General features: G+C 70.1%; 51 protein-coding genes and 3 pseudogenes (2 of these 54 cut by a window edge). 24 read left to right on the forward strand and 30 right to left on the reverse strand.

Annotated elements, in window-relative coordinates; genetic code table 11:
- Both OHB41_RS40360 and OHB41_RS40365 read right to left on the reverse strand, forming a co-directional pair.
- Positions 1–1,172, reverse strand: the 5' portion of a protein-coding gene (locus OHB41_RS40360; RefSeq protein WP_266704635.1) for an ABC-F family ATP-binding cassette domain-containing protein. Its footprint begins 415 nt before the window's first position; the window shows 1,172 of its 1,587 coding nt (coding positions 1–1,172); it begins with the start codon at positions 1,170–1,172; its stop codon lies off the left edge, out of view.
- A gap of 328 nt (positions 1,173–1,500) precedes the next feature.
- Entirely contained in the window at positions 1,501–2,154 is a 654-nt protein-coding gene (locus OHB41_RS40365) for a peptide deformylase (protein ID WP_266704637.1), read from the reverse strand.
- A gap of 202 nt (positions 2,155–2,356) precedes the next feature.
- Here OHB41_RS40365 and OHB41_RS40370 point away from each other — a divergent pair, with 202 nt between their 5' ends.
- From OHB41_RS40370 to OHB41_RS40380, 3 genes are read left to right on the forward strand one after another with little or no spacing between them, the layout of a single operon-like run.
- Entirely contained in the window at positions 2,357–3,748 is a 1,392-nt protein-coding gene (locus OHB41_RS40370) for a PepSY-associated TM helix domain-containing protein (protein WP_266704639.1), read from the forward strand.
- Between the two features lie 36 nt (positions 3,749–3,784).
- Complete coding sequence (locus tag OHB41_RS40375) at positions 3,785–4,213, forward strand: BlaI/MecI/CopY family transcriptional regulator (protein WP_168531381.1); 429 nt, start codon at positions 3,785–3,787, stop codon at positions 4,211–4,213.
- 6 nt (positions 4,214–4,219) lie between these two features.
- On the forward strand, positions 4,220–5,236 hold the full coding sequence (locus OHB41_RS40380; protein ID WP_266704643.1) for a M56 family metallopeptidase: 1,017 nt from the start codon (positions 4,220–4,222) through the stop codon (positions 5,234–5,236).
- Positions 5,237–5,614: 378 nt separating this feature from the next.
- Here the strand turns inward: OHB41_RS40380 and OHB41_RS40385 are convergent, their stop codons facing one another.
- The 3 genes and pseudogenes from OHB41_RS40385 to OHB41_RS40395 form a co-directional block, all read right to left on the reverse strand.
- Entirely contained in the window at positions 5,615–5,962 is a 348-nt protein-coding gene (locus tag OHB41_RS40385; protein WP_168531383.1) for a tetratricopeptide repeat protein, read from the reverse strand.
- Positions 5,963–6,106: 144 nt separating this feature from the next.
- The gene (locus OHB41_RS40390) at positions 6,107–6,547 is read right to left on the reverse strand and encodes a MarR family winged helix-turn-helix transcriptional regulator (RefSeq protein WP_266704647.1); all 441 of its coding nucleotides are present in this window, start codon (positions 6,545–6,547) and stop codon (positions 6,107–6,109) included.
- Positions 6,548–6,693: 146 nt separating this feature from the next.
- Positions 6,694–7,155, reverse strand: a pseudogene (locus OHB41_RS40395) (MarR family winged helix-turn-helix transcriptional regulator); the annotation flags it as partial.
- Positions 7,156–7,342: 187 nt separating this feature from the next.
- Here OHB41_RS40395 and OHB41_RS40400 point away from each other — a divergent pair.
- A complete protein-coding gene (locus tag OHB41_RS40400; RefSeq protein WP_266704649.1) occupies positions 7,343–8,308 on the forward strand; it encodes a pirin family protein in 966 nt (321 codons plus the stop codon).
- Positions 8,309–8,773: 465 nt separating this feature from the next.
- Here the strand turns inward: OHB41_RS40400 and OHB41_RS40405 are convergent, their stop codons facing one another.
- The 4 genes from OHB41_RS40405 to OHB41_RS40420 all read right to left on the reverse strand — a co-directional run bounded on the left by OHB41_RS40405 (position 8,774) and on the right by OHB41_RS40420 (position 12,523).
- Positions 8,774–9,586 (reverse strand): class I SAM-dependent methyltransferase, encoded by an 813-nt coding sequence (locus tag OHB41_RS40405; RefSeq protein ID WP_266704651.1) that lies wholly within the window; start codon positions 9,584–9,586, stop codon positions 8,774–8,776.
- A 384-nt stretch (positions 9,587–9,970) separates the two neighbouring features.
- A complete protein-coding gene (locus OHB41_RS40410) occupies positions 9,971–10,237 on the reverse strand; it encodes a transposase family protein (protein ID WP_266704653.1) in 267 nt (88 codons plus the stop codon).
- 448 nt (positions 10,238–10,685) lie between these two features.
- On the reverse strand, positions 10,686–11,492 hold the full coding sequence (locus OHB41_RS40415) for a WecB/TagA/CpsF family glycosyltransferase (RefSeq protein ID WP_266704655.1): 807 nt from the start codon (positions 11,490–11,492) through the stop codon (positions 10,686–10,688).
- A gap of 17 nt (positions 11,493–11,509) precedes the next feature.
- Positions 11,510–12,523, reverse strand: coding sequence for a glycosyltransferase family 4 protein (locus tag OHB41_RS40420; protein WP_266704657.1), 1,014 nt, complete (start codon positions 12,521–12,523; stop codon positions 11,510–11,512).
- A 302-nt stretch (positions 12,524–12,825) separates the two neighbouring features.
- Between OHB41_RS40420 and OHB41_RS40425 the strand changes: the two genes are divergently transcribed.
- The 5 genes from OHB41_RS40425 to OHB41_RS40445 all read left to right on the forward strand — a co-directional run bounded on the left by OHB41_RS40425 (position 12,826) and on the right by OHB41_RS40445 (position 19,063).
- Positions 12,826–14,211, forward strand: coding sequence for an O-antigen ligase family protein (locus OHB41_RS40425; protein WP_266704659.1), 1,386 nt, complete (start codon positions 12,826–12,828; stop codon positions 14,209–14,211).
- A 228-nt stretch (positions 14,212–14,439) separates the two neighbouring features.
- The gene (gmd, locus tag OHB41_RS40430) at positions 14,440–15,486 is read left to right on the forward strand and encodes a GDP-mannose 4,6-dehydratase (protein WP_266704661.1); all 1,047 of its coding nucleotides are present in this window, start codon (positions 14,440–14,442) and stop codon (positions 15,484–15,486) included.
- Between the two features lie 189 nt (positions 15,487–15,675).
- A complete protein-coding gene (locus tag OHB41_RS40435; protein WP_266704663.1) occupies positions 15,676–16,890 on the forward strand; it encodes a polysaccharide biosynthesis protein in 1,215 nt (404 codons plus the stop codon).
- Positions 16,891–16,943: 53 nt separating this feature from the next.
- On the forward strand, positions 16,944–18,107 hold the full coding sequence (locus OHB41_RS40440) for a DegT/DnrJ/EryC1/StrS family aminotransferase (protein WP_266704665.1): 1,164 nt from the start codon (positions 16,944–16,946) through the stop codon (positions 18,105–18,107).
- 8 nt (positions 18,108–18,115) lie between these two features.
- A complete protein-coding gene (locus OHB41_RS40445; protein WP_266704667.1) occupies positions 18,116–19,063 on the forward strand; it encodes a GDP-L-fucose synthase family protein in 948 nt (315 codons plus the stop codon).
- A gap of 34 nt (positions 19,064–19,097) precedes the next feature.
- Here OHB41_RS40445 and OHB41_RS40450 read toward each other — a convergent pair whose 3' ends face one another.
- On the reverse strand, positions 19,098–19,931 hold the full coding sequence (locus OHB41_RS40450; RefSeq protein ID WP_266704669.1) for a glycosyltransferase: 834 nt from the start codon (positions 19,929–19,931) through the stop codon (positions 19,098–19,100).
- A 249-nt stretch (positions 19,932–20,180) separates the two neighbouring features.
- Here OHB41_RS40450 and wecC point away from each other — a divergent pair.
- Positions 20,181–21,359, forward strand: a pseudogene (gene wecC, locus OHB41_RS40455) (UDP-N-acetyl-D-mannosamine dehydrogenase); the annotation flags it as partial.
- Here the strand turns inward: wecC and wecB are convergent.
- A complete protein-coding gene (gene wecB, locus OHB41_RS40460; RefSeq protein WP_451289605.1) occupies positions 21,261–22,589 on the reverse strand; it encodes a non-hydrolyzing UDP-N-acetylglucosamine 2-epimerase in 1,329 nt (442 codons plus the stop codon). The pseudogene wecC and the gene wecB overlap by 99 nt on opposite strands.
- 261 nt (positions 22,590–22,850) lie before the next feature.
- On the opposite strand from wecB, the gene OHB41_RS40465 reads away from it, so the two are divergent.
- Together OHB41_RS40465 and asnB are read left to right on the forward strand one after the other, a co-directional pair.
- The gene (locus tag OHB41_RS40465) at positions 22,851–25,148 is read left to right on the forward strand and encodes a bi-domain-containing oxidoreductase (protein WP_266704673.1); all 2,298 of its coding nucleotides are present in this window, start codon (positions 22,851–22,853) and stop codon (positions 25,146–25,148) included.
- 11 nt (positions 25,149–25,159) lie between these two features.
- Entirely contained in the window at positions 25,160–27,055 is a 1,896-nt protein-coding gene (gene asnB, locus OHB41_RS40470) for an asparagine synthase (glutamine-hydrolyzing) (RefSeq protein ID WP_266704675.1), read from the forward strand.
- On the opposite strand, the gene OHB41_RS40475 is transcribed toward asnB, so the two are convergent.
- From OHB41_RS40475 to OHB41_RS40495, 5 genes and pseudogenes are all read right to left on the reverse strand, one after another.
- On the reverse strand, positions 27,031–28,263 hold the full coding sequence (locus OHB41_RS40475; RefSeq protein ID WP_266704678.1) for a hypothetical protein: 1,233 nt from the start codon (positions 28,261–28,263) through the stop codon (positions 27,031–27,033). The two genes, asnB and OHB41_RS40475, sit on opposite strands and share 25 nt — an antisense overlap.
- 92 nt (positions 28,264–28,355) lie before the next feature.
- Positions 28,356–29,813 (reverse strand): sugar transferase, encoded by a 1,458-nt coding sequence (locus OHB41_RS40480; protein ID WP_266704680.1) that lies wholly within the window; start codon positions 29,811–29,813, stop codon positions 28,356–28,358.
- A 280-nt stretch (positions 29,814–30,093) separates the two neighbouring features.
- A pseudogene (locus tag OHB41_RS52425) lies at positions 30,094–30,554 on the reverse strand (glutaminyl-peptide cyclotransferase).
- Between the two features lie 100 nt (positions 30,555–30,654).
- The gene (locus OHB41_RS40490; protein ID WP_266704684.1) at positions 30,655–32,535 is read right to left on the reverse strand and encodes a DUF4012 domain-containing protein; all 1,881 of its coding nucleotides are present in this window, start codon (positions 32,533–32,535) and stop codon (positions 30,655–30,657) included.
- Entirely contained in the window at positions 32,532–32,849 is a 318-nt protein-coding gene (locus OHB41_RS40495) for a hypothetical protein (protein WP_266704686.1), read from the reverse strand. Before OHB41_RS40495 ends, OHB41_RS40490 begins: the two co-directional genes overlap by 4 nt.
- 293 nt (positions 32,850–33,142) lie before the next feature.
- Between OHB41_RS40495 and OHB41_RS40500 the strand changes: the two genes are divergently transcribed.
- From OHB41_RS40500 to OHB41_RS40510, 3 genes are all read left to right on the forward strand, one after another.
- Complete coding sequence (locus tag OHB41_RS40500) at positions 33,143–34,939, forward strand: tyrosine-protein kinase domain-containing protein (protein ID WP_266706503.1); 1,797 nt, start codon at positions 33,143–33,145, stop codon at positions 34,937–34,939.
- On the forward strand, positions 34,936–35,550 hold the full coding sequence (locus OHB41_RS40505; RefSeq protein WP_266704688.1) for an arsenate reductase/protein-tyrosine-phosphatase family protein: 615 nt from the start codon (positions 34,936–34,938) through the stop codon (positions 35,548–35,550). The genes OHB41_RS40500 and OHB41_RS40505 overlap by 4 nt, the downstream gene beginning before the upstream one ends.
- Before the next feature lie 223 nt (positions 35,551–35,773).
- A complete protein-coding gene (locus OHB41_RS40510) occupies positions 35,774–35,962 on the forward strand; it encodes a helix-turn-helix transcriptional regulator (RefSeq protein WP_266704690.1) in 189 nt (62 codons plus the stop codon).
- Positions 35,963–36,065: 103 nt separating this feature from the next.
- On the opposite strand, the gene OHB41_RS40515 is transcribed toward OHB41_RS40510, so the two are convergent.
- The 7 genes from OHB41_RS40515 to OHB41_RS40545 all read right to left on the reverse strand — a co-directional run bounded on the left by OHB41_RS40515 (position 36,066) and on the right by OHB41_RS40545 (position 40,721).
- Positions 36,066–36,869: a Cof-type HAD-IIB family hydrolase gene (locus OHB41_RS40515; RefSeq protein WP_266704692.1), complete on the reverse strand. Its 804-nt coding sequence runs from the start codon at positions 36,867–36,869 to the stop codon at positions 36,066–36,068.
- 136 nt (positions 36,870–37,005) lie between these two features.
- Positions 37,006–37,473 (reverse strand): MSMEG_6728 family protein, encoded by a 468-nt coding sequence (locus tag OHB41_RS40520; RefSeq protein ID WP_266704694.1) that lies wholly within the window; start codon positions 37,471–37,473, stop codon positions 37,006–37,008.
- A 242-nt stretch (positions 37,474–37,715) separates the two neighbouring features.
- Entirely contained in the window at positions 37,716–38,063 is a 348-nt protein-coding gene (locus OHB41_RS40525; protein ID WP_266704696.1) for a hypothetical protein, read from the reverse strand.
- A gap of 157 nt (positions 38,064–38,220) precedes the next feature.
- Positions 38,221–38,709: a hemerythrin domain-containing protein gene (locus OHB41_RS40530; RefSeq protein ID WP_526025014.1), complete on the reverse strand. Its 489-nt coding sequence runs from the start codon at positions 38,707–38,709 to the stop codon at positions 38,221–38,223.
- 177 nt (positions 38,710–38,886) lie between these two features.
- Positions 38,887–39,336 carry an ATP-binding protein gene (locus tag OHB41_RS40535; protein ID WP_266704698.1) on the reverse strand — a complete coding sequence of 150 codons (450 nt, stop codon included), beginning with the start codon at positions 39,334–39,336 and terminating at the stop codon, positions 38,887–38,889.
- A 160-nt stretch (positions 39,337–39,496) separates the two neighbouring features.
- A complete protein-coding gene (locus tag OHB41_RS40540; protein WP_266706507.1) occupies positions 39,497–39,910 on the reverse strand; it encodes a nuclear transport factor 2 family protein in 414 nt (137 codons plus the stop codon).
- A gap of 241 nt (positions 39,911–40,151) precedes the next feature.
- Complete coding sequence (locus OHB41_RS40545) at positions 40,152–40,721, reverse strand: TetR/AcrR family transcriptional regulator (protein WP_266704700.1); 570 nt, start codon at positions 40,719–40,721, stop codon at positions 40,152–40,154.
- A gap of 258 nt (positions 40,722–40,979) precedes the next feature.
- On the opposite strand from OHB41_RS40545, the gene OHB41_RS40550 reads away from it, so the two are divergent.
- The 4 genes from OHB41_RS40550 to OHB41_RS40565 all read left to right on the forward strand — a co-directional run bounded on the left by OHB41_RS40550 (position 40,980) and on the right by OHB41_RS40565 (position 45,428).
- Positions 40,980–42,389 (forward strand): carboxypeptidase regulatory-like domain-containing protein, encoded by a 1,410-nt coding sequence (locus OHB41_RS40550; protein WP_266704702.1) that lies wholly within the window; start codon positions 40,980–40,982, stop codon positions 42,387–42,389.
- Positions 42,390–42,808: 419 nt separating this feature from the next.
- Positions 42,809–43,276, forward strand: a complete 468-nt coding sequence (locus OHB41_RS40555) for a lamin tail domain-containing protein (protein ID WP_266704704.1) — start codon at positions 42,809–42,811, stop codon at positions 43,274–43,276.
- Positions 43,277–43,543: 267 nt separating this feature from the next.
- Positions 43,544–44,332: an acetoacetate decarboxylase family protein gene (locus tag OHB41_RS40560; protein WP_266704706.1), complete on the forward strand. Its 789-nt coding sequence runs from the start codon at positions 43,544–43,546 to the stop codon at positions 44,330–44,332.
- A 610-nt stretch (positions 44,333–44,942) separates the two neighbouring features.
- Positions 44,943–45,428 carry a hypothetical protein gene (locus tag OHB41_RS40565; protein WP_266704708.1) on the forward strand — a complete coding sequence of 162 codons (486 nt, stop codon included), beginning with the start codon at positions 44,943–44,945 and terminating at the stop codon, positions 45,426–45,428.
- 125 nt (positions 45,429–45,553) lie between these two features.
- On the opposite strand, the gene OHB41_RS40570 is transcribed toward OHB41_RS40565, so the two are convergent.
- The 4 genes from OHB41_RS40570 to OHB41_RS40585 form a co-directional block, all read right to left on the reverse strand.
- Complete coding sequence (locus OHB41_RS40570) at positions 45,554–46,150, reverse strand: cysteine hydrolase family protein (RefSeq protein ID WP_266704710.1); 597 nt, start codon at positions 46,148–46,150, stop codon at positions 45,554–45,556.
- Positions 46,147–47,625, reverse strand: a complete 1,479-nt coding sequence (locus OHB41_RS40575) for an MFS transporter (protein ID WP_266704712.1) — start codon at positions 47,623–47,625, stop codon at positions 46,147–46,149. The genes OHB41_RS40570 and OHB41_RS40575 overlap by 4 nt, the downstream gene beginning before the upstream one ends.
- Entirely contained in the window at positions 47,622–48,092 is a 471-nt protein-coding gene (locus OHB41_RS40580; protein WP_266704714.1) for a MarR family winged helix-turn-helix transcriptional regulator, read from the reverse strand. Before OHB41_RS40580 ends, OHB41_RS40575 begins: the two co-directional genes overlap by 4 nt.
- Before the next feature lie 182 nt (positions 48,093–48,274).
- On the reverse strand, positions 48,275–48,889 hold the full coding sequence (locus OHB41_RS40585; RefSeq protein WP_266704716.1) for a TetR/AcrR family transcriptional regulator: 615 nt from the start codon (positions 48,887–48,889) through the stop codon (positions 48,275–48,277).
- A 264-nt stretch (positions 48,890–49,153) separates the two neighbouring features.
- On the opposite strand from OHB41_RS40585, the gene OHB41_RS40590 reads away from it, so the two are divergent.
- The 4 genes from OHB41_RS40590 to OHB41_RS40605 all read left to right on the forward strand — a co-directional run bounded on the left by OHB41_RS40590 (position 49,154) and on the right by OHB41_RS40605 (position 53,001).
- A complete protein-coding gene (locus OHB41_RS40590) occupies positions 49,154–49,711 on the forward strand; it encodes a TetR/AcrR family transcriptional regulator (RefSeq protein WP_266704718.1) in 558 nt (185 codons plus the stop codon).
- A gap of 234 nt (positions 49,712–49,945) precedes the next feature.
- Positions 49,946–50,929, forward strand: coding sequence for an aldo/keto reductase (locus OHB41_RS40595; RefSeq protein ID WP_266704720.1), 984 nt, complete (start codon positions 49,946–49,948; stop codon positions 50,927–50,929).
- 108 nt (positions 50,930–51,037) lie between these two features.
- A complete protein-coding gene (locus OHB41_RS40600) occupies positions 51,038–51,922 on the forward strand; it encodes an MBL fold metallo-hydrolase (RefSeq protein WP_266704722.1) in 885 nt (294 codons plus the stop codon).
- A 122-nt stretch (positions 51,923–52,044) separates the two neighbouring features.
- On the forward strand, positions 52,045–53,001 hold the full coding sequence (locus tag OHB41_RS40605; protein WP_266704724.1) for an SDR family NAD(P)-dependent oxidoreductase: 957 nt from the start codon (positions 52,045–52,047) through the stop codon (positions 52,999–53,001).
- 102 nt (positions 53,002–53,103) lie between these two features.
- On the opposite strand, the gene OHB41_RS40610 is transcribed toward OHB41_RS40605, so the two are convergent.
- The 3 genes from OHB41_RS40610 to OHB41_RS40620 all read right to left on the reverse strand — a co-directional run bounded on the left by OHB41_RS40610 (position 53,104) and on the right by OHB41_RS40620 (position 56,167).
- Positions 53,104–54,459 (reverse strand): class II fumarate hydratase, encoded by a 1,356-nt coding sequence (locus OHB41_RS40610; RefSeq protein WP_266704726.1) that lies wholly within the window; start codon positions 54,457–54,459, stop codon positions 53,104–53,106.
- 80 nt (positions 54,460–54,539) lie between these two features.
- Positions 54,540–55,379 (reverse strand): RNA polymerase sigma factor SigF, encoded by an 840-nt coding sequence (locus tag OHB41_RS40615; protein WP_266704728.1) that lies wholly within the window; start codon positions 55,377–55,379, stop codon positions 54,540–54,542.
- Positions 55,380–55,585: 206 nt separating this feature from the next.
- Entirely contained in the window at positions 55,586–56,167 is a 582-nt protein-coding gene (locus OHB41_RS40620; protein WP_266704730.1) for a DUF2231 domain-containing protein, read from the reverse strand.
- Positions 56,168–56,585: 418 nt separating this feature from the next.
- Here OHB41_RS40620 and OHB41_RS40625 point away from each other — a divergent pair, with 418 nt between their 5' ends.
- Positions 56,586–56,691 carry the 5' portion of a DUF6131 family protein gene (locus OHB41_RS40625; RefSeq protein WP_248002543.1) on the forward strand. Its footprint extends 50 nt past the window's final position, so only the first 106 of its 156 coding nucleotides appear in the window; it begins with the start codon at positions 56,586–56,588; its stop codon lies off the right edge, out of view.

A 56,691-nucleotide genomic window follows, 5' to 3' on the forward strand; every position in this document is an offset into this window, starting at 1 on the left:
TGCGCGAAGTAGCCGATCCGCAGCCCGTGACCGTGGACCACGCGGCCGTCGTCCGGGGTCTCCCGGCCGGCGAGCAGCCGCAGCAGCGTCGTCTTGCCCGCGCCGTTCGGCCCGAGGACCACCAGGCGGCTGCCGCGGTCCACGGCCAGGTCGACGCCGCGCAGGACGCGGTGCTCGCCGTACGACTTCGAGAGGGCGGCCGTGCCGAGCGGCATCCGCCCGCAGGGGGCGGGCTCCGGCAGCCGAATCCGGGCGACCTTGTCCCGCCGCCTGACCGGTTCGAGCCCGGCCAGCAGGCGGTCGGCGCGCCGGGCCATGTTCTTCGCCGCCACGGCGGTCGCGACGTTCGCGCGCATCCGGTCCGCCTGGGCGTGCAGGGCGGAGGCCTTGCGCTCGGCGCCGGCCCGCTCCCGCGCCCGGCGCCGCTCCGCGGCGTCCCGCTGGGCGAGGTAGGTGTGCCAGTCCGTGTTGTGGACGTCGAGCGTGGCGCGGCGCGGGTCCAGGTGGAAGACGCGGTTGACCACGGCGGCCAGCAGCGAGGTGTCGTGGCTGATCAGGACGAGACCTCCCTGATGGTTCGTCAGGAAGCCGCGCAGCCAGCCGATCGAGTCGGCGTCCAGGTGGTTCGTCGGCTCGTCCAGGAGCAGTGTGCCGTGGTCCGCGAAGAGGATGCGGGCCAGTTCGACCCGGCGGCGCTGCCCACCCGACAGGGCACCGAGCGGCTGGTCCATCACCCGCGTCGGCAGCCCGAGGCCCGCGGCGACCCGGGCCGCCTCCGCCTCGGCCGCGTAGCCTCCGCGTGCCTGGAACTCCGCCTCGGCGCGCACATAGGCGTTCATCGCGCGCTCGGTCCCGTCGGCCATCGCGGTCTCCGCCGTGCGCAGTGCGCGGACGGCACGGTCGAGGCCGCGCGCCGACAGGATCCGGTCGGTGACCGTGACCTGCGGGTCGGCGGCGCGGGAGTCCTGGGCGAGGTGGCCGAGCTGCCCGGTGACGGCGACGGACCCGGCCGCGGGGCGTACCCGTCCCGCGAGGGCGTTCAGCAGGGTGGTCTTGCCCGCGCCGTTGCGGCCGACCAGGCCGATGCGGTCGCCGGGGGAGATGTGGAAGGAGATGTCGGACAGCAGCAGTCGTGCGCCGACGCGCACGTCGACACCGCGCACGGTGATCATGGGAGACGCTCCGGGAATCAATCGGCAGAAGGACACACGTGTGGCGTGGAAGCGGGTCCTGGAGCTAAGAGATTCGGGGCGTGGACATGCGGTCAGGGTAGCGGGGCGTTCGGGGTCGGCGCCTTTGCAATTCGGGGCGGAGGACGGGCTTTCGGACGGCGTCGGGGGTGGGCCCGCCGGGAGGTCGGGCCCGCCGGGAGGTCGGGCTCGACGGGAGGTGAATTCCGGGCGGTATGGACGCCGGCGCGCCCGGGCCCCGTAGGACCCGCCTCGGAGCTTCGGAGTCCCGGAGTCCCGGAGTCCCGGAGTCCCCGGAGTCCCCGGAGTCTCAGTCCGGCAGTGTGAAACCCAAGGCCGCCGCCGCCTCCGCCGGGGTCGGCTGTGTCCAGCGTTCCGCCATCGCCTGGTTCGAGGACAGTGAGCGCACCTCCGCGCGGTCCAGGTACAGCACACCGTCCAGATGGTCCGTCTCGTGCTGCACGATCCGTGCCGGCCAGCCCGTGAACACCTCGTCGACCGTACGGCCCAGCTCGTCGAGCGCCGTCAGCCGCACCTCGGCGTGCCGGGCCACCACGGCCTGCCACCCCGGCACGCTCAGGCACCCCTCGAAGAACACCGCCCGAGCCGCGCCGACCCCCTCGTACACCGGATTCACCAGCACCCGGAACGGCTGCGGGACCCGTCCGCGTACCACCCGCACCTCCTCGGACACCGGCGCCGGATCCTCGATGACCGCGAGCCGCAGCGGGACGCCGACCTGGGGCGCCGCGAGGCCCACCCCCGGCGCCGCGTGCATGGTCGCGCGCAACGCGGCGACGAACCGGCTCAGCAGCCCCGGGTCCAGCTGACCGTCGAACGGCTCGGCGGGGCGGCGCAGCACCGGGTTCCCGGCGGCCACGATCGGCAACGGGCCTTCCCGGTCCAGCAGTTGCTCGACCAGGTCGTTCAGCGGGCGGGGGGCGAGGTCACGTTCGGATGCCATCGCGCCAGCATGCCAAGAGGGAGCGCGCCGTGCGAGGCGGCGCAAGCCGTACCCCGCGGATCCTCGCCTGTGACCCACACCACATCATCGCCCGGGAACTCGGCGTGCCCCTGTCCCGACTTCTGGACCACCACCGGCCGGGAGCCCAACTCCCCGGTCCACGGCCCGAGTCCGCCCCAACCCCCACCGGAGAAGCCCGCCGATGCCCACCGCTCCCACGATCACGACGGACGACACTCCGCGCCCTGTCGCCCCGGTCCCCGCCCGAAAAGCCGCCCTGCGCCCCCTGATACTGCGCCTGCACTTCTACGCGGGAGTGCTCGTCGCCCCGTTCCTCCTGGTCGCCGCCGTGACCGGACTGCTCTACGCCGCCTCGTTCCAGGCCGAGAAGATCGTGTACGCGCACGAGCTGACCGCCCCGGTGGGCGACCGTGAACTGCCGCTCTCCGAGCAGGTGGCCGCCGCCCGCAAGGCCCACCCGCAGGGCACGGTCTCCGCCGTACGCCCCTCGCCCGCCGTGGACGCGACGACGAGGGTGCTGCTCTCCGGCGTACCGGGCGTCGACCCGGACCACACCCTCGCGGTGTTCGTCGACCCGTACACCGCCCAGGTGCGTGGAGCCCTCGAACAGTACGGCTCCACCGGCGCGCTCCCGCTGCGCACCTGGATCGACGGGCTCCACGCCAACCTCCTGCTCGGCGAGACCGGACGTCTGTACAGCGAACTCGCGGCCAGCTGGCTGTGGGTGATCTCGGGCGGCGGCCTCGTGCTGTGGTTCGGGCGCAGGCGCGCCCGGCGCAAGGTGCGGGGCACATCGGGGCGCCGTCGCACGCTGGGCCTGCACGGCACGGTCGGCGTCTGGGCGGCCGCCGGGTTCTTCTTCCTCTCCGCGACCGGGCTCACCTGGTCGACGTACGCCGGCGCCAACATCGACGAGCTGAGGACCTCCCTCGGGCAGGCGACGCCCTCCGTGTCGGCGACGGGCGCCGGTGAGCACGCGGGCCACGGTGGCACGGAGGCCGACGGGAGCGTCACGCCCCGGCCCGCCGACATCGACAGAATCCTCGGGGCCGCCCGTTCCCAGGGCCTCGGCGACCCCGTCGAGATCGTCCCGCCCGCCGACGCCTCCTCCGCGTACGTGGTGCGGCAGATCCAGCGCAGCTGGCCCGAGAAGCAGGACGCGGTCGCGGTGGACCCGGCCACCGGCGAGGTCACCGACGTGCTGCGGTTCGCCGACCACCCGGTGCTCGCCAAGCTGACCCGCTGGGGCATCGACGCCCACACCGGTGTCCTCTTCGGCCTCGCCAACCAGATCGCCCTGATGGCGCTCGCGCTCTGCCTGATCCTGCTCATCGTGTGGGGCTACCGCATGTGGTGGCAGCGCGGTCGCGCCGCCGCGTTCGGCCGGCCCGTCCCGCGCGGTGCCTGGCAGCAGGTGCCGCCCACGGTCCTGGTCCCGCTGATGGCGGCCGTCGCCGTTCTCGGCTACTTCGTTCCGCTGCTCGGCATCCCGCTCGTGGCGTTCGTCGCCGTCGACGTCCTGCTCGGCGAGATCGCCCACCGGCGGGGCCGGGGCGCGCCCGTCGCCAGGTAGCGTGATCGTGGACGCGAACGCCGGAGGGAGACGGACATGGCGCAGCGCAACCGCGAGGTCCCGGACCGGCCTTCCAGACGCCGCGGGCAGGGCGAGCTGGAGGGCCAGGTCCTCGGCGCGCTGCGCGAGGCGGACGCCCCGGTGACCGCCGCCTGGGTGCAGGAGAGCCTCGGCGGCGACCTCGCCTACACGACCGTCGTCACCATCCTGACCCGGTTGCTCGCCAAGGACGCGGTGGCCCGTGAACGCCGAGGACGCTCCTTCGTATGGCGTCCCACCGCCGACGTCGCGAGTCTGGCCGCGCTCAAGATGCGCCGGCTCCTCGACGGCGAGAGCGACCGCGAGGCCGTCCTCGCCAGCTTCGTCACCGCGCTGCCGCCGGACGACGAACAGGTGCTGCGCGCGCTCCTGGAGTCGGCGCACGCGACCGACGCGACAGGAGCGGCCGGCGGTACGGAAGACTGACGTCTCATGGGGGTCTTCGTCTTTCTGCCGCTGGTCCTGCCGCTCACCGCCTGGCCGGTCGCACGCCTCGCCGAACTGCATCTGCACCCGCGCACGGCCACCCGCCTGCTGACGGCCTTCGCCACCGTCATGGCCGTGTGCAGCACATTCTGCCTGGCGTTGCTGATGGTCGTCGGCACCGCGCAACTGCCCGGCAACCCGCTGCCGGACCGCTGGTCGGATCCCGAGGTCCGCGCGGCCGTGCCGTACGACGAGATCGCGGGCAAGGCGGCGGTCCCGGCCCTGGTGCTCGTCCTGGCGGTCTGTGCGCGGACCCTGTGGCGTCACCACCGGATCGCCCGCCGGGCCCGCCGGGCACTCGCCGGACTGCCCGCCTCGTCCGTGGTCGTGCTCCCGGAGGAGAAGTCCTACGCCTACGCCCTGCCCGGCAGGCCCCGCGGGCGGGTCGTGGTCACCACGGCCCTGCTGCGGGGCCTGATCCCGCCCGAGCGCCGCGCCCTCTTCGCGCACGAGCGGGCCCACCTGACCGCCCGTCACCACCGGTATCTGCTCGCCGTACGACTCGCGGCACGCGCCAACCCCTTCCTGCGCCCGCTGCGTACGGCCGTCGCCTTCACCACGGAGCGATGGGCGGACGAGGACGCGGCACGGTCGGTGGGAAGCCGCAGGGTGGTGGCGCGGGCGATCGGCAAGGCCGCCCTGCTGTCGGGTGCGGCGCCGGCGTTCGCCGGGATCTCGGGGTTCTCCGCATTCACGGATTTCTCGGGTTTCCCGGGTTTCCCGGGTTTCCCGGGTTTCCCGGGTTTCCCGGGTTTCCCGGGGTTCGCGTCCGCGGGTCCCGTGCCGCGGAGGGTCGCCGCGCTGCTGGAGCCCGCGCCCGTGGCCCGCAGCTGGCCGTCGGTGTTCACCTCGGTGGGGCTGGCCGCCTGGGGTGCCGCGGTCGGCACGCTGGTCTCCGCGATGTCCTCCGCGAACTCGGCCGTGACGATGTTCCTGATCCTGCACGCGGCCACGCCGCTCTAGGCGTCCTGCCCGGGGCGTGGGGCCGCGGACCTGGCTCATGGCCGCGGCCGCAGGGCCGTATGGCCACCGGGCGGCGAGGCCACCGGGCGGCGAGGCCGCCGGGCGGGGGGCCGCCGGGTGGGGGGCCGCCGGGCCGTCCTGGATCCTGCATCCGTGCGGAGACAAGGAGCCGGCCAGGGAACTCGTCCACGAGTGCGACAACGGGACGTACACCGCGGGACAGGGGCCGGACACCGCGACGCGGGCCGGACACCACGGTGTCCGGCCCGCGCGCTTCGGGCATCGGTCCCTTCCGTCCGCGCCGGGCGGAGGGCGATGCCCGCGAGGAACTCCCGAGGTGTCCCGGACCCCGAGGTGTTCCGGTCCTTCAGACGGCGATCACACCTGCTCGAAGTCACCCGCGAGCGCCGAGGCGATCCGCAGGTGCGACTCGGCCTCGTCCTGGCGCCCCTGGCGCTGGAGCGTGCGTCCCAGCATCAGCCGGGCGTAGTGCTCCACCGGGTCGAGCTCCACGAGCGTGCGCAACTCCGTCTCGGCGCGGCGCAGTTGGGCGGAGTGGTAGTACGAACGTGCCAGCAGCAGCCGGGGTCCCACCTGCTCCGGCACCTCCTCCACCAGCCCGGCCAGGACCCGCGCGGCCCCGGCGTAGTCCTTGGCGTCGAAGAACAACCGCGCCCGCTCCCAGCGCTCCGCGGCTGTCCCGTGGTCGTAGTACTCCATGTCCACTGCTGACCTCCTTCGAGCGCCTCAACCGAGGGGATTGGTTGAATATTCCACGAACGTGGGAGCGGTCGGGCCTCGGGGTGCCCGAGTCCCGTGTCCGTGTCCGTGTCCGTGTCCGTGTCCGGGCCCGGGCCCGGACACGCGGCCCTACGCGCCCGCGAGCTCCGCGTCGGCCCGTTCCGTGACCAGGGCCAGCACCCGGCCCGCGGTCGCCAGATCCTCGGCCGGGATGCCGGCGTAGATCCGGGCCGCGATCTCGTTCCCGCCGGTGCGGATCCGCTCGAACAGCTCGCCGCCGTGCTCGGTCAGTGACACCTGACCTGTGGTCGGCTCCGCCAGCAGGCCGAGAGCCGTCATCTCGTCGACGGTCCGGCGGGCCGTCGCCTCCTCGATCTTCAGCGCCCCGGTCAGGCGGGCCACCAGCAAGGTCCGCTCGACGGCTCCGTCCTGCTCGGAGACGACCCGCAGGGCCACTGACTGGTTGAAGGTGGTCCCGGTGCGGGCGAGCAGGGTCTCCAGGACCGCGCGGCTCGCGTAGTGGGCCAGGCCTATGACCTGGCCGTTGACCGGGGGAGTGGTGGTGGTCATGAGTACTCCTCATCAGAACGTCGCTGATCGGAATGCTGCTGAGTGGCATCCGCCGGAGCGGAAGGCGCGTGGTCGGAAGGCGCCTGACCGGGCGCTGCCGGTGCGTGGCCGGAACGCGTCCGGTCGGCGTCGGGGTCGGTGGACTGATCGACGCGGGGATCGAGCGATACGCCGAGCAGGGTCGCCAGCTCGCCGCTGAACGCTCGCGTGCGCTCGCCGTCGAACCCGCCGAGGGGCTCGAGGAGCTGGTCGAGCAGTCCGTGGACCACCCTGATCGCGCGGCGGGCGACCGCCTGCCCGTCCTGCGTGAGCGACAGCCGGACGGCCCGGGGATCGGCCGGATCCCGCGTGCGGTCGACGATGCCCGCCGCCTCCAGGGAGCGGGCCAGCTTCGAGACGTAGAGCGGTTCGAGTCCGGTGTGGTCGGCGAGCTGCCGCTGGCTGGGCCGCTGCCCGGTGTGGTGCATCCCGTACAGCGACGCGACCAGCGAGTACTGGGCGTGGGTCAGACCCAGTGGCGCGACCGCCCGGTCGACGGCCACCCGCCACTTCATCGACAGGCGCCAGACGAGGAAACCGGGGGTCGCGTGCTCGAATACGGAACTCATGCAAAAAACAGTACATGGCTACTATAGCCATGGCTACTATTTTCCGGACGGTCGGACCAATGGCGTAGTTCCCTCCGACCGCGGCCCTAGGACCGCCCGGCGCCGCATAGGTTCTGAGCCATGCGCCGGTCCCGCCGGAGGGACGGTGACCTGACGGACGGTCCTCGACGGGGCTAGGTTGTGCGCCATGAGCAATCTCGATCGCGACGCAGTTCCCGCCCTGTGCGGTGGCCGCGGGTTCGTGGTGGCCGAGCCGGTGCGTGAACTCCTCAGTCCCCGCCGGGTCAAGCTCGGCGAGTCCACCGAAGTCCGGCGCCTGCTGCCCAACCTGGGCCGACGCATGATCGGCGCGTGGTGCTTCGTCGATCATTACGGTCCCGACGACATCGCCGACGAGCCGGGCATGCAGGTCCCGCCGCACCCGCACATGGGACTGCAGACCGTCAGCTGGCTGCACGAGGGCGAGGTGCTGCACCGCGACTCCACGGGCAGCCTGCAGACGATCCGCCCGCGCGAACTGGGCCTCATGACCTCCGGCCGCGCCATCAGCCACTCCGAGGAGAGCCCCAAGTCACACGCCCGCCTCCTGCACGGAGCGCAGCTGTGGGTGGCCCTTCCCGACGGCCACCGGCACACGGACCCGCACTTCGAGCACCACGCCGAGCTGCCCCTCGTCACGGCGCCCGGTGTCAAGGCCACGCTCATCCTGGGCACCGTCGACGGCACGACCTCGCCCGGCACGACGTACAGCCCGATCGTCGGTGCCGACCTGGCCCTGGCGAACGGCGCCGACGTACGTCTGCCGCTGGAGCCCGACTTCGAGTACGCCGTGCTGTCCATGTCGGGCGAGACCCACGTCGACGGCGTACCGGTCCTCCCGGGCTCGATGCTCTACCTCGGTTGCGGTCGCACCGAACTGCCCCTGCGCGCCGCGTCGGACGCGTCCCTCATGCTCCTCGGCGGCGAGCCGTTCGAGGAGGAGCTGGTCATGTGGTGGAACTTCATCGGGCGGTCCAACGAGGACATCGCACAGGCCCGTTCGGACTGGATGAAGGGCTCCCGGTTCGGTGAGGTGGTGGGGTACGACGGGGCACCACTGACCGCTCCCGAACTCCCGCCCGTCCCGCTGAAACCGCGCGGGAGGGTGCGCTGACCTGGGGTTCCAGCTCTAGTGCACGCCTCTCGCGGGACGCGGTCGTCTGCGCTCGACACCCGGTTTCCCCGAGGGGCGATCGCTCCTCGGGAAAACCTCGACGTGCAAAGCCGCGTTGTCATGTCCGGCCATCTGCAGACGGGTTTAGTCAGCCTAATACTGACCCAGTGCTGACTGTCCTGACGGATCCCTGACGGCACTGATCCCCGTTTCGTCAACCAGAGGCTGCGGCACGAGCCCTGCGACACTCGTACAGCGCTGAGCAGCACCAGCGAGCGATGTCAGAGTTCCACGTCGGCAGGCCACCAAAGTCGGAGTTTCACCACGCCGATGCCGTCACTGCGGCCGACGCGTCCCGCCATTGGTGCGGCCGGCCTCCCGTTGCAGGCCTTCGTCGCGCGCCGGGGCTCCGGTCCCCCTGCCTCGGAGCCATTCCATGCGGGTCCGTCCCGGACGGAATGCCGATCAGCGGCGGTTCGCTGCGAAGAGCCCGAATGTGGTGGCAGGAGCAAATCGTTCCCCCAGCGCCTGCAGCACTCCTGACTGCGTCGACCAGTAACGTTGCAGCTCCACATCGTGAAACACCGGCGCCAGGAGTCCCTCGAGGGACAGTTCGTCCACTCCCTGCCGGACCACGTGGTACTCCGCCATATCCGCCTCGTTCGTCTCGTCGTAGTGGCCGCGCAGCCGACGCACCCTGGTAGCCAGGCCACGGCCCAGTTCGCCCTGACCGAGCCTCCAAAGAAGATAAGCGCCGTGATCCAGATTCATGGAAAGCCCCGACCTGCGCGGGTACCACAAGGGGTCCTGAATGCTGTAAAAAACGCCGCCGGGAGCAATACGCTGAATGAGATGTTCGACGGCACCCAGGTAGTCCGGGATGTGGTGAAGTACAGAGATGCACACCACGGCGTCGAGCGGCTCTGCGCGAAAGATTGCCTTTCCTTCAGGGTCATGGGTGACGGTGACGTACGGATTATTACGGAAACGGTGCCGAAGGACCGCCGCGCTGGGAGCGCTCATCTCCGTCACCTCGACCGTTGCCCCGGCCGCCACCAGATGGTCGGTGAAGGTTCCATGTCCGGCGCCGACCTCGAGGACCCGACATTGGCCGTTCCGCTCGATAACCTTACCCACAAGGGCGTGTACGCCCGAGATCACCCGCTCACGGATGCGGTGATGCCGAATATGTGGAGAGCCTTTCGCATAATCATGACCATCGCCGTGGGCGCGTGCTTGAAGGTGCCCAATTGTGGGCCTGCTCAAGGTTTCCGTCATGCGAGGACACTATTCCGGGGGCTGTCTCCACGGCAGGATCCGCGGAGATCAGGAAAGATAGTTCACGCATCTGGCCGCAGGAATTACGCACCGTCCTGGGCTCAGGGGGATGCGTTCTCAGCCTGTGAGTAGGAGCATGGCGGTGCTGAGATCGTGACCCGTAGTGATTGGCTGCCTCGGCGATGTTGGTCCAGCCCGCCTGGCGCATGAGCCCGATGGCGTTTGATCTCCACCGGTTGGACGGCGATGGGGGAAGAGCAGGCCGGACCGGACGATGCAGACCTCAGGGCGGCGCACCTCACGTAGGCCGTGCCCTGGCCCGGCGGTTCGAGCCTGCAGCAGGATCTACTTCCGGGGCAGCGGCCGCAGCCGCTTGCACAGTTTCTAGGCCAGTCCGAGTTGTTGGCGCAGGCCGGAGTCGGTATCGGCAGCGAAGCCCGCGATGGCCGCCAGGGACGTGGCTCCGCCGAGGACGGCGACGCTGCACAGCGCGAGCAGGGAGCCCGGGCAGCAGCGGCGGCCTCGGACCCGGCGGGGATCGGGTATCCGGCCCAGCACATCCGCAAAGCCGGTGAGGTGGAACGACTCCGGACAGGTGGAATCGGCGTCCGCGTAGTCCCGCTGCAGGACACCGATCAGGGAGGATGGCACCCGAATGTGACGCCTGTTCGTGATCAAAGGCTTCGGCAACCTTGATCACCCGGAGTCGCGTTGATGGTTTCCAGTTGGGCCGTCAACCGCAGCCGGCACCGTCGGGGCGAACCGCTCGTCTCGTCACTTGAGAACGCATTCGCCCTGACTGCTCGGACGGTGTGGTCGACTCAGCGACCCGCCCCTCTCGCGTCGTGCCGCCCTGTTTCGGAGAAATCTCCCGCAGCGGGAGAAATCTCCCACAGCCTTTCCGGGATCTACGCGCTCGCCGCCTCGCCACCGGGTTCGTCACACACGTGTCCGAGACGCTGCGACCGCCCACGCCAGGCCACGCATGTTGCCGTGCGCACGCGTCCGGCTGTGGCGGCGGTGCGGCAACCAAGTCGCGCACCGTGGTCCAACTGGCCTGCACGACACGGCCGGCCGATGCCAGTGCTTGCGGTCGGCCCTACGCGTCGCTCCCGCGGCCGATCAACAGCCGCGCGCGGAACGCGGCGGTGAGGGCTACGAATCGGGTGTTGCCCACCGCGTAGCGCAGGAACATTCGCCGCGGCTCCTGGACCAACCGGTGGAACCATTCAAGGCCGGCGCGCTGCATCCACCGCGGTGCCCTGCTGCGGAGTCCCGCCACCACGTCGAAGGATCCGCCGACACCGACCATCAGGGCACAACCCAGGTCCTTCTGCCGGCGAGCGAGGAAGTACTCCTTGCGTGGACTCGGCACGGCGAGGAACAGGATGTCCGGCCGGGTCTCACGGACGGCTGCCACGACCAGCGCCTCCTCGCTCTCCTCCCAGTAGCCGCTCCGGTATCCGACGACCTCGACGCCCTGCCCGGCGGCGATGCGCGCGGTCTCCTCGACCACCTTCGCCTCGGCGCCCAAGAGGTACACGCGGTAGCCGTTGCGCGCGGCACTGCGCCACAGCGCCAGCATGAAGTCGATGCCCGCCACGCGCTCGGGCAGGGGGCTTCCGAGGAGGCGGCCGGCCCACACGACCGACTGCCCGTCCGCGCTGACGAGCGAGCACGAGCGGATGATGCGCGCCAGTTCCGGGTCGTCGTGCGCCTGGACGATCTTGGCGGCGTTCAGCACGACGTGCTGGTGGGGGCCACCGTCCTCGATCAGCGCCTCGGCGGCAGCCACCGACTCCTCCAGCGTGAGCGGGTGGACGGGGAGTCCGCACACCGTGACCGGCCGACCCGGCCCTACCCGTCCGGTCCGCGCGTTCCCGTTCCGCGACGAGGTCGTCCGCACGTCGCACCTCCGTTCCGTCATTGCTTCTGTTCCAGACCCAAGTTCCGCCAGAACCGCACGAACTCCTCCTCGATGCGGTCGAATTCGTACTGCGGGCGCAGTGCGTTCCAGGCCTCCTGCTGGCGCCGCCGGATCCCCTCCAGGTCGTCTCCGCACGCCTCGAGGAACCCGGCCACCGAGGCGACCGAGGCCTCGACAGGCTCCACGCACCCCTTGAAGAGCTCGGCGCTCCCCGGTGAGGGCGTCGCCGCCACAGCGCAGCCCTCCTGGAGCCCTTCCAGGAGCACAAAAGGGAGCCCCTCGACCCAGCGGGCCGGAAGGACGAACACGTCGACCCCTGACCAGAACGCCCGGACGTCCGACAGATCGAGGACCCCGAGGTCCTCGTCCACGCACGTCATCCGGGTGAGCGGTACGTCGTGGCGCATCCCGGCGACCCGAAACTCGACACCGACGCCCTGTCGCTTCAGCCTCTCGACCGCATCGCAGACGAGGTCGAATCCCTTGACCCGGCTCATGGTGCCGATCCAGCCGACCCGCAGCACGCGGGAGGAGACGGGCTCCTTCGAAGACGGAACTGCTCGGGGCGCCGGATTCCTGAGCACGGTGACCGACGCCGCACGGCAGCCACTGACGCGCAGATCGCGCGCGACCGCCTCGCTCAGCACGATCCAGTGGGCTCCGCCCAGCAAGGTTCGCAGCGCGCGGTTCCTGGCGAGTCGGGCGGGCAACTGCGCCCCATGCAGATGCAGTACCACGGTGGAGTTGACGATTTTGGCGAGGACGATCAGGAAGACATCACGGAGCAGGGGCAGTCCCCACTGCGAAACCGGCAGGTAGACGGCCCTCGGAGCCGTCCCGATCAGCAGATACGCGCCTTTGCTCAGGGCCGCGAGGGTGGCCCAGGCCTTGGCGGGCCAGGACGCCGCGAACCGGTCGGATCCGACCCGGCTCGCGGAGAGGGAGATGACCGCTGGCACGTGGCAGCGACGCGTCAGCAGAGGAGTGAAGAACTCGGCTGCGCGGCCCATTCCGCCCAGACGCGGACTGTGCCTGAAAACAAGGACGGCCGACGGGGCCGCCTGCCATGGAAAACGTGGGCGATTGGGAGGCATTCCCCATTCCTCCAACTGTGGGACGCGGAACTTGAGATCCGGGAGGAAATTATGTGGAGTCATCACAGCACTTGGTTGGCAGGGAGAACCAATACAACACTTCTGGCTGCTCTCTTCACACGATATGCATAGCCAACCATTGCGCGCGTGCGGCGCCGAGAGATCGGTCGATCGAGTACGCGTGATATGAATCGAGTAAAGACGGCGAAAGGAAAAGTGTGAGCGTTTTCCGCGATGCTCCGCAGATTTATTCCGTCTTCGCCGCGGTATGTGCCGCAGCGGTTCTCCTGCTGGCTTTCTGCCTGCGAGGGGCGGGCTGGCTGCTCTGGGGAACCTGCCTCGTGCCGCTGTTCCTGCTGAGCAGGGGCTTCGCGACGGTGGGCGTCTCTCCCTTCTACGTCATGGACGTCGTCGCGGTCGTCGCGCTGCTCGCGACCCTGCGTATGTGGGGGCCCCGGGTGCTCTCGGAGAGGCGGTTGCGCTGGTTCCGCGCCATCGCGGTGGGCCTGGCGGTCATGACGGCGCAGGCGGTGTACCGGGGGGTGGCCGCGGGCTACTCAGAGGCATTGAAGGGCGTGATCCTCGGGTTCTACCCGCTCCTCGCATGGTTCGCCGCGACCTGGATCCTCACGAGGCCCGTCGAGGAAGCCGTTCGCCTGAGATGGGTTCTGTATATGCCAACCGCCGGGGTCTTCGTGGAACTGATCCTGGGCAGCCCACTGCCGGCTGCCGCCAGGGGGCTCTATCTGGCGATCGCCGGCGCGTTCAGTGTGCAGATGAGGCATCTGGGAAAGAGCCGACTGCTCCTGTGGACGCTGGTCGGAGCCGCCGTGATGACCGCCATCGCGAGCAAGCGGGGTCCACTCCTTGCGGTTGTCGCGGCCATGGCCGCGACCGCCCTCGCCAGTCGGTCGAGCCGCCGGCGTACCGTCCGCTGGCCGGTGGTGTCCTGGAGCTTGGCCACCCTAGGGGTGATCGCTGTGCTGGGTTTTTCCCTCTCCGGCGAATCCGTCTCCGACATGCCCGTGGTCGGCGGCCTCGCGGCACGAGTGTCACGTTCCCACGACCCGAACAGCGAAGCCGGCGCGAACGTCGAACTTCGGATGGAAATGTGGCAGGAGGCCCTGAGGGTCGTGCGGGAAGACCCACTCCTGGGTGCGGGGGCGGGGCACCCCATCGACGTGATCGGACACGGAGAACACCTGAACGCACCCCGGGCGGGCCCGCACAACTCGTTCATCGGATACATCTACTACCTGGGCTGGCCCGCGGGCATCGCCATGGCACTGCTGGTCGTCGCCACGCTGCGCCGGACCTGGCGTGCCCGGCATCATCTGGTAGCCGCTTCCTGGTTCGGGGCGACGGTGGGTGTCGCCGTCACCGCTTGCACGAACGTCGCCTTCGAGACCACCTACATCGGACTGCCGTCATGGCTGGTGCTGGCCTGTGCCTACGCGTTGGTCGGCGTCCCGGAGACACGGACGGCCGCCGACGAATCCCCGCCCATCGCCACCACCAGTCGGCGTGCCCCTGCAACAAGCCGCTCCGTTGCCGGAATCGGGCGACCGCAGCACACATCTCCGGGAGTGCCAGCCCGTTCCTGATCGGCGAACACCCCTCGGGCCGCCGCTCGAAATTGTTCACAAAAATTCGGTGCCCTCCCGCTGTCGAACACCGTGAGTAATGCAGCCGCATGGGGGACATGCGGCCGCGACCGTGGGTAATCAAAGGAATTTTTCCTACGCTGTACTCAGGGGAGACGTAAACCGGCGGTGCGGAAAAGGCGAACGCGGCAAGTCGTCAAATCACCCGCGTTACTACAAGGAGTGCATGTGACAGCCAGAACGGCTCTCATCACCGGAATCACTGGCCAGGACGGCTCCTATCTTGCCGAGTTGCTCCTGAACAAGGGGTACACCGTCCACGGAATCGTCCGGCGTGCCTCCACGTTCACCACCAGCCGTATCGAGCACCTCTACCAGGATCCGCATGACCCGGAAGCCCGGCTGTTCCTGCACTACGGCGATCTGACGGACGGCAGCAGGGTCACAGGTCTCCTCGAACGCGTACAGCCTCACGAGGTGTACCACCTGGCCGCCCAGTCGCACGTGCGGGTCTCCTTCGACGAGCCCCTGTACACCGCGGACACGACGGCGCTGGGCACCACCCGACTGCTGGAGGCCATCCGGACCACCGGCCTGTCCTGCCGCTTCTACCAGGCGTCCAGTTCGGAGATGTTCGGTGCGTCACCCCCACCGCAGCATGAGGGAACCCCGTTCCACCCGCGCTCCCCATACGGGGTGGCGAAGGTGTACGCGTACTGGATCACCCGCAACTACCGTGAGGCGTACGGGCTCTACGCGGTCAACGGCATTCTCTTCAACCACGAGTCGCCGCGCCGCGGTCCCACGTTCGTCACCCGCAAGGTCGCCATGGCCGCCGCGCGCATCAAGGCCGGCCTGCAGGACACACTGCACCTCGGAAACCTCGACGCGCGTCGTGACTGGGGCTATGCCGCGGAGTACGTCGAGGCGATGTGGCTGATGCTGCAACAGAAGGAGCCCGTCGACTATGTGATCGCCACGGGCAGCAGCTACAGCGTGCGCGACTTCGTCGAGTACTCCTTCGCCCACGTCGGACTCAACTGGCAGGAGCACGTGCGCTTCGACGAGAGGTATCTGCGTCCCTCCGAGGTCGACGACCTGGTCGGCGACGCGTCGAAGGCTGCGCATGACCTCGGCTGGCGGCCCACTGTCCGGGCACCCGAACTGGCACGGCTGATGACGGACGCGGAACTCGACGTGCTGCTACGCGGCGACGGTGCCGTAGCGGCGACGGTGCCCGCGCCGGCCCAGGCCCTGACCGTTCACGGGCGCTAGGCGGGACGGACGGTGGGAGTACCGCACCCCTCGAACGACCTGAGCACCGGCGGACAGCCGTCCCCAGTTGCGGCGACGGTTCCCCCAGCGCGCGCTCCCAGCAGGACGGGAGGCGGACCGCAGCCGCGCATCCTCGGTACCGTCACCCGGTCGGTCGGCGCGCGGGTGGTGACACTGCCCGTCTCCGCTGTGACCAACCTGGCCCTGGCCCACACCGTGGTCGGCGCGGTGGGGGTGCCCGGCTATGCACAGTTCACCCTGGTGGCCACCTTGCCGGCAGTGCTGCCTCTCACGGATCTGGGCGCGGGAGCCGCCATCACGGAAGCCGTGGCCCGCGACACCTCGCACGACCAGCGGCTGGTGCGCGGGACGGTCCTGTCGTCGGCTCGCAACCTGATGTGCGCGGGAGCGGTCATCGCCGTCACGGGTGTGACCCTGGCCCTGTTCGGGACGTGGGAGGCGTTGTTGGGGGAGGCTGCGCAGCCGAGCTCCGACCTCACCCTGGCGGTCGCATCGGTGCTGTTCGGATGCAGCATGCCGCTCGGGCTGAGCAGGTCCGTGCTGTTGGCCGTGAACCGCAACGACATCGCGTTCCTGCTACAAGGTGCGGGCAGCGTCCTGTTGTTCGCACTCGTGCTGCTCGCCGCAAGCCTGGGCGCCCCCACGGGCGCGTTCGTCTCCGCCGTTTTCCTCTCGCAGTGCCTCGTGAACGCCGCTGGCGGGGTGCTCGCCGGCCGCATCCTCGGTATGCCGCTGCTGCGCACGACGCTGGGCAGCGTCCGCGCGTCGGCGTGGAAGGACCGGGCGTCCATCGCGCACCTCGCACTCCCCATGACCGTCGTCACCGCGGCCACGGCCGTCGCCTACGCCACCGACCGGCTGGTCCTCAGTCACACGGCCGACGCCGCTGCGGTGGCCGGATATTCGGCCGGTGCCCAGTTCTTCGCGCCGGCGAGCAGCCTGCTGGGCGCGGCCGGGCTTCCGTTGTGGGCCATGTTCGCCCGGCAGCAACGCTCGCCCGGCGCACCCAAGCGCGAACTCGCTTGGTTCACCGGCTGCTTCGCGGCAGGCGGCGTCGTCGTGGGCGTCGGCATCGTGCTGCTCGGACCCGTCGCCGGTACCTGGATGATGCACGGGCAGATCCGGGTGGGGACCGGTCTCATGGCCGCGTTCGCCGCACTGCTGTTCGTGCAGGCGGTCGCCTGCCCGGCCACCATGTGGTCGATGGACGCGGCGGGACTGCGCTTCCAGGCGATCACCTTCAGTCTCATGGCCACGGTGAACCTCGCCGTGTCCATCCCCCTGGCGCGGCTGGGAGCCGAAGGGCCCGTCATCGGCTCGGTCGCCTGCTACACCGCGTTCGTGCTCGTCCCCACTCTGTTCAGAGCCTTCCGCCGGACATGACGGCGACGCCGTCGGTGAGAAGGCACTACCGCGCGTCGTCGCAGAGGTTTCCCGTGATCAAACTGATCAAGTCCGCCTTCCACCACGAGGCGGAGACCAGGCGTGCCCTGGCCGACTTCATCCTCCAACAGGACCTGCTGAGCATGAACGGGCAGTGTCGCAAGTTCGAGGAGGCCTTCGCGGCCAGACAAGGGCGCCGCCACGCTGTGTTCGTGTGCAACGGCAGTGTGGCCAACCTCTTGCTGATCCAGGTGTTGGTGAACCAGGGCCTGCTCCGGCGGGGAGACCGGGTCGGCGTCTCGGCCCTGACCTGGCCGACCAATGTCATGCCGCTGATCCAGCTCGGTCTGAAACCCGTCGCGATCGACTGCGCCCTCGGCACCCTCAATGTCTCGCCGGAGAACCTGGAAAGGCACGTGTCCGGTCTGCGGGCAATGTTCCTGACGAACGTCCTAGGGTTCTGCGACGATCTGCCCGCGGTGCGGGACCTGTGCGATGACCACGGCGTTCTGCTGCTCGAGGACAACTGCGAGGCTCTGGGTTCCAGAGTCGCGGGTGCCCTGCTCGGCAACTTCTCCCTCGCCTCGACGTTCTCGTTCTTCGTCGGCCACCACCTGTCCACCATCGAGGGCGGGATGGTCTGCACCGACGACGACGACCTGTACGAGCGGCTGGTGATCTCCCGGGCGCACGGCTGGGACCGTAACCTGGCACCGGACAGGCAGCACAGGCTGCGTGCCGAAGCCGACGTGGACGACTTCCACGCCAGGTACACCTTCTACGACCTGGCGTCGAACTTCCGGCCCACTGAGATCAACGGATTCATCGGCAACCGGCAGATCCGGTCCTGGGACGAGATCGTGGACGCCCGCGCGGCTCACTTTGCACGCTTCCAGCAGGCCATGGCGAGCAACGGGGACTTCCACCAGTTCGGCCTGAACCACATGGACGTCGTGTCCAACTTCGCCATGCCCGTGGTCTGCCGGACGCCCGAGATGGCTGAGAAGTACCGCGCCGAGTTCGAGGCAGCCGGGGTGGAAATCCGTCCGGTCATCGCCGGCGACATCACGCGGCAGCCGTTCTACCGCCGGTACGTCCCCGAAAGCGTGGAACGCCCGGTGGCCCGTCTCGTCCACACGAACGGTTTCTACTTCGGGAACAACCCGGACCTCACCGAGGACGAACTGACCACGCTGTGCGACCTGCTGGGCGGGTGAGGGGTGTGATGGACCAGCGAGCCAGGATCTACGTGGCCGGTCACACCGGCATGGTGGGTGCCGCAGTGGTCCGGCGGCTGCGGAGCGCGGGGTACGACAATCTGGCGCTGCGGACCCGTGCTGAACTCGACCTCACCGATCAGGTGGCCGTACGGGAGTTCATGGCAGAGGAGCGGCCCGCGTACGTCGTCGACTGCGCGGCCAGGGTCGGCGGCATCAAGGCCAACATGACCTTCCCCGCGGAGTTCCTGTACGAGAATCTCCAGATCCAGAACAACCTCATCTGGTCGGCCAAGGAAGCGGGAGTGGGCACGTTCCTCTTCCTCGGCAGCTCGTGCATCTACCCGCGGGGGTGCCCGCAGCCGATGCGTGAGGAGTACTTCATGACGGGCCGTCCAGAACCCACCAACGAGGCGTATGCCTACGCGAAAATCGCCGGGATGAAGCTGTGCGAGTACATCCACGCCGAGTTCGGGAGGAACTTCGTCTCGTGCATGCCGACCAACATCTACGGAGAGGGTGACAACTTCGACCTGGGCACCTCCCATGTCATCCCGGCGCTGGTAAGGCGCATGCATGAGGCCCGCGAGGCCGGTGCGTCCGAGGTGGTGATCTGGGGGACCGGGAACAGTCGCCGGGAGTTCCTGCATGTCGACGACCTGGCGGACGCGGTCCTCTGGCTGCTCCGCCACCACCGCGGGAGACGGTTCCTCAACGTCGGGACCGGCCAGGACATCTCCATCCGGGAACTGGCCGAGCGGATCCGGCACATGGTCGGCTTCGAGGGCTCCCTCGCCTTCGATGCCTCGAAGCCCGACGGCATGCCGAGAAAGCTGCTGGACGTATCGGCGCTGCACGAGTCCGGTTGGCGTCACCGCATCGAAGTCGACGAGGGTCTGAGACGGACCTGCGACTGGTACCTCACCCACATCACCAGCATCCCGGCCACAGCGTAGGAGGCGTCCGGTTTGCCGGTGAGGCCCTGGGGCGTCAGCAGCCCTGTGTGGGGCGTGGCCTGGCCCGCAGCGCGGTGGAGTCGCGGGGCGTCGTCCTGATCAGGCCCGACTTCGTGGTCGCGCCCCAGGCCTTGCTGACGCCCTGGGCGAGTGGCCACCAGTACGGCTCCAGGCGCAGCGTGGTGCGGCCCAGGTAGCGGCGCATGACGCGGCGTCCTTCGTCGTCGGGGCACGGATTGGTCACCGTGAGGGAGGAGGGATGGACCCGGAAGCGCCCGAGGACCCGCGGCAGGTACACCATGCCCCCGTCCTGCCTCAGTCGCAGATGCAGGTCGAAGTCCATGGCGTACCGCAACGCCGGATCGAGCATGCCCACCCGCTGGACGGCACTGCGGCGATAGAGGGAACCAGGCTGGCCCACGAAGTTCTGGCCGTACCGGAAGAACCAGGACGCGAAGGTTCCCGGACTCAGGGTGTAGAGGGTCCGGTCGTCGGCGTCGATGATCGTCAGCCGTCCGTAGGCCATGGCGGCCCCGGGAACCCTGTCCAGTGCCTCGCAGGTCGCGCTCAGGCTGTCCTCGGTGAGCAGATCGTCGTCGCCGAGCCAGGTCAGGTACTCCGTGGCGGCCCCCCGCCACCCCTGGTTGACCGCGTTGCTCAGCCCCCGTTCGTTCTCCACGAGGAATCCGCACCCGTGGCGCTCCGCCGCCGCGCGCAGTGCGTCGGCCGCCCGGGCGGGGCCGACGACGACGGCCTCGACGGATTCACGCTGGCGCCTGACGGACGCCAGGCACTGCTCCAGGTATTCCGGACGCTCCCCGTTCGACGGCACCACCAGCCGAACACTCGGAAAGGTGCGAGAACTCATTGCCTGTGCCCCTTCTGCTCGACCTTCTGCCGATGCGCATATGTAGAGCTACACCGAATCGGGTGTCTGGCGCCCCCGACACGGCTGATGCCCGGCAAAAACGTCTTCGGTCGGAACAGCAGCGGCGTGCTTGCGCCGGAAAGGTGTTACGTCGGTCCATCCTGGCTGGTGCCTTTTCGTTTCCCGTGAAAAACCCTCGGCCACCCTCACCTGCGGCATGCCCAGGACCTACGGAGAGGATTCTTCATCGTGTTCTCCACTGTCTGCGTCGTCGGCCTCGGCTACATCGGCCTCCCCACCGCCGCCGCCCTCGCCACCCACGGGGTCGACGTCGTCGGTGTCGATGTCAACCCCGTCACCGTCGAACTCATCAACGCCGGCCACGCCCCCTTCGTCGAACCGGATCTGGCGGTGGCCGTCAGCGGGGCTGTGGCCATGGGCCGGCTGCGGGCGACCGGCGCGCCGGAGCCCGCCGACGCCTTCATCATCGCCGTCCCCACCCCGCTCCAGGAGGACCGCACGGCGGACCTGTCGTACGTGCGCAGCGCCGCAGCCTCGGTGGCCGAGGTGCTCAAGCCCGGTGACCTCGTCATCCTCGAGTCGACCTCGCCACCCGGCACCACCGTCGAGCTGTCCCGGTGGCTGGGCAAACACCGGCCCGATCTGACCTTCCCCCACGATGTGGGCGACGCGCCCGACGTGCGGGTCGCCCACTGCCCCGAACGCGTCCTGCCAGGCCGGACGATGATCGAGATCGTGACGAACGACCGTGTCGTCGGCGGCGTGGGCGAAGGCTGCGCCGACCGAGCACGCGTACTCTACGAGGTGTTCGCCAAGGGGGAGTGCCTGCTCACCGACGCCACCACGGCGGAGATGGCGAAGCTCAGCGAGAACGCGTTCCGGGACGTCAACATCGCCTTCGCGAACGAACTGTCCATGGTCTGCGACCACCTCGGCATCGACGCGGGCGACGTCATCGCCCTGGCCAACCGTCACCCGCGGGTGGACATCCTCCGCCCGGGGCCGGGCGTCGGCGGACACTGCATCGCCATTGATCCCTGGTTCATCGTCGGCATCGCACCCCAGCAGTCGCGTCTCATCCGGCTCGCCCGCGAGGTGAACGACGAGCGGCCGGACTATGTGCTCGGCGAGGTCGCCCGGACGGCCGGCCGCTTCAAGGACCCGGTGATCGCCTGCCTCGGTCTGGCCTTCAAGGCGAACATCGACGATCTGCGGGAAAGCCCCGCCCTGCACATCGTCACCCAGCTGGCCGAGCGTCAGCTCGGCCAGCTGCTGGTCGCGGAACCGCACATCAGGGAACTGCCGGACTCACTGCGGCAGACGGGCGTGGCCGAACTCGTCGACTTCACCACCGCGGTGCGGGACGCCGATGTCGTCGTACTGCTCGTGGACCACGATGCCTTCCGCGGCGTCAAACGGACCGCTCTGCGCGGCAAGGCCGTTTTCGACACCCGCGGCATCTGGAGCTGACGCCGAGTCGCCTGCGGAGGCCGACGCGTCGCCGAACTCCGCAGGGCGTCCGCACAGGCCCATCCAGTGCCCGATCGCCCGTACGGTACGGTTCGCGGCGCGCCCGTCGCCGTACGGGTTCACCGCCTTCGCCATGGCCGCGTACGACGCACGGTCGTGCAGCAGCAGACGTACCTGCTTCACGATGTGCTCGCGGTCGGTTCCCACCAGGCGGCTCGTCCCGGCCCGTAGGGCCTCCGGGCGCTCCGTGGTGTCCCGTATGACCAGCACGGGCTTGCCGAGGCCAGGCCCCTCCTCCTGAATGCCACCGCTGTCGGTCAGGATGATGTGCGCGCGGTTCATCAGCCGGGCGAACGCCCCGTAGGCCAGCGGTTCCGTCAGGCGGACGCTGCCGAGGTGGGCGACCTGAGGCAGGATCGCCGCCCGTACGACCGGATTGGGATGCAACGGGAGCACGATGAGGAGATCGGGCTCGGCACGCGCCAGATCGGCGAGGGCGCCGCCGATGGACTCCATTCCGCGTCCCCATGACTCCCGGCGATGGGCCGTCACCAGCAGGACCCGGCGGTCGGTGTCGTCGAGGTCGGCCAGAGCCTGGTCCCCGTAGTGCGCCTTGCGTCCGACCGCCCAGAGCAGGGCGTCGATGACCGTGTTCCCGGTGACCACGACGGATGACGGGAACACCCCTTCCCGCAGCAGGTTGTCCCGTGCGTGAGGGGTGGGCGCCAGATGCAGGGATGCCAGCTGGGTCGCGAGCCGGCGATTGATCTCCTCGGGGAACGGCGAGTACCGGTCGCCGGTACGCAGTCCCGCCTCCAGGTGGACCACGGGGACTTGGCTGTAGAAGGCGGCGAGAGCTCCGGCGAACGCCGTCGTGGTGTCCCCCTGGACCAGCACCGCCTCCGGACGCTCGTGCCGCAGCAACGGACACAGCCCCTCGAGGACGCGAACGGTGATGTCGGCAAGGGACTGGCGCTCGCTGAGGATGTCCAGATCGTGGTCGGCTCGGATGCCGAACAATGCGTGGACCTGGTCGAGCAGTCCGCGGTGCTGGGCCGTCACCGTCACCGTCGGCCGGAATATCGGGGACCGGTCGAGTGCCTCGATGACGGGGGCCATCTTGATGGCTTCCGGTCTCGTTCCGTAGACGACCATCAGTCGCTTCACCCGAATTCTCCTTCCGGGCGGGCACCGACCGCGCCGGGACGGCAGCCGCCGGTGGCCGTAGTTCCCTGGAGCGCAACAAGCGCTCGCCGGGTACCAGAGAATCGGTATCCCGCGACAGCGCCCATCATGCCAGTGGCATTTTCACCCGGCCGTATGGATATGTTCCCCCGTCTGGTCCGTTCCACGGGAGATGCGCATGTGTCCGTGATGTGGCCTCCCTACAGTGCGCTGGGCCGCGTCCCCTTCCCATAAAGGCAGGAAATGAAAACAGTCCTCCTGTCCCCGCGCACCGGCGCCATCACGGTGGGAGAAATTCCCGCCCCCGATGCGGCCGCCGGTGTGGTGGTGATCCGCAACGACTGGTCGCTCATCAGCGCGGGTACGGAACGGGCCACCGTGTCGACCGGTGCGCAGAGCCTGCTCGGCAAGGCGCGACAGCGGCCCGAGCAGGTGGCTCAGGTACTCGACAGCGTGAAGCGAACGGGCCTCGTGGAGACCTATCGGACGGTCCAGGACCGCCTGGACCGTCCGGTGCAACTCGGGTACTCCTGCGCGGGCACCGTCCTGCGGACGGGCGAGGGTGTCGACGACATCCGCCCCGGGATGCGGGTGGCCGCCGCCGGGGCCCGCTACGCGTCGCACGCCGAGATCGTCGCCGTGCCCCGCAACCTTGTCGTCCCTGTGCCGGACGGCGTGGACACCCAATGGGCGGCCTTCGCCACGGTCGGCGCGATCGCGCTTCAGGGCATCCACCAGGCCGAGGTGGTGCCGGGTTCGCGGATCGCCGTCATCGGGCTTGGTCTGGTCGGCCAGATCACGCTCCAACTCCTGCACGCCTACGGATACGACGGGGTGGGCATCGATCCCGACCCCTCCATGGTGGCGCTCGCCGAGTCGGCGGGTCTTGTGGCCTTCCCGCGGAATGCGGACGGGCTGCCCGGCGCCGTCTCCCGGCACTGGGCAGGCGCCGACGCGGACGCGGTGCTCATCACTGCGGCCACGTCCAGTTCCGACCCCGTCGAGTTCGCGGGCCTCCTCGCGCGTGACCGCGCCACCGTGGTCGTCGTCGGTGACGTCAACGTCACACCTCCTCGGTCGTCCTATTACCACAAGGAATTGACGATCCGTTATGCGCGGTCCTACGGCCCCGGCCGGTACGACGCCCGCTTCGAAGAAGGTGGCCATCCGTACCCGGAGGGCTATGTTCCGTGGACGGAACGGCGCAACCTCGCCGAGGTACTGCGGCTCCTGGCGACGGGCGCGGTGGACTTCGCCAGGCTCAAGCCGCGGGTCTTCCCGGTCGAGGACGCGGCCGGCGCGTACGAGGCGTTGAAGCCGTCGCCCGTCGGACGCAGCGTCGCCCTGCTGCTGCGCTACCCCGCAACCGCGCAGCTCCCCTCCCGGCCGGCGCAGGAGGCGGGCCCCCGCACCTGGACCAGCCCCCAGGGCACGTTGCGGCTCGCGGCGATCGGCGCAGGCAACTTCGCCACGAGGACGCTCTTCCCCGAGCTGGAACGACACCCCGGCGTCGCGTTCTCATGGGTCGCCGGCGGACGGGGGCTGTCCGCCGCGCACGAGGGCCGACGGTGGGGTTTTCGTACCGTGGCCGAGAGCGTCGACACCGGCCTCGCCTCGGGCGACGCGGACTGCGTGATGGTGCTCAGCCGCCATGACAGCCACGGCCGGTACGCGGCGCAGGTGCTGCGCGGGGGTGCCGCCCTGTACTGCGAGAAGCCGCTGGGCCTGTCGGAGACCGAGCTGGAGGACATCGCGGACGCGTGGCTGATCTCCGGCGCCCCGGCGATGGCGGGGTTCAATCGGCGGTTCGCCCCCTCGATGCGGGACCTTCGCGCCGCGCTCCCCGCGAGTGCGCCTGTCCAGGTCGTCCACCGGGTGTTCGCGGGCCGACTTCCGGCCGGTCACTGGTATTTCGACCCCGAGCAGGGCGGCCGCCTGCTCGGCGAAGTGTGCCACTTCATCGATACCGTGGGCTTCCTGGTCCCCGGCAGACCAGTCGGTGTGCGGGCGGTCGGCGTGGATACGCGGGACCCGGCCGGCGCGCAGAGCCTCACCCTGCAGATCACCTACGACGACGGGTCGGCCGCCTCCATCGTGTACGGAGGGCTGACGCCGCCCGGCGCTCCCAAGGAACTCCTGGAAGTGGCCACCGACCGGGTGGCGGCCAGGATCGACGACTTCCGCTCGCTCACCGTGTGGAAGGGGGGCAGGGCGGTCACCACGAAGTACCGGGGCGGCCCGAAAGGGCACGCGGCCGAGATGCACTCCCTCGTCCGCGTCGTCCGGGGCGAGCCCGTTGACGAGGAGACCGCTGCCGCCGCCAACTTCGCCTCGGCGCTTTGGAGTTCTCTCGTCGCCTGCCGCGCGGCCCGCTCGCTCACGGAGGATGACATCGTGGGGACCGCCCCCCAAACACCGGCTCTCGCCAAGGCACTGGGTTGTCCGCCGCCCGGTCCCGGCGCCGCGGGCGCCGTCCCGAGACCGGGAGGGCAGGCCGCCCACCCGGCCGGTGGTTCCCCATCGACCGCGGCGGCGCTCTGATGTGCGGCTTCGTGATCCTGCTGAACCACGCCGCGCGCCACCTGCCGCCGTCGCACGGCGACCCGTGCGCGGCGCTCGCGCACCGTGGCCCCGACGCGAGCGGGCACCGGGACCTCGGCGGTGGCAACTGGCACGCGGCCCTGCACTTCCGCCGCCTGGCCGTCGTGGACCTCGATCCGAGGAGCGACCAGCCCTTCGGCTCCCCGAAGCGGGGCGTGCTGGTCTACAACGGCGAGATCTACAACACCGCGCACCTGCGCGAGGTGCTAAGGAAGCGGCATGTGCGGTTCACGACCGAGGGCGACACGGAGGTTCTCTACGAACTGCTGCTGCAGCCGGACGCGCCACGACTGCTCGACCAAGTGGACGGCATGTTCGCCTTCGCCCTCGTCCTACCCGACGGCGAGGTGCGCTACGGGCGGGACCGACTGGGTGTCAAACCGCTGTACGCGGCATCGGACGCGGCCGGCCGTGTGGTCGCGCTCGCCAGTGAGATCGAACCGCTGCGAGCCGCTGGGCTGACCGGCGGTGCCGACCCGGTCGCGGTGGCGCAGGGCGCCATGTTCCTGTGGACGCCGCCGCCGCGGACCGGCTGGCAGCACGTTCATGCGGTACCGGCCGGGACGGTACTGTCCCGGCGAGCCCCAAGCTATGACGTGGCGTCACCCTGGTGGCGAGCCGGTGCCGCGATGCCCGCCGAGGACATCGGCGCCGCGGTCCGCGCGTCGGTCGCCCGGCAGGTGCGCGCGGACGTGCCGGTGGGGCTGTTGCTGAGCGGAGGGCTGGACAGCACCTGGCTCGGCGTGGAGATGGCCAGGGAGGGCTTTGCCGGACCCGCCTTCGCCGCCAGACCGCGCACCACGGCGACCACCTCGGAGCCGTTCGAGGACGATGCCCCCTACGCCGCCCGGGTCGCCCGACAGCTGGGCATGCCGCTGACGTGGGTCGACCTGGACATCGACGTACTGCACCGGATCCCGGAGCTGGTCACCACCATGGAGCTCCCCTTCGGGGACCCTGCGGCCGTCACCCTCATGCAGCTCTCCCACGCCGCATGCGGGAAGGCGACCGTGCTGCTCTCGGGGCTTGGCGTCGAGGAACTCTTCCTCGGTTACGAGCGCTACCAGGCCGTGCTGCTCCTGCAACGGCTTCCCGCGTGGGCGCGCCCCGCCCTCGGCGCCACTACCGTGGTTCCCGGACCCCGACGCTACCGGGGCCGTGCGGACAAGTTCGGGCGGCTGCTCCAACTCGGCCCCCGCGACTGGTCGTGGGCGACTCAGGCCTACTACTCGGGGCGAGAGTGGGCGGCGCTTTCGCCACTCGTCGGACTGGAGGCCGTCACCGAGCAGCACCGCGAGGTCGCGGGCGGCGTGCTGGACGCGGGCGGGACGCCCCTCTCCGCGCTAGTGGAGTGCGACCGGCGACTCTTCCTGCCGGGGCTGAACCTGCTGTACGGCGACCGCGCGTCGATGCGGGCGAGCGTCGAGTTGCGGGTGCCGTTCCTTGGGGAGCCGGTGGTGGCCGCCGCCCTCGGCGCCGTCGCGGAGGAGCAGCTGCGGCTCGGCGACGGCAAGGCGCGCTTCCGCGCGGCGGCGGTGGCATCCGGTGTGCCACAGTTCGTCGCCAAGCGCTCCAAGACGGGGTTCGGGGCGCCAGTTCGGTCGCTGCTGCGTGAGCACGGGGCCCGTCTGTGGGCTGAGGTACGACGCTCCCCCGTGTTCGACGACGTCTTCGACCGGCGGACCGCCGACCACGTCGTCGCCGAACACGTCCGGGGCAGGCGCGACAGGGGGCTCGCCGTGTTCGGACTGTTCTGCGCGGCCGTGTGGTGGGAGCGCAACGCGGCAGGAGACCCAGGGCGGAGCGCGGACCTCCTGTCGGGCTACGAGGCGGCCGTCGTCGGCTGAGCGGCGACTGGGGAGGTGGGGTGCCGGCCGCCCGGCAGGACGGCGTGGAGGGCGGTCAGCGCGTCCAGGAAGGGGGCGGCGCTCCACCGAGGCGACTCCCACAGGGGCCTGTTCCGCGAGGAGCTTCCGGCCCGCGTGCCCGCGCCGAGACCCGGGTAGCGGTTCACGACAGCGGCCAGCACGGCCCGGGGAAAGTCGGCCCGGGCGAACCCGTGATGGACCGCCCACGCAGCCATCCGTACCGCTGTCGCGTCGTTGTTCGGGTCCCGTCTGCTCCGGCCGTCCGCAAAGTAGCGGGGCAGGGGGCCGTCGAAAAGGTGCCGCAGGTAGTGTTCCGCTCCCCGTTCGAGGGGGCGCCGGACGTCAACGTCGAGCAGCGTTCCCGCCTGTTCGAGGCGCAGCAGCACGTACCCCGTGTGGAAGCCGTCCACCCAGCCCAGCCGCGGGGGCCGTCCATAGGGCCACGAGCCGTCGGGGCGCTGGCCGTCCAGGCTCACCTCGACCGCGCCGCGGGCGGCTTCCACCAGGCTGTCCACCAGTTCTCCGGGCAGCGCCCCGGTGCGGGCCAGGCGGGCGGCGAGCGCGGCGCCCATGAGGTTGGCGTTGTGGACGAGAACGTCACTGGCCGGTGTGTAGGTGAAGAACTCTCCGTTGTGCAGGTGTTCCAGGAGCCCGCGAGCGAGGGACCGTACCGCCTCGTCGCCGAGCGTCCCGGTGTCCAGGCAACCGTCCGCGCAGAAGGTGGTCGCCACGAGGTTCGGGACGGAGGCGGGGTAGTACGCCCAGCGGGTCTGCACGTCGAACTCGTAGCGCCACAGCCCGGAGTAGCGCCCGGAGAGCTGCTCGTCGGCAGCCGAGCGGCCCAGCCGTAGGGCGCGCTCACGCCATACGGGGGAGGTCGAGAGCCTGGCGCAGGCGCTGGCCGCGGTGCCGGCGGCCGTCGCGGTGCGCAGCGGTCGGATGCCCAGGACCGGGCGCAGGTCGATCCGGCTGCGCTTGACGGCCTGCAGTACCACCTGCCGAAGCACACGGTGCACGGCCAGCCGTCCCAGCGGGCCGGTCAGGCCGTCGTACGGGTCCGGGCCCGCCCAGCCGCGGACGTCGGCCCAACGGAAGATTCGGTCCGCCAGGACGAGCACGTCCGTGGCATCCAGGGGGGAGCCGAAGCCGTCCCGGGGTGAGTGGTCGGTGGGGGTTCCGGGTGGCATGGGCCCTCCAGGAGGATCGCCGGGCTGGTGGATGCGGTGAACATCAGTGGATGTCGTCGGTGCTGTCGGGCGTCGGCGGGGCGGGCAACCACTCAGTAGGCCCCCCTGCCCGCCACGACGGCCCCCACCGTCCGGCACAGCACCCCGAGGTCCCCCGACGGAGACCAGTTGTCCACGTACCTGAGGTCGAGGGCGACCGTCTCGTCCCAGGAAAGGTCGGAGCGGCCGCTGATCTGCCACAGGCCGGTGAGCCCCGGCTTGACGGCCAGCCGACGCCGCTCCACCTCGTCGTAACCGGCTGCCTCGTCGGGCAGCGGTGGTCGCGGACCGACCAGGGACATGTGTCCCTGCACCACGTTGAACAGCTGGGGCAGTTCGTCCAGGGAGCAGCGGCGCAGCACCCGTCCGACGCGGGTGATCCGTGGATCACGACGGATCTTGAACATTCGGCCATCCTGCTCGTTGGTCCCGGTCAGCTGATGCCTCAGCCGTTCCGCGTCGGCGACCATGGTGCGGAACTTGGCCATGGTGAACGGCTTTCCGCCGCGTCCGATGCGCATCTGCCGATGCACGGCGGGCCCCGGCGAGTCCATCCGTACGGCGAGGGCCACCGTCACCAGCACTGGGGCGAGCAGCACGATCAGCAGCGCCGCGCCCAGCCGGTCCGTCACCGACTTGACCAGCGTCGCGAGCCCCCGCCTCAGGGGAGGGGCCACGGTCAGCATGGTGAGCCCGGCCACGGAGACGATGCCCACCCTGCGCCCGGCAACCTCGGTCAGACCCGGTACGACCACGAGCGGACACTCCTCGCCGTGCAGGGCCCACGACAGCCGCCGCAGGCGCGTTCCGGTCATGTACGGTCCCGGCACGACGAGGACCACGTCCGCGTGGAGTCGCCGGGCCGCCGTCAGTACCGGGGCGGAGTCGGCCGACAGGTGTGTCGGCGCCTGCCGGCTGATACGGGTGGCGATCGGAGCCAGTGCGTGCGGGTCGTCGTCGCCGATCGGGCACACCCCGACGACGACGAACTCGTGATCGGTCCGTTTCGCGAGATGGCTCACCAGACCATCGACAGCGTTGGCCTCCCCGATCACCAAGGCCCGGCGGACGATCCGGCCGTCGCGGCGTCGGGCGGCCAGATGACGGTGGATCAGAGTTTGAACGATGGCGCTCGTCGGGGCGCAGGGCGCCAGGCCGGCCAGCGCAAGGAGGAACGGGGACTCCTCGCCTGTCGCCGCCCGCACCACCGCGAGCAGTCCCACCAGCACCAGCCAGTCCTGCAGTGCCGGGCCGACATTGTCGCGCTCACCGAGACGGCGGTCGCCGTAGCGGTCTCGTGCGCCGCGCACGAGCAGCCATGCTGCGGCCGCCACCATCGCGTACGCCACGGCATGCGTGCCGCCGGCCAGCTCGAAGGCCAGATACACCGGGCCCGCGGCGCCGGCCACGTCGCCGATGACAGCGGCCGGCCCGTACCAGACGGGCTTGCCGGTGCGGCGCCCGGTCGGCGGCTGCTCCCGGATGATCTGTGTCTGCTCAAGTCTTGCCACTGGTACGTGGGGCATCGTCTCCCCGAACAGCCACATTCGCCCTCCAAGAATGGCAAAAAAGGACTATTCGAGTGTGAATGGCTGGCCGCTGAACAGCGGGGCGCGACGCTGAGCGGCGGGCAACTCTCACCCGATGAGCAGAGCTCCATGCCTCATGCATATGCACACAGCGGGTGGCCGAGGGGTCCCCAGGAGGACACCGAAGAGGTGTGCGAAACCGTCCGTCCGTCGGCCGGGGCCGGCGCGACACGGAAAATTCTGGGCCGGAGCTTCCCGGTGATCAGGAACTGATGGGTGCCGGGACCGCCGCGATGCCGTTCAAGGTGGACCCCGGGACGAGTTCGTCCTCGCGCAGCGGGCCCAAGGCATCGACGCTCGCCGTCACCGCCCCGGTGACGGGACGGACGCGCACGATCCGGTCGGTGAAGAGCACGTTCGCATACACAGCGGCACCGACGCACTCCACTCGTTCAGCTCCGTCACCGGCCGGCCCTCTCCGGTCACGGCGGCCTCGGCCGTCTTCGAAGGCGTCCTGGGGTCACGGAACGTCAATCGTGCCGAACCGTCGCTGGTCACCAGCCGGTGGAGGTCCCGCTCGGGGCAGACGCCCCAGACGTCCTGGTACGGGACGAGACGCAGCTCCTTGAGCGTCCCGACGTCGCGCGCGACGGCGGTCCGGTTCCGAGATCTCAGCCAACCCGCAGGTGCTCGACCCGATGCGCGGCGACCCGCGCCGCGCATCGGCGGCCGCGGATGCCGGATCGGCCGCGCGTTGCTCTCCCGGCGCGCACGACACGAGCAGGGCACACTCACGAGCACCGCCCCGGTGCGGCTCAGACGCTCAGACACGGCAAGAGCCACCCGGTTTCAGTGTGGTTCGCAGTGGCGTCACCAGGGACTGCTGCAGGAGGGCCGGGGCACGGTCCGCGTGAGGCTCCAGCAGGTGCAGCACCAGCGTGCGGCTGGATTGGGCCGGCAGCTCCAGGTCCAGGGTGTACACCGAGTGGCCGCGTTCGACGCCGGGTGCGAGCTCCACCGGGCGGCCGTCCAAGGTGGCGCCGGTCAGGGTGGCGCCGACGCCCGCGTAGTACGACACCAGGAGCCGGTTGTCGCCGGGCCGGGTGCGGTAGGGCGGAGAATCCTCCCGCAGCGTGACGTAACCAGGTAGCCCGGAGTCCGGGGCCCGGTTGGTCAGGGTCACGGTCGCGGTGACCGGGCGGTCGCCGCTGGAGCAGCCGTTCGCTTCCCAAACCAGGCTCCGGTCGAGGTAGTAGTCCAGTTTGGAGCCGGCCGCGTTGTTCACGATCAGCCCCGCGAAGGGGCCGGGAGTCTCCGGGAGCGTGCCCGAGTAGGGGCGCGACTCGATGAGACGCTGCTCCGCCGCATGCGCGCTCCACACTTTCAGCCGTCCGTCCCGCTGGGAGTCGTTCAGGGCGACGAGCAGGGCGGGCAGTCGGCGCATGTCGCTGGTCGCGGTGATCAGGGGACCGGCGGCGGCGCGGGCCGCATCGACGAAGAACGCCTTGCGCCGGGCGACGTTGTCGTACATCGCGTAGCTGGCCCGTTCGGTGAGGTCCACGACGTTGTCGGCGGTGAGCTCGGTGCCGCCCGCCATGCGGGCCGGGCCGGTGACGCGCAGGAAACGGCTCAGTGTGGTGGGGTCGACGGCGAACACGCCGTCCACGCGCTCGCCGGTGTGTTTGCGCCACGCCGCGGCCCAGATGCGGGCCGCGTAGGGAAAGTGCGGGCTCATGTTGGAGTTGGCCCACACCTGGGTCGGCTCGCTGCCCTGATAGCGGGCCGCGAAGCCGGCTCCCAGGTCGAGGTCCGTCTTCGCCGTGGCCATCTCGGTGTTGTTTCCGAACCGCTCGAAGGACAGATGACCCCGGTTGGCCGACAGCACGGCGAAAGCCCCCGGAACGCCCCCGGTGCCACGCGCCTCGGCGATGTTCTGGAATGCGAGGAAATAGCGCCGTTCCCCTCGCGCGCCGAGCATGGGCGGCAGGACGCGGGCAGCCAGGGAGGCGTCGGTCATCACGGGGCCGAGGCGGTCCATCTGCCCTGCGAGTCGGGCCCGGGCCCGGTCGGCTGCCGGTAGCCAGGTGGACCGGGGCAACCCGTTCACGTCGGCCTGCACCTCGACGGCGGTGCGGGCGGCCTGGACGACTTCCGGCGCGTGTTCCTGCAAGGTCATGAGTGCCTCGGACATCCCGTCACCGCGGCTGTCCGGCATGGGTGATGGCAGGGCTCGCACCAGCGGGGACAGCACATCGCCTGCCAGCCGATCGGCGGCGTACGCGGCCCCGCGTACGGTTTTCACCGGGCCGCCAAGGAAAGGCAGCGCGGCTGCGGGGTACCAAGCCGGGCCGGTGGTGAGTTGATGCGCCCGAGCGGCATGGTCGGCGGCGGAACGGACCTCCCGTTCCCGCTCCTGGGCGAACCCGGGCACAGCACCGGAGGCCGCGCCGGGCACGGGCGCGACCGACTGCCGCAGCGCGTCGAGGTCCCGTCCGGCCGCGAGCAACTCCGAACGGGCGAGCAGCCCCGTGACACCGACCCAGACCGCGCCTGCCAGTGGGAGCGCCGCGGCGGCCAACAGGGTGTTCCTGAGCACGCGACGGCGGCCCGGCGCCCCTTCGCGGGAGCGGCCGGGCCTGCGCGTGCGGAAGGCTACTCGGCTGGGGCGCCTTGGTTCCGCCGTGCCGATGTCCTGCTCTGTCATGAATCGCGGCGTCGGCGCACGGCCAGCATCGTGCCCCCGCTCGCGGCGACCAGCCCGGCCGCGATGCCGCCCACTGGCAGGGCCCGCTCACTGCCGGCGGCAGTCAGGGCCGAGGGACGATGGGCGTTGCCCCGTCCGTCATGACCGGCGTTTCGGTTCGAACCAGAGGAGCCGCCGGGGCGCTCGGGCCCGCTGTGACCGTGACCGTGCTTCACGCGCAGCACCTTGATACGGGCGGAGAGCTCCAGCCTGGACTTGCGACCCTCCAGCTCGAAGGTGTGGTACCCCGGCTTGGTCCTTCGCGGGACGGTCACCTTACCCCTGACAACTCCCTGAGCGTTCGCCCTGAAATTGCCCAGGACGACCTCGTGCGAGTGCAGTTCCGCCACGACCCGCTCAAAGGGGATGAAGCAAGTGCCACGGAATGTCAGCGAGCCCCCGGCGGGTACCACGGTGCGGCTCAAGGTGAGCCGCGGGGAGACCGGCGGGTACCCGTGGCACGCCGGGGAAGCCGACTGTGCCTGGGCGCTCTGCGCCCCCACCAGCGGCGCGGCAACGAGCACAGCAGTTGATGCTGCCGATGCCAGAGCGACCCGCCATCTGGGCGATGCCATCATCTTCTTCACTCTCCTGGATCTCAGTCAGGGCCAGGCTGCAACGTCGGCCGTATGCAAGACCTGGATGCCAATATCTGGATACATGGAATAAATGGATATATGGCTCCGGCTGGCGTGGCGCCGCTCAGAAGTCACCCGATGGTGGAGCGCTTGGTTCTCGATGGCTCACACCGCCACCCCGGCGGGACGGCGTGCGGCGCGCGGGTCGTTGGTGGGCCGACACAGGGGTGGCTCCGGCGGTTGGCGCGCGCGAGTCCCTATCGTCAGCCGCGTACACAGGGAACGGAACATTCCATATCGGGTGGTTCCCTCGGTCTCATGAGGGGTGCAGTTTGGATCTCCAAGGATTCGTGAAGGCTCTTGCCAGGCGTTGGCCGACCGTCGTGGTCTGTCTGGTTCTGGCAACCGGGGCGGCGCTCGCCGCGACGGGCTTGAGCACACCCGTCTACGAGGCGAGGACCCAGCTCTTCGTAGCCACCCGTACCGGCGACGACACCGCTCAGATGAACCAGGGGCAGAGCTTCTCGCAGGCGCGCGTTCAGTCGTACGCCGCGATTGTGACCACCCGTCAGGTGACTCGGCCCGTAGTGGAGGAGTTGCGTCTGCGCACCACGCCGGAGGAACTGGCGTCGCGGATCACCGCCGTCGCACCGCTCAACACCGTGCTCATCGACATCACCGTCCGGGACACCGAGCCCAGGCGTGCGGCGCGCATCGCCAACGCCGTCGCGCAGCGGTTCAGCGCGGTCGTCGAGCGACTGGAGGCGCCCAAGCCCGCGCCCGGCTCGAAGGGATCAGGAAAGCGCAGCCGTACAACCGGCGGCGCCTCACCCGTCTCCTTGGGCGTCACCCAGGAAGCCGTCGCTCCCGCCGGTCCGACCTCCCCCCGCCCACTGCTGAACCTGGTCGCAGGTGTACTTGGCGGCCTGCTGCTCGGTGCCGGAGTCGTCGCCCTGCGCGAGACCCTCGACACCACGTTCAAGACCAGCGAAGCGCTGGGCGAGTTCACCACGCTGCCGGGTCTCGGTACCATTCCGTACGACAGGACCGTCCCCCGGCAGCCGCTCGTCAGCGCCGACAACCACTCCCAGCGTGCCGAAGCCTTTCGTAAGCTTCGTACCAACCTGAAATTCTCGCAGGTCGACCAGCCGCCCAGGATCATCGCCGTGACAAGTTCGGTGCCTGGTGAGGGTAAGACCAACACCGCTGTGAACCTCGCCCTCTCGCTCGCCGAGGCAGGTCTCTCGACCTGTCTCGTGGACGGCGACCTGCGCCGACCGTGCGTGGCCTCGACTTTCGGTCTCGTCCAGGACGCCGGTCTGACCACCGTGCTCATCGGACAGGCCCGCATCGAGGACGTGATGCAGCAGGCCGGCGATCGGCTCTCGATTCTCGCCAGCGGCGCCGTACCACCGAACCCCACGGAGCTGCTCGCCTCGGCGCGCATGGAACAGGTACTGCGCGAACTGGCGGACACCTACGAGGTCGTGATCGTCGACACCGCGCCGGTGCTGCCGGTTGCCGACACCCTGGGACTCGCCTCCTTCGCTCAGGGCGCACTGCTCGTCGTCCGCGCCGGGAAGACCAGCCGGGAACAGGTCCGCACCGCCGCGGAGTCGCTGGACCGCGTGAGTGTCCGCGTCCTCGGCACCGTCTTCAACATGGCTCCGGTGCCCCGGGGCAATCGCTACGGCACCTACGGGTCGTACGGTGAGCTGCCCGCTCCTCGCTTGTCGGACCCGCGGAAAGAGGCCGCCGCGGCGACACGCCTCGTGGACGAGAAATGACCCGGGTCCTGTTCGTCTGCACGGGCAACGTGCACCGTTCGGTGCTTGCCGAGCGGCTGCTGGCCGCGAGGCTTCCGCCCGGCTCGGCCGTACGGCCGGAGAGCGCCGGAACGCAGGCGCGGCCCCGGCCCGGCATGGAGGCCTCCACCAGGGTGGTTCTGGAGGAACTGGGCGGTGACGGGTCCGGCTTCGCGGCCCGCCGGCTCACCGCGCAGCTCGTCGCGGAAGCAGGGCTGGTCCTCGGGCTCGCGCACGAGCACCGGGAGGCCGCCGTACGGCTCGCGCCGACGGCGCTGCGGCGCTGCTTCACCCTGAAGGAGTTCGTACGTCTCGCCGTGGGAGGAGTCGACACGGTGCGGGGCGGGGAAGGTGCGGCGACCCCGCATGGCGACGTACCGGAGGGGCAAGTCCGGCCGGTCGCAGCCGGTTTCGACGCTGTGGTGACAGCCTCGGCCGGCCGCCGGGGTGCCATCGCCCCGGTCCGGCCCGCCGAGGACGACATCTCGGACCCGTGGGGCAGGCCCCACTCCGTGTTGTACGGGTGCGCCCGCGAGATCGACGGGACGGTGAGCACGCTCGCCCGGTTGCTGTGCGGCGGAGCGAGTCTCTGAGGCGAAGGTCTGCGAGGGACCCCACGCGGCCAGGGTGGGGGTCAAGAAACACGCCAGGGCCGCGGCGGGCCGAAGGCGCGGAGCGCGCAGTGGTCCTGCCGCCTCTCGGGATGTCCCCCGAGGCGCGGGCCGCGACGCGACCCCCACCCATGGCGGAGCAGCGGGTCAGTGCAGCGCGCCGAGTCATCGGCCGACCGAATGGACCTGGAGCGAGGAAACATCAATGGCTCGTCCACCTGCGCTCAAGCTCGCCGAGGTCCTAGCGGAAATCAGGATGAGCCCGTCGGCTTTCTACCGCCTGCGTGCTCGCGGTCAGGCACCTCGAATGATCAAGCTGCCCAAGGGTGAACTGCGCTGCCGCCGCGCCGACCGTTTCGGGGAGGTGCACGGCTACGACGGTGACCGGCTGTAGGCTCCCGAACTCCCGCCGGTGGCCTTGAAACCGCGGGGCCGGGTGCGTTGACCCGGCGTCGTGTCCGTCAGGAGGTGGGCGACGGTCGAGCCGGAGCCGTGGGTCACAGGACGAACTGCTCGACCGCGTTCGCGAAACCCTCATCCTCGTTGCTGGTCGTCACCCGCCTCGCCGCACGCTGGACCTCGTCGCCGGCGTTGCCCATCGCGATGGACAGTCCCGAGTGGGCGAACATCAGCACGTCGTTGGGCATGTCGCCGATCGTGGCGATCTCTTCGGGGGAAATCCGGAGCTTGGCCGACCAGTACTTCACGACACAGCCCTTGTTGGCCTGCGGATGGGTCACATCGAGGTAGTAGGGCTGCGAGCGGGCGGCCGAGACATGCTCGCCGAACTGCTCTCGCGCCGCGACCGCGGCCGCCTCCACGACCTGGTGGTCGTCGCTGACCCCGACGACCTTGGCGGTGCCCTGCTCGAGCCCGTCGAATCCGGGAACGAGCGTGGGCGCGAACTGCACGGTCCAGCTCTCGCGATCGACGTGCGGCCCCTTGAGATCGCGGACGTACCAGTCGGCGCCCCGGTAGATCCAGACGCTGAGACCGAACGACTCCATCAGGGCGACGACCGGGGCCACCACCTCCTCGGGAATGACCTGCTGTTCGACAACGGTCATGTCCGGGTTGACGATGAGACCTCCGTTGAAGGCGGCGAGTTCAGTGGTCAGCGCCAGTGGGTCGATGATCATGGACATGCCGCGGGGTGGTCTCCCGCTGGTCACCGCGAAGAGGATGCCGGCGTCGTGGAGCTTGTGGACCGCCCGGACGGCGCGGTCGGTGAGGAGCTTCTCGTTCGTGACCAAAGTGCCGTCGACGTCGGCAAGAAGCAGGCGGATCGGTCGGGTCGGCATCACGCCTCCGTGAGCTCTGGTCGCGGCAGGGGGGTCCGGGCGGGGGAGGGCGATATGACGGATCTCGAGGCATATGTGCGGATCAAAATTATATGGCGCAGTCTTTGCGGGGGCCTGACGACGGGCCACGCGCAAGTTAAGCGACCCGGTCGGACGTCGGCCAGACGTACGGCAGATCGTCGGGAACGTCCGGGAAGAACGGGGTGTAGATCTCCGGTGCCTTGCGCACCAGTGCCGACTGGTGGCTGCGGTGGAAGGCGGGGTCTCCCAGCCACGGTGGCAGCTCGTCGTCGTCGGCGAGCTGCTCCTGGACACGTACGGTGGCGCCGGGACGGTACCGGGCGAAGTCGGTGGTGAGTGTGGAAGCGCAGGTGTCGGCGCGTGCTTCCGCCGCCCACATGGCGCACACGTCCAGGCCGTAGCGGACCAGGGCCTCCTCGTAGCCGATCCACATGCGTACCGCGGGATGGTGCCGCCATCCGTAGTCGGGCACGGTCAGGCCGCGCAGCACCTGGAGGGCCTCGACTCTCTGTTTGCCCAGACGTGCCTGGTCCAGGACCGCGGCGGACTGCATGAAGTCGGGATACGGGAGAAAGGTCTGCACGCAGGATGACTACCGCGGTGGCCCGGTTCCCAGACGGTCGATTCGGGTGCGTCGCCCGCGATGTCAGGCGCGGGCGCGATGGACCGGGCCGCGGGAACGCCGCCGCGCTTCCGGCTTCACACCCTGCCCGGCCTGGCGCGGGACCAGGCCGGCGAGGGATGTCCGAGGCACCGTCCGGTGCTGCCGCGCTGTGCCGTTGTTTCCCGATCCCGATCCCGATGCCGATGCGATGCCGGTGCCGGTCACGCGGCAGTGGCGAATGCCGTGGCGATGGCTGTTTCGGTGCGGGCGTGGACGACCAGACGCGGTCCGTGGGGAGTGACCTGGGCCTCGAAGGCGCGACGGGCGGCAGCGCTGGGGGTGGCTACCGACATGAGAACGCTGAGTCGGCTGCACATGCGGTGGGCGTGCAGGACCGCAGCGATCACGGCTGCGGTCGCGGCGGCGCTGAGGACGATCACGACGGGCGCGGGGCTGTGAGCGTGGATGAGGTCGCTGATGTACTGGGGAAGAAGGTCGCGGCTGTCGCCGGCCGGGTCGTCGTTCAGCGTGAGGACAAGTACGCCTCGCTCGACCGAGTGAGTCAGCATCCGCTTCACGCTTCTTCCGGTGGGCCCGAGTGTCTGCTTCGCGAGTACCCCGTGCCGCTCGTGCGATGCGCCAGGTAGCCGTAGCGCCGACTGCCGCCCCTGTCGCAGAAGTTGAGCCCGGCGGGGGTCCGGGGAAGAGCTGTGAGGTGTGTGGGGGCTACTGGTCCGCACTGGGTACGGCCAGGGGGTCACCCGGTGCCCTGTTCTTCGCCTTCTCCATCTGGTCGCCGAGTTCGGTGAGGCGGTTGCGCCCCATGGCCTTGCGGACCTCGGGAAACCACTCCTTCTCCTCTTCCTCGACGTGGTGGCGGACGTTCTCCATGAGGACGGTCATCTTGGCGTCGAACCGCTCGTCGCTCGCGTCGAGGTCCTTGAGCTCCGAGAGCATCCACAGCACGACGTGGTGTTCCTCGACGCTTTCCAGGACGTGATCCCTGGTGTCGGGGGCGGCCTCGCGGGCGGCCGGGTAGAAGATCTTCTCCTCGATCCAGGTGTGGGTGGTGAGTTCCTCGATCACCTGGTCGGCGATCTTCCGCTTCTCGGCGTGGGCGTCGGCGCCGGCCTTCTCGAACTGTTTGAACAGTTTCTCCACCGTCTTGTGGTCATCCTTGAGCAGCACGATCCCGTCCACGGGGCTCTCCTCCATGTCGCTTCATCTCGGTACCGGGCAGGGTGGCCGGCCACCCCGACGCCGTGTACCCGAAGCGGGGGCGGGGACACCGCTCGCCGGAGAGGGATGGCCCGGACAGGCGACCCACCTACGCCGAACGCCGACGCTCCGCGCGGCGGCCTCCCGACGGCGTAGAGAGTGCATCCGCCGCGGTCACGCGGTGGCGAGGATGACGTCGGCCGTGATGCGTTTGCCGACGGAGGTCTGCTCCACGGTGACGGTGCGGGCGAGGGCTGCGACGATCTCCAGCCCGTGCTGGCGGATGCGTGACGGATCCGTGGCTCTGGCGGTCGGCAGGACGGGGCTGCTGTCCCAGAGCTCGACCCGCAGTACGGGGCCGGTGGTGCGCAGGTGCAGCAGCGCCGGTCCGGGGGCGTACTTGCGGGCGTTGGTGACGAGTTCACTGACGATCAGCTGAACGACCTGCACCGTGTCCGCCGCCACCGGGGTGCCGTACTCGGCCTTCACCTTCGTGAGGAAAGCGGCTGCGAGGTGGCGGGCCTGCGCGATGCGCGAGCCGTCGCCGTCCAGGGTGAGTGAGGCCTTCAGCTCCGGGGCAGCGCCGGGCTGTCCCAAGCCCGAGTCCCCGGATGTTGCGTCCATGCGTGCCCGCTTCCGTCTCCCGCCGGTTACCCCTCCGGGCGCCGTGTACCCCAGCCGGGCACGTCTCCTGTGGCGAGCCACCCATCCGCTCGTCGATCACCCGGACCATCACCGCGGGTGCCGCGGAGAACATGAGGGAGAACGGGAGTGTCCGGGCGGCTCAGGCCGGGTTCCCGGTCTGGTCTGCGAAGACCATGCGAGTGCCACGGGCCGTGTCCATGTACTCGCGCGCTCGGTGGATCAGTCCGTCGCGAAGCTCGAAGACGGAGCAGTAGTCGTTGCTGTAGCCGTTCCCGTTGGACAGCGTCGCCTCCATGGTCTCTTCCACGACGACGATGTCGCCATCGGCGTGAAAGCCACGGAAGGTGACCGCGACGTCCTCGGTGAAGAGCCGGGGGAAGTCGATGGTCAGGAACCGCACGATGGCTTCCCTGCCGACCATGTGGTGGGTCACGTCAAGCGCGACGGCTGTCGCGTTCCCCGCCGGGGCCAGCCATCGCGCGTCCTCGTCGAAGAACGCCGCGATCCTTCTGGCGTCACGGGGCGCGAACGCCTGCCATGCTCGCCTGACGATTTCACGGCTGCTGCGAAGTCATGGCCGCGAGCCTAGGCAGCCCTGCCCGGGCGGGTCCGGCGGTTTTCCGGCGTGGTCACTCAGGCGGTGCCGCCGTCTTCCGACGGCATGGCCTCGCCGGCGACGGACGGGCGACGGCTTCGCTGAACTCGCCCGCTCCCCGGATCCGGACACCGGGCGCTGACGGAGTTGTCGCGGCCGTGGTCACCGCGGAGGCCGGCCTCACCGTGCGCCGCCGGTGTCAATCGGCTACGACGACGACCGTTTCGATCAGTTGCAGGGCCGCCGCATCGGTACGGGCCGTGTCCTGGGTGACCAGGCGGTCCTGGCACAGTCCGCGCAGGCCGGACACCAGCAGAGTGGCCCCTGCTTGCGCTTGTCGCGGTTGATGGCCCAGCCGTAGGAAGGCGGCTTCGATCGGGTTGACCAGGGCTTCGATGGATTCGGTGGCGAGGCTGCCGTACTGGTTCGGGTCGGTGGTGGCGAGGCTGAGCAGCTCCAGCAGCAGGCGCACCGGTCCGGACTGCTCCCCGACGGTGATCGCCTCCCACAGGGCGACGGCGGCACGGCGCAGGCCGTCGGTGTCGTCGACGTCGTCGAACAGCGCGTGGGCGTCGGGATGGCGCGCTGCCCAGACCTGGGCGAGCAGGTTCTCGCGGCTGCCGAAGTAGTACAGCAGCATGCGCTTGCTGGTACCGATCGCCTGCGCGAGCGGACTGAGCGACATCTGTGCGAGTCCGTGGAGCTGGAGGTACTGCACGACCTGTTCCAGCAGTTCGGCGCGCTTTTCGACGTTGAGGGGGCGGGCCACACTTTGACTGTACCGGTCGGAACGTTTACGGTCCACTTGTAAGTGTTCCGATTGGTACGTTAATGAGGTGTGTCATGGCGAGGGCCGGGTGCCGGGGCGAGCGAGTGGTGTCGTGAAGGAGTCGGCCCGGACGGCGAGCGGGTGGGGTGGGGCGCGGCCGGGCGGCGGAGGAGGCGGGTCCGTGGCGAAGGGGTCCGCCACGGTCCGCCGTGCCACTCGCGGGCCCGGCCGGTGAGGGGCCGGAGCGGGGGACAGGCGGTGTCATCGGTCAGGATCCTCGCCGAGACCCTGTGGTTTCCGGTGGCACTCTTCCTGGGCTTCCTCTTCTGCTTCGCCCCCGCCCTGCACGCGCCCCAGCCGCATCACGCCAAGGTGGTGGTCGCGAGCCGTGCCCAGGAGGCGAGGGTCGAGACCGCGCTGCGTCGCCAGTACCCCGGAGGTTTCGACGTCACCGCCGTGCCGTACGCCCGATCGGCCCGGCAGGCGGTGCTGCACCGGAGGGCGGTGGCGGGCTACGTCGGCGGCCGTCATCCGGTGCTCTACGTCGCCAGAGCCAACGGGACGTCCCTCATGCAGGCGCTGAGCAAGGAGTTCACCGGGCTCACGTCCGCCAGGAGCGGGCCCCTCGCCGTGACGGACGTGGCGCCCACCGTCAGCAAGGACATGACCGGTACCACGCTGGCCTACCTCGGGACCGCCTGGAACATCCCGGGCTACCTGGTCGCGACGACCCTGCTGCGTGCGGTGACCTTCAGCCGCCGCAGGAAACTGCTGACGATCGCGGGCGTCGCCGCCCTCTTCGCCGGCCTCGGTGACCTCGTCGGCGTCGGCCTCGGTTACCTGCCGAACGATCCCGCTGCCCTCGGGATCGCCTTCCTGCTCACGACGGCCGTGGCCACGTTCTGCTCCGGCCTGGCGCCGTTCACCAGGCAGTTCTTCCCAGGGGTGGGGATGGGCCTGTTCATCGTGCTGAGCACCCCCACCAGCGGGGTGGCCCCCGTGCCGATGCTCCCCGCCTTCTTCCAGCACGTGCACCACGTCATGCCGCTGGGCAACGCGGTGGACGCCCTCCGGGGGGTCCTGTACTTCCACGGGGCAGGGGTGCTCGGGCCCGTCCTCGTGCTGTGCGCATGGATCACGGCGGGTGGCGGACTGCTGGGCCTCGACGCCTGGCGTCAACACCGCGCAGCCGCACGGCGGGACACCGGTGCCGAGTCGGACGACGCGGCGGCTCCGTTGGTGGAGGATCCGTCCCTGGAGATCGCGACGCCCGTGGCGATGCCGGGGCGAGGCCACCACTTCGGTGAACCCGTGCCGTCGCTCGTGGGCACCGTTCGCGACGGGGCGCTGCTGCCGTTGCGCCATGTCGCGGTCACCGTGATGGACAACAGCGGACGGCAGTTGGTGCGTGCCGCGACGAACGCGCGGGGCGAGTACGCCGTGGCGGGACTGCCCTTGGGGGACGTCACCGTCGTCGCCTCGTCACCCGGCAGAAGGCCGCAGGTCCATCGGCGGCTGCTGGAGCAGGGCTCGGTCGTCCGCGCCGACTTCACTCTGCGCGGCCGCTGCGGCGGGGACGCGCCTTCACCGACGGCTGTGCCTGTGCGGCGCGCCTCCGGGGAACTGACCGCCCGTCATCCCCCCGTACCCGCGGACGCGGACCGCTGAGCCGCGGAGAACCACGGTGAGCCACGGCGGAGGTGTTGTCCGTGCGCCGATCGTCGCGCCGGGACGGGATCGAGGCGCACGGTGGCCGGGACCCACTTTCGGGTGGTGGCTTGGTCGGGGGTGGGGTGGCGGGGTGTGGCGGGTGTGGGGTGGGGGCGGGTGTGGGGAAGGGGTGTGGGTGTGTTGGTGCGTCAACTTGGTGCGTTCGGCGGGTGAATGGTCGGTACATGTGAGTGTTACGGCGGTATGGATGATCCGTAACGCACCTCCAGGTATCGCCCACATCGGGTCGGGGTGGGGGCATGGTGTGGGTGTCGGCCAGTGAGGGCCGGCCGTACCACTCGCACACGCAGTCCCGCCCGTACGGTCTGGAACAGGCCGGTGGGGGTGGGGGTGCCAGCACCATGTAGGGGGACTTCATGTCCGCATCTGTGACTGTCCGTCGTCTTGCCGCTGCCGCGGTGACCGTGGCCGCGGTGGCCGGGGCGTCGGCGCTGCCGGCCTCTGCCGCCGACCATGGGCCCCGGCCGCGTGCGGCGGTGCAGATCAGCCACGTGCACTACGACTCCCCGGGCCGTCATCACCGTCAGGACCTGAACGACGAGTGGGTGGACATCACCAACACCACCCGTCAGGCGGTGAACCTGGACCGGTGGACGCTGTCGGACCGTGACGGGCGTACGTACACCTTCCGCCACTACCGTCTGGGCGGCCGTGCCACCGTCCGTGTCCACACCGGTGTCGGCCGTGACACCTTCCGTGACCTCTACCAGGACCGTCGTTCGTCGGTGTGGGACAGGCGTGCCGACACCGCGACCCTGCGCAACGACCACCGCCGCCTCGTCGACACCGTGACCTGGGGCGGCCACCGCGGCGGCCGCCACTGAGCCCGTCCCATCCCTGACCGCATGACCCGGACCGACCCGGACACGGTCAGCTGACCAACCAGTGGCGCGCCCGGCCCACCCGGCCCGGGCGCGCCACCGGCATGTCCGCGCCCGGGGCGTCGGCCGATCGGGTGCGCGCGCCTGGACGACTTGACTGTACCGGTCGGTACGCATACTCTTCCCGGAGTAAACGTACCAATCGGTACATCGATGGTTCCGGGCTGGACGCGCCTGTGCGGGCCCGGATTCCGATGCGAGGAGGAAACCGTGCTCCAGGGCTACACCTATCCGCTGTCGCCGCGCGGAGAGGCGAGTCTCGCCTCGGCTCCGCCGTGGCACTACGCCGGGGACCTCGTCGGCGTCGAGTTCTGGACCGATCCGGCGGCCGCCGAGGCGACGCTCCCGGAGGGACTGAGCCCCGACCCGGAGTCGAGCGGGCGTGTGGTCGCTCTCTTCGTCGACTGGCAGTTCTCCGGGCAGAACAACGAGTACCTCGACCCGGTACGCAGTCAGTACCGCGAGTTCATGGTGCTGGTGGACGCGCGGTGGAAGGGCCGGCCGGTCTCGTGGTGCCCGTACATCTACGTCGACAACGACCTGGCCCTGGCGCGCGGATGGGTACAGGGATTTCCGAAGAAGCTGGGAGCGGTCGCCCAGACTCGGGTCTTCGCGGCTCCTGGCAACGCGTCACCGTCGCTCGCGGCAGGCGGCCGCTTCGGAGCGTCCATGTCGGCGGCCGGGCGCTTGCTGGCGGAGGCTCGGGTGACCTTGCGGCAGCCGGCCGGTGACCCGGCCGGCCTGCTGCGCCCCACGGTCAACCTGCGGCATTTCCCGCGTCTGGCCGTGGGCGAGTACGACAAGCCCGCCGTGCACGAGTTGGTGATGGCCGAGTTCCTCGACCAGCGGATCGCCGATGTGTGGACCGGTTCCGCGGAGCTCGGCATGTTCGCGGCCCCCGGTGAGGAGTTGGCGGATCTGGCTCCCGTCCGTACCGGTACCGGCTTCCGTGCCTCCATGTCGTACACCGTGACGGGCGTGCGCCGGCTCGAGGAATAGCGGCAGGGGCGCGCCGGTCCCGTCGAAAGGGACCGGAAGACCGCCAGGGTGTCGGTCGTGGTCGGCGCCGTACCGGCGGCATCGAAGACGTGTACACCGCATAGCTGCGTGCCGCATAAGAACGCTCAGCTTCCCGGTGCTCCCGACGGAGCCGCGCTGCCACCAGGCCGCACCAATTCCCGGTCGAGCCGCCGGTTTTCACCCTCGACGAACGGGTCGATCCCGCGGACCTGGAGATCGGATGCACCGTCAACGGAGACATCACCGCATCCACCGAGCAGCGCTCGACTCCACGACCCGACGACAGGGACATCGGCAAGTGAGCAGGAGGACAGTAGACAACTCCTAGCAGGGGGAGAGGGGCCCCTCGCCGTCTGGGACGAGCGGGTGCGTCACCCGCGGGCCGTGGTCGCCGCCCGTGTGGCACACGCGAGCGCTGTTGCCGCGTGCGAGTGGTGGATCTCCCGGCTGGGTCGTAGCGTCGTGGGAGGAGGCATCCTCCGCGTGGGAAGGCAGCCGGTCGGCGCCCGCCGTGCAGGCGGGGCCCGGTGGGCGGGCCGGACGGACGTGGGGGCCAGTGAGTCCAAGGAGAACGCGGCCGGGAGCGGACATGCGAAAACTCACCGTCAGGGCGGCAGTCACGTTCTGTGCCGCGGTATCGCTCGCCACTGTCGTGGGAACGGCGGATGCCGCTCCTGTGACGTCGCCGCGGTCCGCGCACACCCTCGCGCAGGAGTCGATGCAGCCCTCGGTGCCGACGCAGCCCGTCATCGTCGACTGCTTCTGGCATCCGCAGGTGGAACCCGGGGACTTCGTGCTCGCCTGCGGTGACGGCAACAGCCGTCTCATCTCGTTGCAGTGGTCGCGCTGGGACGCCAACTCCGCGGTGGCCAGCGGCGTCAACGTGGTGAACGACTGCAAGCCGTACTGCGCCGCGGGGACCTTCCGCAAATACCCCGTCACCGTACGGCTCGACCGCCCGCAGGCATGGAAGAAGAACCCCGAGTCCTCGCAGTACACCCGGTTGCGGCTCGTCTACACCGACAGCAAGCCGGCCGGGTACGGGCAGACGGTCACCTACCCCCTGTGGAACTGACCGAGGGCTGGAACCGACCGGGGGCGGCCGGGCCGGCCGCCCCCAGGTGAACGGGTGCGTGACGACCGCGCCCCGGTGAAGGCCACGCGGATCCGCCGGTTGTCCCTCGCCGGCGCGATCAGGTGTCAGGCGGACCGCAGCAGCTCGCGCAGCCCGGCGGTGTCGAGGATGTGGGCCCGGGTCGGGAACACCTTGTCGAGCAGCACCCGATGGGTCTCGGGATCGGGGTCGGCGACGCCGTCGGTCAGCACGAAGACGCGGTAGTCACGGTCGGCGGCGTCGATGAGCGTGGACAGGACGACGCCGCTGGTGCTGATCCCGGTGAGCACCAGGGTGTCGATACCGCGGTCGCTCAGCTGCTGGTGGAGATCGGTGGTGGAGCCCGAGCCGAAGCGGATCTTGCGTACGACGATGTCCCCGTCCTCCGGCGTGATCCGCTGGTCGATCTGGGCCGCGGCGTCCTCGTGGTGCAACATCTTCGCCGCGGCGACGGCCGTGAAGGCCTTGTTGGTCTCAGGAATCCGTGCCCAGTCGTCCTCGGTGAAGCCGACGCGGACGTAGCCGATGGTGCCGCCCGCGGCGCGGACGTCGGCGATGGCACCCTTGACCCGTTCGACGAGCGCGTCGGCGTCGGGGGCGAGGGGGACGATCCCGTTCTGGAAGTCCATCGCCAGCAGGGCGGTCCGCTCGGGGGTGATGGTGTGCGGGGTGGTGGTGCTCACGCGGAGTGCTCCTCAGTGGGGTTCTCAGATGTGCCGAGGTGGCCGGAAGTGTCCGGACGTCGGCTTGTACTGCGGTACATCAGCCGGCGGTCGAGGACGGTCAGCAGGAGGACCGCGAGACCGGCCGCGACCAGCACGAGGCCGAGGCTGTGCAGGCCGTGGTCGCTCGCGCCGTGCCGGAAGACGATGCTGCCGATCACGGCGGAGGTGATGGTTCCGAGGTATCCGAAGGTCCGGAACAACCCGGAGGCGGTGCCGATCTGGTCGGGCGGCGCCGCGAGGTAGAGCGCGGTCTGGTTTCCGACCGTGGTGGTGGCGGACGTGACGCCGAAGACGAGGGAGACCAGGACGATCGCGATCGCCGGACCGTGCGAGGAGAGCAGCATGACGCCGACGGACCCGAGCAGCATGGTCACCGCCGAGACGATCAGCGGTCCGCGCACCAGGTTGCGGCTGGCGAGCGGGCGCGAGAGCAGTGCGGAGACGGCGCCCATCGGCAGGAGCAGCAGTCCGGCCTCCACGGTGGAGATGCCGTGCGCGGCCTCCATCCACTGGGTCATCCCGTACATCACGGAGTAGACGCCGAGCAGTGTGAGCGCCTGCCGCAGATAGGTCCGGGCGAGGGCGCCGTTGGCGGCGAGGCCGCGGAAGTCGAAGAACGGCGCTGTCCTCCGCAGTTCCCACACCACCGTGGGTACGCCGGTCAGGACCAGAACGGCGAGCGCGACCCATCCGATGTGGGGAAGGCCCATCAGGAAGATGACCAGCGCGCTCATCGACCCGGCGAAGCCGAGGATGCCGAGCAGGTCGATCCGGGCCGCGACCTTGCGGAACGTGTGGTGCTCGCGGTCGGGTGCGGGGTCCCTGGGCAGCCCGCGCACGGCCATCGCCATCGCGATCGCGGTGACCGGGATGTTGATCAGGAAGGCCCAGCGCCAGCCGGCGGAGCCCACCAGCAGTCCGCCGATCGGCGGGCCGACGGCGACCGTGGCCATGCCCGCCATCGCGATGCCACCGAGCACGCCGCCCGGGGGAGCGTCCGCCCCGGCCTCCTGGGCGCGGCGCCGGATCATGACCATCGCGCACGGGAAGGCGGCCGAGGTGCCGATGCCGATCAGTACCCGGGCCACGGTCAGCGTCGCCAGGTTCTGGCCGAGGCCGCCGACCAGGCCGCCGAGCAGCACCAGCACGATGCCGTACAGGAAGATCCGGCGCGGTCCGAGTACTTCCGCCAGTTTGCCCGCCGTGGGCTGGGCGACGGCGCTGGCCAGGTACAGCGAGGAGACCAGCACGGCGGTGCTGCCCACCGAGACGTGCAGATCGGTGGCCATGGGCACCAGCGCGGTCGCGATGATGGAGCTGTTGATCGGGTTGAGGCTGGAGCCGACGTAGAGCGGCGTGGTGAACGTCCATGCGAACGGCTTGTCCATCACGTCGCGCGACGTGGTCCGGGCCCGGGTAGGGGTGGCGTTCATATGCTGCCGTCGCTCAGATCGGCCGCGGCGAGACGCTCCAGCAGGTCGATGGCCTTCTCCACGTCCTCGCGCTCCTCCGGGGGGACCACCCGTTCGATGGCCCGTGCCAGGAAGGAGGCGCGTCCGGTGAGCAGTTTGTCGACCAGCTCGGTCGCGGACGGGGCGGCGCTCATCAACTTCTTGCGGCCGTCCCGCGGGTCGGGCGTGCTGTGGATCAACCCCGCGGCCTTGAGCACCGCCAGGCTCTGCGCGATGGACTGCGCGCTGACGTGTTCGAGCGAGGCGAGCCGGGCCGCGGTGACCGGCCCTTCCCGCACCACGCTCGCCAGCACGGCCAGCTGTGTGGCGGTCAGGCCGGTCGCATGCTGCCCCGACTCCACGCGCAGGCGAGCGCGCAGCCGCTTCATCGCGTCGTTGAGGCGCTGCGCGTTCACAGCGGACTCCTGGGGTCCGGGCTTCGAGGTCATGACGCCAGCCTAAAACTACGCAAGCGACTTTGCCAAGTTACTTGTGTAGTTTCCCGGCCATGGGCGCGGGCGATCAGCCGGAATCGGGCAGGTCGTCCGATGTCGTCGGTCGCCGGACCGGCTCCCGATCTCCGCCCCCGCACAGCTACCGGGCGGCGTACGGGCTGTTCGGGGAGGGTGGGTCAGTGTGGTGTCGGGTGGTCGGGTGCGCAGCCGCGGAGTGTGTGGGCGATGACGTCGGCGAGGTCGGCGTCGAGGGTGTCGGGGGGCAGGGTGCCGCTGACGGCGAGGCTGGCGAAGCCGTGGAGGGTGCTGAACATCGGGACGGCGATGGCTTCGAGCGGGGCGTCGCGGACCTCGCCGGTGCGGCGGCCTTCCTCGATGAGCCGGGTGGCGAGTACGGCCATGCCCTGGGAGGCCTGGACGAGGGCTTCGGAGGCCGCGGGGTCGTGCTTGATGGAGAACATGAGGTCGAGGAGTTCGGCGTTGGCGGTGGCGAAGCCGACGTAGGCGCGGGCGAGGGCGCCGAGGCGGTCGGCGAAGGAGTCGCCCGCGGTCTCCTGTGAGGCGGCCAGGGTGGTGCTCAGGCGTTCGAAGCCGGTCAGGGCCAGCGCGTCCAGGAGGGCCTGCTTGTCCTTGAAGTGGCGGCTCGGTGCGGCGTGGCTGACGCCCAGGTCGCGGGCGAGCTCGCGCAGCGAGAGCGTGGCGGGCCCCTTCTCCCTGAGGGTCTCCTCGGCGCGGGCGAGCAGGGCGGCGCGCAGGTCGCCGTGGTGGTAGGGGCGGGGGCGGGTCTGCATGGGCGGGAGTCTATCCGGTATGTGACCGGCGCCAACATTGTTGGCATCGCCAGCATTGTTGTCGTTGACAACATGCCCTCGGTGCGTCCCTGGTGCCGTCGAACCGGGACGGTAGGCGGTTGGCCTGCGAAAATAGTAGTTTACGGATGTATAAAAATCGATCGTGCCATGGCGCGCCGCGGGACGGGTGCCGGCGACGTGGTCGACGGTTGACCGGAGGGCAGTGCACTGAGCGACCGGACCGACCCCCGCATCACCCGGACGATGCGCGCCTTCGAGCAGGCCATCGTGGAACTCGCCTCGGAGCGGCCTATCTCGCAGATCAAGGTCGCCGAACTGGCCGAACGGGCCGGGGCGACCCGAGCGACCTTCTACAACCGCTACAGCACCCCGCTGGACCTGCTCATCCAGGTTCTCGATGCCGACCTGAACGGTGGTCACCGCAAGGAGGACGACAGGGGGCGGCGCGGGCACTCGGCCGCGGAGTTGCTGCGGATGACCACGGCGGAGGTGGGGGACCACGTCGAGCGGTTCCGGGCGGTCTACGCATTCTCCCTCGGGGATCCGGCCGACAGTGGCGTCTACGAGGCGCTCGTGCGGCACTTCAGCGACTACGCCTCGGCGTTCATGGAGCGCGGCGGCCGTTCGGGGCTCCCTGATGCCAACCGTGAGGTGATCGCCCAGTTCATGGCCCACGGCTTCGGCGGTGCCATCAAGGCATGGCTCGACGACCCTTCGATCACGAAGGACGACATGGTCGAGGCGGTCGTGGCATGCGCTCCCGCCTGGTGGGCCCCCGGCTATCTGCCGCACACGTCCTGACGTCGCCTGTGACACGCGGCGCGCCCTGCCCGGGGACGACCGCGGGGTGTGCGGAGTCACCCCGCACCCCGGTCCAGGCCGTGCGCCCGGCCGGTCGGCGGGTTCCCGCGGTGAGATCGCCGGAGTCGTGCGGCGTCGCGTGACCCTGGCAGGTAACTATCCAGTTATTGACACTTGTCAAACAGCTGGCTACGTTGTCCCTAACTGGTTAGTTTCAAACTGGAGGGAGGCTTCATGGAGACCCGCACACTTGGCCGTCAGGGCCTGACCGTCAGCGTCCAGGGCCTCGGCTGCATGGGCATGAGCGTCTTCTACGGCGCCACCGACGAGACCGAGTCGCTGGCCACCATCGATCGTGCGCTGGAGTCGGGCGTCACGCTGCTCGACACCGCGGAGAGCTACGGCCCGTTCGTCAACGAACAACTCCTGGGCAAGGCCCTGGCCGGACGCAGGGAAGCGGCCGTGCTGGCCACCAAGACCGGCATGGAGATCACCGATGACGGCCGGATGGTGGGCCTGAACGGTCGGCCCGACTACGTACGCAGGGCCCTGGAGCGTTCGCTGCGACACCTGGACACCGACCACGTCGACCTCTACTACCTGCACCGGATCGACCCCCAGGTGCCGATCGAGGAAACGGTCGGTGCGCTGGCGGAGCTGGTCGGCGCGGGCAAGGTCCGTCACATCGGTGTGTGCGAGGCGTCCGCGCAGACGATCCGGCGCGCGCACGCCGTCCACCCGCTGGCCGCTGTGCAGACCGAGTACTCGCTCTTCGAGCGCGAGATCGAGCACAACGGCGTGCTCGACGCGCTTCAGGAGCTGGGGATCGGCCTGGTCGCGTACTCCCCGCTGGGCCGTGGTTTCCTGTCCGGCGCCATCACCAGCACGGACGACTTCGCGGCGGACGACTGGCGCAGGACCGACCCCCGCTTCCAGGGCGAGAACTTCGACCGCAACCTGGACGTCGTCCGGGAGGTCCGCCGCATCGCCTCCGCCAAGGACGTCACCCCCTCCCAGCTGGCGCTCGCCTGGGTCCAGCACCAGGGCGCGGTGGCCATCCCCGGCACCAAGCGCCGCCGCTACCTGGAGGAGAACGTCGCCGCGGCCGAAGTCACCCTCACCGCCGGCGACATCGCCGCGATCGAGGCGGTCGCCCCGCACGGCGCGGTCACCGGCGAACGATACGCACCCGAGTACATGGGGACGCTCGACGGCTGACTTCCCACCGGCGCGCTGCGCTGCGCCGTCGACGGCCGGACCCCCGTACGTCGCGGCCAGGACCTGCCCCGCGCAGGTGCGCCCGCATCACGAACAGGACTTCTCCGCATGGCTCGACCGGCCGACCGCATCACCATCGGCGAAACGACGATCACCCATCTCGCCGACGGCTTCGGCGCGCACGACCCCGGCACGATGATGCCGGGAGTCGACTGGGCGGCACATCCCGGCGTCCTCGACGACGGGAAACTCGTGCTCACCTTCGGAGCCTTCCTCGTCCGCGCCGGGAACCGGAACATCCTTGTCGATCTCGCTCTTGGTGACATGGACGTGGAGATTCCCGGCCTCGCCCATGTGAAGGGGGGCGAGCTGCTGCGGAGCCTGGCCGCGGAAGGACTGTCCCCGGACGACATCGACACCGTGGTGTACACCCATCTGCACCTCGATCACATCGGCTGGACCAGCGATGTGGCGCCGGTTCCGAACGAGCCCGGGAAGCGGAAAGCGAGCGGCCTCACCTTCTCCCGGGCACGGCACCTCATGGCGCGAGCCGAGTGGCAGTACTGGACCACGACGGCGGCCGGCGAGATGGGCGGCCCGGACGCCGAAGCCACGATCGAACCCCTCGACGGAGTCGTCGAGTTCGTCCGCGACGGCGACACCATCGCCCCGGGCGTCACCGTCGAGGACACGTCCGGGCACACCCCTGGACACCTGGCGGTCGTCGTCCGTGACCCCTCGGGCGCCAGCGGCGAATCGGTGTTCATCGCGGGGGACATCTTCCACGACCCCGTGGAAATCGCCGACTCGGCCTGCGTGTTCTGCTCGGACGTAGACCCGGACCAGGCCCGAGCGGTGCGCGACCGCGTGCTCCGGCGGCCGGACACCCTGATCGCCGCCGGGCACTTCACCACCGGAGTGTTCGGCCGTGTGACACCGGCAGGCAGCGGCTACGCGTGGACCCCCGTCGGCCGGGCGCCGACTGCCGAATGACGATGCCCGCCACGCCGGGCGCACCTCCAACACCGCACCCCCGCGCCGGAGAAGCCGACCCCCCTCGGCACACGATCCGCAGGTTCGGACACCCGGCGCACCCAAGTCAGGAGACCTTCCCCATGTCCGTATCCCAGACGCCCCACCCGTTCGGGGCGCACACCACCGCCTCCGAGGTCATCGACGGCGTCGACCTGCACGGCCGTCGAGCCGTGGTGACCGGAGCCAGTTCCGGAATCGGGGTGGAGACGGCGCGGGCGCTGGCCGCCGCCGGCGCCGACGTGACCCTGGCCGTGCGGAGCACGGACGCCGGCGCCCGTGTCGCGGCCCGTCTGGAGGCCGAACTGCCCGCCGGATCCGGGAGGTTGAGCGTGAAGCGGCTCGATCTGGCCGACCGGTCGACGGTCGGGGCGTTCGTGGCCGACTGGTCGGGCCCGTTGCACATTCTCGTCAACAACGCCGGGGTGATGGCCCTTCCGGAACTCAGGCGCACCCCGGACGGTCGGGAGACGCAGTTCGGCGTCAATCACCTGGGTCACTTCGCGCTGGCTGTCGGGCTGCGTCCGTCACTCGCGGCGGCGGAGGGTGCCCGGGTCGTGTCGGTCGCCTCGATCGGTCACCTCTTCTCGCCGGTGGTCTTCGACGACCTGGACTACCGATTCCGTCCCTACGACCCGTGGACGTCGTACGGTCAGTCGAAGACGGCCAACGTGCTGTTCGCCGTCGGTGCCGCCGAACGGTGGGCCGATGACGGCATCACGGCCAACGCCCTGATGCCGGGGAACATCGCGGACACGTCGCTGGCCCGGCACATGGACCCCGAGCAGCTGGCCGGGTTCATCGACACCACCGGACTCGTGCTGCCCCCGGGGAAGACCGTCGAGCAGGGTGCCGCGACCTCGGTGCTGGTGGCCGCCTCACCCACGGTGGAGGGCGTCACCGGCCGCTACTTCGAGGACTGCGCACCGTCCCGGACGGTCACCGAACGAGCCGATGCCGTCGCCGGCGTGGCGCCCTACGCCCTGGACCTGGCGAACGCGGAACGGCTGTGGGCCGTGTCCGACGCCCTCGTCCGCTAGAGGCAGCCGACTGCCTCGGCGGGCCCGGCCGAGGGGGAGCGGCGCGCTTCGTGGCGACCGCATCGGCCCCGGGAGCATGCGCCCGCGACCGGCGGGGCGTGGTCACTGGTGCCCGGACGGTCCCACCATGGCTGCCGGGTCGACGATGCGGTCGAATTCGGCCGCGTTGACGAACCCGTCGGCCACGGCGGCTTCGCGCAGGGTCGTGCCCTCGTCGTCGGCCTTGTGCGCGATCGCGGAGGCCTTGTCGTAGCCGATCTCCGGCGACAGGGCGGTCACCAGCATCAGGGAGCGGTCGACGTAGTCGGCGACCTGCTCACTGTGCAGTTCGGCGCCCTCGACGCAGTACTCCCGCAGCTTCTCGCAGGCGTCGCCGAGGATCGTGGCCGCGTGCAGGAAGTTGCTGATGATCACAGGGCGCATCGCGTTGAGTTCGAAGTTGCCCTGGGAACCGGCGAAGGCGATCGCGGAGTCCTCCGACAGGACCTGGATGCAGACCATCACCATGGCCTCGCACTGGGTCGGGTTGACCTTGCCGGGCATGATCGAGCTTCCCGGCCCGTTGGCAGGAAGGACCAGTTCGCCCAGCCCGCAGCGTGGCCCGGAGGCCAGCCAACGGATGTCGTTCGCGATCTTCATCAGGGGCACCGCCAGGGCGCGCAGGCCCGCCGAGGCGTTGACCATGGCATCCAGGCCGCCTTGCGCGGCGAACTTGTTCGCGGCGGTGACGAACGGATACCCGGTCGCCTCCGCGATCTCGTGGGCGGTCTCTTCGGCGATGCCCTCCGGAGCGTTCAGCCCGGTGCCCACCGCCGTACCGCCGGCGGCGAGTTCGAACAGGCCCCGGGTGGACGCGGTCGCCACGGACATGGCCTGCCTGAGCTGGTGGGCGTAGCCGGACCATTCCCGCCCGACGGTCAACGGGACCGCGTCCTCCAGCTGGGTACGGCCGGTCTTCACCACGTTCTGCCATCGCCCGGCCTTGGCCTCGATGGGGCGTCGCAGCGCCTGAACGGCCGGCAGCAGGTGTTCGTGAACCTCCTTGACGGCGGCGATGTGCATCGCGGTGGGGAAGGTGTCGTTGGACGACTGCCCCATGTTCACATGGTCGTTGGGGTGCACCGGAGCCTTGCTGCCCAGCCGGCCGCCGGTCAGCTGGATGGCACGGTTGCTGATCACCTCGTTGGTGTTCATGTTGGACTGCGTACCCGAGCCGGTCTGCCAGACATAGAGCGGGAAGTTCTCGTCGAGCGCCCCGCCGATCACCTCGTCGCTGACCCGCTCGATCAGGTCTGCCATCCAGCCCGGCAGCCGTCCGGCGCGCCCGTTGACGATCGAGGCGGCCTTCTTGACGTGGCCGTAGGCGTGGTAGACCGCCTTGGGCATGCGGTCGTCACCGATCGAGAAATCGATCAGTGACCGCTGGGTCTGCGCACCCCAGTACCGGTCGGCGGGCACGCGAGCAGTGCCGGTCCTCGCACCGGCGAGACGATCTCCCCGGTGCGAGGCGGGAACGGAACGGGAACAGGCGCCGTGGGTCAGCGCGTGGTGAGCATGCCCGCGCGGAGCTTGGTGAGGGTGCGGGTGAGCAGACGGGAGACGTGCATCTGGGAGACGCCGAGGTGCTCGCCGATCTGGGCCTGGGTGAGTTCGTCGACGAACCGCATGTGGATGATGCGGCGTTCACGGTCGTCGAGTTCGGCGATCAGCGGGGCCAGGGCGTTGAAGTCCTCGACGAGTTCGAGGGCGCTGTCGTCGGCGCCGATGAAGTCCGCCAGCGCGGCTTCGCCCTCGTCGCCGGAGTTGATGGCGGCGTCGAGGGAGGAGGAGGTGTAACCGTTGGAGGCGAGGCGAGCCTCGTTGACCTCCTCCTCGCTGAGGCACATCAGCTGGGAGAGTTCCTTGACGGTGGGGGTGCGGCCCAGCCGGCTGCTCAGTTCCTCGGTGGCCTTGGCGAGCTGGATGCGGGCTTCCTGCAGGCGGCGGGGAACGTGGACCGCCCAGGAGGTGTCGCGGAAGAAGCGCTTGATCTCACCGACGATGTAGGGGACGGCGAAGGAGGTGAACTCGACCTCACGGGTGAGCTCGAACCGGTCGATCGCCTTGATCAGTCCGATCGTGCCGACCTGGACGATGTCCTCCATCTCGTCCTGGCTGCGGCTGCGGAAGCGTGCGGCCGCGAAGCGGACGAGGGAGACGTTCATCTCGATGAGCGTGTTGCGCGCGTACTGGTACTCGGGCGTGCCCTCTTCCAGGACGCCGAGTTGGTCGAAGAACAGCCTGGACAACTGCCGGGCGTCCTTGGGTGCGACTCGCGACGGGTCGGCGATCTCCGGCAGTACCGTCAGCCGTGCCTCTGTCGTCTCGGTCACTGTCATGCCTGGCCCCTCCCATGTGATCCAGCCCCCGTGCCGCCGGCTGATGGAGGCCGACGAAGGTTCGCGTACCCGCCGCGGGGGAATGCATACCCGTCGATTCGAAAGTGAGCCCGAGAGCCCGCCGAGGGGCGGTACCCGGGCCGGGAACAGCCGAAAAGACTACCCGCCCGGCGGGCGGAGTTCGAACGCGGGTGACGGTACGGCCCTCAGGCCGCGGGATGCGCTCCGACGGCCTGCCGATAGGCCACGTGCCCGCCCAGCGCACCGCTCACGGCGACCGCGGCCAGCCCGCCCAACGACCACAGCCGGCCCTTCGCCGAGCGACCGCGCAGTCGCGCCGTCAGGGACGCCGTGTAACAGGCCACCGCGGCCACGTTCGAGACCGCGTGGGCCAGTCCGACCCGGGCCTGCTCGGGCGGCAGGTCCGCCCAGTCGGCCCAGCCGGCGACCGCTGCCGGGGCGGCCCCGGCCAGACCGACGGCCGTGAGGGTGGTCGGCGCACGGTGCCCCGTCGGCGCGATGTCCAGTACGGCGGCCGACAGCCAGCAGCCGATCGGCACCTGGACCAGAACGGGATGCACCGGATGGCCCAGCGGCCTGCCGCGCAGCAGATCGCGTACCTCGCCCAGCGGGAGTGAGCGGATTCCCCGCTGGAGAAGCCGGATCGCCGGATCCGCCGCCCCCGACCGCTCGATACGGTCCAGGGCCGTCAGCCACCATGCCGACGCGGTGTCCAGGGCCGAGGGTGTCCAGGAACGGGTGGAGGTGCCGGGGACGTGAGTGCTCATGCACAACGACTACCCGGCAGCACGCCGCCGTCCCGCTGTGGCCCCGACTGCACCCGAACGGTCTGCCCACCGACGGGGGAGTCGGGCCGGGTGCGTGCACCGGCCTCGGGCACGTCTTCCCGCGGGGAGGAACCGGACCGGACCTGCGCCAGGAGGCCGGACCGCCGCTTCACCGGGCACGTGAGGCACCGCGAGCACCTCCCGTCCGCCCTGCTGACGGACCTGCGCCGCAGGGGCGGCATGAGTGACCGAGAGCGGGGCACACGGACGTTGCACGACAGGGATCCAGCGGCCGCCGACCGGGTGGCCGACCGGATTTCACCTGTCCCGGGTTACGCAGCGGGCGGGAAGAGGGTGCTGTGAGCCCGAACGGACGACGGCCCGCACGCACCGAAGAGACTTGAAGATCGGAATCGACATGATTGTCCTTGGCGCCATCCTGCTCGTCATCGGCCTGCTGGTCGGTGTGTCACTGCTGACGACCGTGGGCGGTGTGCTCGTCGTGGTCGGCGCGGTCCTGTGGA

The organism is Streptomyces sp. NBC_01571 (genome assembly GCF_026339875.1).
Lineage (GTDB): Bacteria > Actinomycetota > Actinomycetes > Streptomycetales > Streptomycetaceae > Streptomyces.

Bases quoted from the DNA above. Each gene is read 5' to 3' on its own strand.
- OHB41_RS40365 (WP_266704637.1), bottom strand. From the start codon at position 2,154: ATGGCATCCGAACGTGACCTCGCCCCCCGCCCGCTGAACGACCTGGTC.
- OHB41_RS40370 (WP_266704639.1), top strand. From the start codon at position 2,357: ATGCCCACCGCTCCCACGATCACGACGGACGACACTCCGCGCCCTGTC.
- OHB41_RS40375 (WP_168531381.1), top strand. From the start codon at position 3,785: ATGGCGCAGCGCAACCGCGAGGTCCCGGACCGGCCTTCCAGACGCCGC.
- OHB41_RS40380 (WP_266704643.1), top strand. From the start codon at position 4,220: ATGGGGGTCTTCGTCTTTCTGCCGCTGGTCCTGCCGCTCACCGCCTGG.
- OHB41_RS40390 (WP_266704647.1), bottom strand. From the start codon at position 6,547: ATGACCACCACCACTCCCCCGGTCAACGGCCAGGTCATAGGCCTGGCC.
- OHB41_RS40400 (WP_266704649.1), top strand. From the start codon at position 7,343: ATGAGCAATCTCGATCGCGACGCAGTTCCCGCCCTGTGCGGTGGCCGC.
- OHB41_RS40405 (WP_266704651.1), bottom strand. From the start codon at position 9,586: ATGACGGAAACCTTGAGCAGGCCCACAATTGGGCACCTTCAAGCACGC.
- OHB41_RS40420 (WP_266704657.1), bottom strand. From the start codon at position 12,523: ATGGGCCGCGCAGCCGAGTTCTTCACTCCTCTGCTGACGCGTCGCTGC.
- OHB41_RS40445 (WP_266704667.1), top strand. From the start codon at position 18,116: ATGGACCAGCGAGCCAGGATCTACGTGGCCGGTCACACCGGCATGGTG.
- OHB41_RS40450 (WP_266704669.1), bottom strand. From the start codon at position 19,931: ATGAGTTCTCGCACCTTTCCGAGTGTTCGGCTGGTGGTGCCGTCGAAC.
- OHB41_RS40465 (WP_266704673.1), top strand. From the start codon at position 22,851: ATGAAAACAGTCCTCCTGTCCCCGCGCACCGGCGCCATCACGGTGGGA.
- OHB41_RS40475 (WP_266704678.1), bottom strand. From the start codon at position 28,263: ATGCCACCCGGAACCCCCACCGACCACTCACCCCGGGACGGCTTCGGC.
- OHB41_RS40490 (WP_266704684.1), bottom strand. From the start codon at position 32,535: ATGACAGAGCAGGACATCGGCACGGCGGAACCAAGGCGCCCCAGCCGA.
- OHB41_RS40500 (WP_266706503.1), top strand. From the start codon at position 33,143: ATGCCATCATCTTCTTCACTCTCCTGGATCTCAGTCAGGGCCAGGCTG.
- OHB41_RS40505 (WP_266704688.1), top strand. From the start codon at position 34,936: ATGACCCGGGTCCTGTTCGTCTGCACGGGCAACGTGCACCGTTCGGTG.
- OHB41_RS40510 (WP_266704690.1), top strand. From the start codon at position 35,774: ATGGCTCGTCCACCTGCGCTCAAGCTCGCCGAGGTCCTAGCGGAAATC.
- OHB41_RS40515 (WP_266704692.1), bottom strand. From the start codon at position 36,869: ATGCCGACCCGACCGATCCGCCTGCTTCTTGCCGACGTCGACGGCACT.
- OHB41_RS40525 (WP_266704696.1), bottom strand. From the start codon at position 38,063: ATGCTGACTCACTCGGTCGAGCGAGGCGTACTTGTCCTCACGCTGAAC.
- OHB41_RS40530 (WP_526025014.1), bottom strand. From the start codon at position 38,709: ATGGAGGAGAGCCCCGTGGACGGGATCGTGCTGCTCAAGGATGACCAC.
- OHB41_RS40535 (WP_266704698.1), bottom strand. From the start codon at position 39,336: ATGGACGCAACATCCGGGGACTCGGGCTTGGGACAGCCCGGCGCTGCC.
- OHB41_RS40555 (WP_266704704.1), top strand. From the start codon at position 42,809: ATGTCCGCATCTGTGACTGTCCGTCGTCTTGCCGCTGCCGCGGTGACC.
- OHB41_RS40565 (WP_266704708.1), top strand. From the start codon at position 44,943: ATGCGAAAACTCACCGTCAGGGCGGCAGTCACGTTCTGTGCCGCGGTA.
- OHB41_RS40575 (WP_266704712.1), bottom strand. From the start codon at position 47,625: ATGAACGCCACCCCTACCCGGGCCCGGACCACGTCGCGCGACGTGATG.
- OHB41_RS40580 (WP_266704714.1), bottom strand. From the start codon at position 48,092: ATGACCTCGAAGCCCGGACCCCAGGAGTCCGCTGTGAACGCGCAGCGC.
- OHB41_RS40585 (WP_266704716.1), bottom strand. From the start codon at position 48,889: ATGCAGACCCGCCCCCGCCCCTACCACCACGGCGACCTGCGCGCCGCC.
- OHB41_RS40590 (WP_266704718.1), top strand. From the start codon at position 49,154: ATGCGCGCCTTCGAGCAGGCCATCGTGGAACTCGCCTCGGAGCGGCCT.
- OHB41_RS40595 (WP_266704720.1), top strand. From the start codon at position 49,946: ATGGAGACCCGCACACTTGGCCGTCAGGGCCTGACCGTCAGCGTCCAG.
- OHB41_RS40600 (WP_266704722.1), top strand. From the start codon at position 51,038: ATGGCTCGACCGGCCGACCGCATCACCATCGGCGAAACGACGATCACC.
- OHB41_RS40605 (WP_266704724.1), top strand. From the start codon at position 52,045: ATGTCCGTATCCCAGACGCCCCACCCGTTCGGGGCGCACACCACCGCC.
- OHB41_RS40615 (WP_266704728.1), bottom strand. From the start codon at position 55,379: ATGACAGTGACCGAGACGACAGAGGCACGGCTGACGGTACTGCCGGAG.
- OHB41_RS40620 (WP_266704730.1), bottom strand. From the start codon at position 56,167: ATGAGCACTCACGTCCCCGGCACCTCCACCCGTTCCTGGACACCCTCG.